This window comes from Intrasporangium sp. Soil_C_50, from assembly GCF_057656595.1.
Genome location: NZ_JBDGKB010000001.1, coordinates 1539178 through 1586652, shown reverse-complemented (window position 1 = coordinate 1586652; position 47475 = coordinate 1539178). Strand labels below are relative to the sequence as shown.

Below are 47475 nucleotides of genomic sequence, written 5' to 3'. Positions count from 1 at the left end.
GACGACGCCACACCGCCCTCGACGGGCTCCCACCGATCAGCCGCCTGTCACCAACGTCATGACCGGGTACACCTAGGTTGGTGCCCGGTCCCGGTGTCGGACGGCGTCGGGCCGGGCGTCGGGGGAAGGGGCAGACGTGGAGGTCGGCGAACCGCTCGGACACGCAGATGCTGGCGCCACGACCCGGCGCCACGCGTCCTTCGCCCGATACTGGTTGGCCGACGCGGTGTCGAGCCTCGGCACGTTCGTCTCCGCGCTCGCGCTGCAGCTGCTCCTCATCGAGACCCTCCACGCCGACCAGGTGGCCCTCGGCGTCGTGCGGTCGGCACAGTGGCTGCCCTACCTGCTCTTCGGCCTCGTCGCCGGGGTCGTCGTGGACCGGGTGCGGCGGCGCCCGCTGCTCATCGGTGCCGACGTGCTGTGCGCGGCCGTGCTCGGCGCCGTCGGTCTCCTCGCGCTCACCGGGCACCTGACCGTGCCGGTGCTGGCGGTGCTCGTCTTCGTCGTCGGCTCCGCGTCGATGTTCTTCAACGCCGCACACCTGTCCCTGCTGCCGACGATCGTCGAGCCGGCGTGGCTGCCCACGGCGAACTCCCGCCTGGCCCAGACCTACTCGGCGACGCAGTCGCTGGGCCCGCTCGTCGGCGGGGCGCTGGTGCGGCTGCTGTCGGCGCCGGTCGCCGTGCTCGTGGACGCGGTCTCCTACGCCGTGTCGGCCGTCGTCCTCGCCACGTTGCGCGTCGAGGAACGACGCCCGGAGCCGGCCGCGGACGAGCGCCCGCGACACCTGTGGACCGAGCTGCGCGAGGGGGCGGCCTGGGTCTACCGGCACGCGACGCTCGGGCCCTACGCCGTGTCGCTGCACCTGTGGTTCTTCGCCAACGGCATCGTCACCACGGTCCTCGTCTACTTCGCCACCACCGAGCTGCACCTCGACGCGCTCGGCATCGGGCTGGTGCTCGCCGCGACCGGCGTCACCGGCGTCGTCGGGGCCGGTCTCGCGCCCCGGCTCGGGGTCCGCTTCGGCACCGGGCGCGTCGTCCAGGCCACGGAGTGGGCCAACCCCGTCGCGTACGCGCTGCTCCTGCTGGCCCGTCCCGGTCCGACCGCCATCGTCTGGCCGCTGCTGGCCAACGCCCTCTTCGGGCTCGCCATGGGGGTCAAGGGGCCGCTCGAGATGAGCTACCGCAACCTCGTGACGCCCGACCGTCTCCGCGGCCGGATGAACGCGACGATCCGCTCGTTCAACTGGGGCACCATCGCGGTGGCAGCCCCGCTCGGTGGCTGGCTCGCCGCGTCGTTCGGCAACCGCGTCGCCATCGGGGTCGGGGTCCTCGGGCTCGTGGCGTCGGCGCTGTGGCTGTGGTTCTCGCCGTACCGGCACGTCACGGTCGAGGGGGAGCGGCCTGCAGGGGTCCGGGCGTGACAACGGGCCCCGACCAGTCGCGGTCGAGGCCCGTTCGGCGTGGCCCGAGGGAGCGATCCGGGCCACGCACCACGCATCCGGCGTCCCCTCCACGGTAGGGGCCGGCGGCGTCGCCCTGCACCCGCTGTCGGTCTGCACTCGGCAAGGACTTCGCAAGCACAGGTCGGCGGCGGGTAAGGACGCGCGCGTCCACGCGTCGGCCGTGGCGTCAGTCGGCCGTGCGCAGCGCCTGGCGCCACGACACGCGCCCCCGCGTCTGCAGCAGCGACCTGCGGTAGATGCGCTCGCCGACGACGACGGTGGCGGCCGAGAACACGACCATGACGAGCAGCGACAGGATCGCCTCCCACCACGCCGCGTCGCCGGACAGGATCCGTGCCGGCATCGTCACGACCGAGGCGATTGGCACGTACGACGCGACGGTGAGGGCCGTGCCGCTCAGGCCGAAGCTGACGACGTAGACGAGCGAGAGCGCGATGGTCATCGGGGCCGTCGTGCTCTGCAGGTCCTCGGTGCGCGAGGCGAGCGCCCCGGCCACGGCGAACAGGCAGGCCAGGGCGAAGAACCCGACCGCGAAGAAGAGGACGAACCACACGACGGCCGTCGACAGCGTCGACATCAGGGTCGAGAAGTCGGTGAACGACACCACGACCAGCCCCACCCCGGCGATGAGCACCACCTGCGCGAGGGCGATCACGGCGTTGCCGACGACCTTGCCGGCGAGCAGCTGGCGCACCGGGATCGCCGTGGCGATGATCTCGACGAGGCGCGACTGCTTCTCCTCGACGACGCTCGCGGCGATCTGCTGGCCGAACATCATCGCCGACATGAAGAAGAGCAGTGCGAACGCGAACGTGACGGCCTTGACGAAGCCCGTGTCGATGCCGCCGCCGGAGAACCGGTCGAGCGCGAGGGTCGAACCCTGCTGGAGCGCAGTCAGGCTCGTGCCGGCTGCGGCGGCGTTGCGGTCGAGGGCGTCGGTGCGTACGGCCTGCTCGAGCGCGGTGCGCAGCCCCATGGGGACGTCGTCGGCGGATGTCGCGGACCAGCCGGTGTCGGTGCGGTGCAGCCACACGTCGGCCTCGCCGTCGGTGACGGCCGTCCGGGCTGCCGATGCGTCGGCCACCGGCTTCGTCGTGATGACGGTCCTGTCGTCGGTGGCGTGCGCTGCGCGGCCGGTGGCGGCCACGAGCGGGCCCGCGGCAGACGCGTCGGTCGCGGACACGGCGACGGTCCACGTCGTCGTCCGCCCGGACTGCCACGCGGCGAAGGCGCCGTAGCCGGCGAGGAAGACCAGGGTCAGCGCCGTCGAGACGAGGAAGGCGCGGTTGGTGAGCCGCACGACGACCTCGCGCATCGCGACGACGGTCCAGGCGCGGCCGACGCCTTCGTGCGACAGGTGGCCCGGCTCGGAGGGGCCGACGCGTTCGTGCGCCGGGTGGTCGAGCCGGTCGGGCTGGTTGCGGGTGGTCGTCATGCCGTCACCTCACGGTAGATCTGGGCCAGCGACGGACGCTGGGGCGCGAACTCGTGGACGTCGCCGCGTCGGACCGCCTCGGCGAGCAGCGCCCGTTCGGCGCCCGGCTCGACGACCTCGACGAGGGCGCTCGACCCCTCGACGTCGACGGCGAGGACGCCGGGGACGCCGCGCACCCAGCCGGCGTCACCCGACAGGACGATGCGGTGACGCACCACCGATCGTGAGCGCAGCTCGTCGGGGCTGCCGTTCGCGACGACGCGACCCCGGGAGAGCACGACGAGCCGCTCGCAGAGCCGCTCGACGAGGTCGAGCTGGTGGCTGGAGAAGAGCACCGGGACACCGCGGGCCGTGTGCTCGCGCAGGAGGTCGGCCATGTTGTCGACGGCCACCGGATCGAGGCCGCTGAACGGCTCGTCGAGGACGAGGGCCTGCGGCTCGCCCATGAGCGCCGCGATGATCTGCACCCGCTGCTGGTTGCCGAGCGACAGCTTCTCGACGTGGTCCTTGGCCCGGTCGGTGAGGCCGAGCCGCTCGAGGTGCTCGGTGACCGAGGACCGCGCCGCGGGCGTCGACAGGCCACGTAGCCGCCCGAGGTAGACGAGCTGGTCGAGCACCGGCTGCTTGGGGTAGAGGCCGCGCTCCTCCGGCATGTAGCCGAACGTGCGCCGGTCGCCCGCGCTGATCGGCCGGTCGTTCCAGAGCACCTCACCGCTCGTCGGCGCCAGCACGCCCATGATCATCCGCATCGTCGTCGTCTTGCCGGCTCCGTTGCCCCCGACGAAGCCGGTGAGCAGCCCCGGCGACACGGTGAACGACACGCCGTCCACGGCGCGCACCTGGTCGAAGGTCCGCGTCAGGCCGCGCACCCCGACGCCTCCGGCCGTTGCGCCCGGTGCGGCCGGAGGGGGCGCCGTGCCGGTGTCCCGGTGGTCGCCCCGGTGGTCCGGCCGGTGGTCCGGCCGGTGGTCGGTGTCCCCGAAAGTCGTCATGTCTCCACGCTAGGCCGGGTCGGCGCCCGGCGGATCAGCCCGGAGGAGGAACGTCGGGGTCCCCCGCGCGGATGAGCCCGGCCTCGTAGGCGAGGACTACGGCCTGGACGCGGTCGCGCAGGTGCAGCTTGGACAGCACGTTCGACACGTGGGTCTTGACGGTCGCCTCACCGAGCACGAGGTGGGCGGCGATCTCCGCGTTGGAGAGTCCGCGCCCGACGAGGCCGAGCACCTCGGTCTCGCGCGGGGTGAGCCGGTCGAGCCGCGGGTCACGAGTATCGCTTCCGTGGGCGGATCCGTCTGTGCCCGTGCGTTGCCCGCCCGGCGCGTCCCGGTTGGTCATGCGTTCGATGACCCGACGCGTCACCTGGGGTGCGAGCAGCGCGTGGCCACCCGCGACCGCGCGGACGGCGTCGACGAGCTGCTCGGGCTCGGCGTTCTTCAGCAGGAACCCGCTCGCACCGGCCGCGAGCCCGGCGAAGACGTAGTCGTCGCGGTCGAAGGTGGTGAGGATGACGACCTTCGACTGGTCGGCCTCGACGATGCGTCGGGTGGCCTCGATGCCGTCGAGCACCGGCATCTGCACGTCCATGAGGACGACGTCGGGCCGCAGCTCGGCGGTGCGCCGTACGGCCTCGGCGCCGTCGGCAGCCTCGCCGACGACCTCGAGGTCGTCCTCCACCGACAGGATGAGGGCGAACCCGGAGCGGACGAGCTGCTGGTCGTCGACGAGCAGGACGGTCGTCACCGGGTCTCCTCGGGAAGCGGCATGCGGACGCGCACACGGTAGCCGCCGGTGACCCGCGGGCCGATCTCGCCGACGCCGCCGTGCGCCGCGAGACGCTCGCGGATCCCCAACAGTCCCAGACCGGTTCCCGACGTGCCGGTGCGCGGGCGGCCGTCGTCGAGCACCTCGACCTCGGCGTACCCGTGGGCGAATCCGGCCTCGGGGCGTCGGTCGACCCGGACGAACACCTGGGCCGCCCGCGCGGTCGAGTGGCGGCGCACGTTCGACAGCGCCTCCTGGGCGGTCCGGTAGAGCGAGAGCCCGACCGGCCCGGGTACGGCGTCGAGCGCCCCCGGCGCGTCCTCGACGACGTGGCAGCGCGCGTCCAGTCCGGACTCGCGGGTGCGCTCGACGAGCACCGGTATGTCGGCCAGGCGCGGCTCCGGTGCCCGACGCGTCGGCTCGGCGTCCTCGTCGGCCGACCGCAGCGTGCCGAGCAGCGCGCGCATCTGGGTCACGGCGTCGCGCGAGGAGCCCTCGATGGCGCGCAGCGACGCCTCGGCGACATCGACGTCCCGCCGGAGCGTCCGGCGGGCGGCCGCTGCCTGGATGCCGATGACCGACACGTGGTGGGCCACGACGTCGTGCAGCTCGCGCGCGATGCGAAGGCGTTCCTCGACCACCGCCCGGCGCTGCAGCTCGGCGGCCTGCTCCTCGATCGTGTGGGCCTGGGAGGCGAGCCGTTCGCGGTGCAGCGCCGCACGCCAGGCGGCCTGCCCGCCGATGATCGCGCCGCCGAAGTAGAGGACGTTGACGAGCAGCGTGTAGACGACGTACGCGGTGGAGGGGGAGAAGAGCCCCTGGTGGGTCAGCGGCTTCCCCGCGTGCCCGAGGGCCTCCTCGACGCCGCTACCCACCGCGAGCTGCCAGGTGAGCCAGCCGAACATGAGCAGGACGATCCCGGTGACGACGGCGAGCATGGCCCGCCGGTCGCGGGCCCACGCCACCCCGGTGAAGATCGCCAGGAAGTAGACGACCTGCATCGGCATCGAGCTCACGACGGGCGGCAGGGTGATGCCGACGACGAAGAAGTGCAGCGACAGCCACACCGCGACGACCAGCGGACGTCTGCGGCGCCAGGCCAGCGGCAGGGTCCCGGCCGCGACGGCGACGTGGGGCCAGACGTAGGCGCTCGAGAAGCTGCCCAGGGCGTCGACGCTCCGCAACAGCTCGACGCCCAGCGAGCCCGCGACGAGGAACGCCGCCGCGAGCACCGTGTCGGTCCGGCGGGCCCGGGCCGGGTCGTCGGGGACGCGCTCCCAGGCCTCGTCGACGCCGAACCACGCCAGCAGGCGGGTGCGCCACGGGCCGCCGGACGCGCGGTGTCGGGTCGCCATGTCGCCAGCGTAGGCAGCAGATGCCGCGACGGCCTCCCCCTGGGGGCGGAGCCGGGGCGGGTGGCACCGATGCCCGGAGTACGGTCGGCGCATGGGCACCCACACCTCGGTCCTCGACGTCACGACGATGCGCTCACGCCTCGACCTGCTGCGGGGTCACGCGGCCGACGCCGGTCTCGCGGCGGTCGTCGTGTCGCCGGGTTCGGACCTGCGCTATTTCGTCGGCGTGGCCGGGTCGTCGTTCGAGCGGCTCACGGCCCTCGTCGTGCCGACCGACGCGTCCGTGGCGCCGGTGTTCGTCTCGCCGCGGCTGGAGTTCGCGGGGCTCGGGCACGTGCCGTTCGGCGACCTCGGCGTCGAGGTGCGCACGTGGGTCGACGGCGAGGACGCGTACGCGCTGGCTCTCGCCGGCGTGCCCGGTGGGCCGGTGGCGGTGTCCGACATGACCCCGGCGCTGCACACCCTGCGGCTGCGCGACGCCGGTGCCGCCGAGCAGCAGCTCGCCGGGCCGGTCCTGCGCGAGCTCCGGATGCGCAAGGACGCCGTCGAGCTCGAGCAGCTGCGTCTCGCCGGGGCCGCGATCGACCGGGTCCACGCGCGCGTGGGGGAGTGGCTGCTGGCGGGTCGCACCGAGGCCGAGGTGGCTGCCGACATCGCCGCCGCGATCGTCGAGGAGGGCCACGCCGCAGCCGATTTCGTCATCGTCGGGTCGGGACCGAACGGCGCGAGCCCGCACCACGAGGTCAGCGACCGCGTCGTGCAGCAGGGCGATGTCGTCGTCGTCGACATCGGCGGCCCGCTCCCCTCGGGCTACAACTCCGACAGCACCCGCACCTACGCCGTCGGCTCGCCGACCGAGTCCGACGTGGCCGAGGCCTACGCGGCACTGCAGGCCGCGCAGCAGGCGTCGGTCGACGCCGTCCGACCGGGCGTCACGTGCCAGGACGTCGACCGGGCCGGCCGGGCCGTGCTCGCCGAGGCCGGCCTCGCCGAGCACTTCATCCACCGCACCGGCCACGGCATCGGCCTGGACGTCCACGAGGAGCCGTATGTCGTCGAGGGCAACGACCTGCCCCTCGAGGCCGGCATGACCTTCAGCATCGAGCCCGGTGTCTACCTCACCGGCCGCTGGGGCGCGCGCATCGAGGACATCGTCGCCGTCACCGACAGCGGTGTCGAGCGCTTCAACACCCGCCCCACCGAGCTCACCGTCCTCTAGGGCTCTCCGAGGCCCGGTCCCTCCGCAACCTCGGAGCCCTGCCCCCTTTCTCATCGAGTGAGCACTCCGTCGCAGGAGTCACGGGAGTCACGAGTCGAAGCCGACGCCCATCCGGTCCAGGGCGCGCAGCCAGAGGTTGCGGCGGCCGGTGCGGTCCTCGGCGGCGAGCGAGGCGCGGGTGGCGGCCACCGCCGCGTACCGCACCGGCTCGGGCGGGAACGGCACCGGCTTGCGGCGCACCATCCCGAGCCGGGTCAGCTCGGTGTCCTTGCGGTCGACGAGGTCGAGGGCCACGGCCGCACCGAACCGGGTGGAGGCCACGCCGAGGCCGGTGTAGCCGACGGCATAGGCCATCCGGCCGCCGAGCGCCGTGCCGAAGACCGGCGTGAACCGTGACGTCGTGTCGATGACGCCGGCCCACCGGTGAGTGAAGCGGATGCCCTCGAGCTGCGGGAAGAGGTCGAGGAAGTGGTCGGCGAGCAGCCCGTGCGAGGCGTCGTTCTGCTCGAGCGTGGGGTCGATCCGCCCGGGGAAGTGGTAGTTCGCCTCGTACCCGCCGAAGAGCACCCGGTCGTCGAGCGTCCTTCTGTAGTAGTGGAACTGGTTGCCCGCATCGGTCAGCCCCTCGCGGCCCTCCCAGCCGATCGCGGCCAGCTGCGCGGGCGTCAGGGGCTCGGTCATGAGCACGTGGTCGTACACCGGCAGCACCCACGCGCTGAAGCGCCGGAGCACGCCCTGCGAGGCGTTGGTGCCGATGACGACGCGTCCGGCGTGGATCGACCCGGCGTCCAGTCGCACCCGCACGCCCGGGCCCTCGGCGTCGAAACCGGTGGCCCGGGTGTGCTCGTGGATCCGCACCCCGAGCGCCTCGGCCGCACGGGCCAGTCCCCACACGAGGCGGGCCGGGTCGACGAGCGCGACCTCGGGGTCGTACATGCCGGCGAGGTAGCGGGGTGAGTCGACGCGGGCTCGCGCCTGTGCGGCGTCGAGCAGCTCCACGGGCACGCCGTGGGCCCGATGCAGCTCGTAGGACTCGCGGACCGAGGGCACCTGGTGCTCGGTCAGCGCGAGGGTCAGCTCGCCGGGGTGGTGCAGGTCCGCGTCGATGCCGTGGCGCCCGAGCGTCGCGACGATGCCGTCGAAGTTCTCGGCGGCGAGGCGGTCGAGCGTGCCCATCTCCTCGGGCCAGCAGGCCACGCCCTGCGCGAGACCGTGGGTGAGCGAGGGTGCCATGAAGCCGCCGTTGCGCCCCGATGCGCCGTCGGCGATGCGTCCGGCCTCGACGACGACGACCTCCCGCGAGGGATCGGCCTCCTTGGCCTGCAGGGCAGCCCACAGGCCGGTGAACCCGCCGCCGACGACGAGCAGGTCGGTCCGAGGCGCGGCCCCGGTCAGGGCCGGGCGCGGGTCGGGCCGCTCGGGGCGATCCGTCCAGAACGGCACCGGCCGGGCGTCGGCCAGCGCCCGGGCGGCCCGGTCGCTCAGCGATCCTTCGGGTCCGCGGGTGCGAGCTGCGTTGCGCGCGTGGAAAAGAGGCATGACGAACGGATTCGACCATGCTTGGCTGGGCGTGTGAACCCCTCTTCGTTCCAGAGCGATGTCCCGCCCGTCGACTCCTCCGAGCTGCTCCGCGTCTTCCACGACGAGACCCGCGCACCGATCCGCGTCGGCACCCCGCAGCGGCCCCTCGAGGTCGACGGCCTCGTGCGACGTGAGTACGAGGTCGACGGCGGTCGCTGGAACATGATCGAGAGCCCCGACGGCCTGGGCCCGGACTCCGCCGAGTGGGACGCCGTCATCGAGCGCCAGCGCGACTTCTTCGCCGGGCTCGGCCTGCGCGTCGAGTGGAAGACCTACGACTACGACGAGCCTGCCGACCTCGGCGAGCGCCTCGTCCGTGCCGGCTTCGTCAAGGAGGACGAAGAGGCGCTGATCCTCGGCGAGGCCGCACCGCTCGCCGCCCAGGAGATCGACCTGCCCGAGGGCGTCGTGGTGCGGGCCGCTGACACCGACGCCGACTTCGAGCGGATGGCCGCGATGCTCGAGGAGGTCTGGGGCGAGCCGCAGCCGTGGGTCGTGGACTCGCTGCTCCCCCGCTGGACCGCCGAGCCGGGGTCGATGGACGTCGTGGTCGTCGAGGAGACGCGCGAGGGCCCGGTGCTGTGCGCGGCCCGCTCGGAGTACGACACGAGCCGCTTCACCGGTCTCTGGGGCGGGTCGACACTGCCCGAGTGGCGCGGCCGCGGCCTCTACCGGGCCACGCTGCTGCACCGGGCGCGTCTCGGACTGGCCCGAGGCAACGACTTCGTCCGGGTCGACGCCTCACCCGACTCCGAGCCGATCCTGCGCCGTCTCGGGCTGCACCGGGTCGCGACGACGACGCCCTACGTCTTCGACCCCGCGGCGGGCTGAGCGGGCGCTCACCGAGGGATGGGCACCGCTGACCGGACGCAGGTCGGCGTGGCAGGATCGTCGGCGGACCGGATCGCCGTGGGGCCCACCGTCCGAAAACAGCGCCCCACCCGCACGAGACAGCAGGAGATGCCATGCCCATCGCCACCCCCGAGGTGTACGCCGACATGCTCGACCGCGCGAAGGCCGGCTCCTTCGCGTACCCCGCCATCAACGTGTCGAGCTCGCAGACGCTGAACGCCGCCCTCAAGGGCTTCGCCGACGCGGGCTCCGACGGCATCATCCAGGTCTCCACCGGCGGCGCCGACTACCTATCCGGCCCGAGCATCAAGAACATGGTCAGCGGCTCGCTCGCCTTCGCCGCGTACGCGCACGAGGTGGCCAAGAACTACCCCGTCAACATCGCGCTGCACACCGACCACTGCCCCAAGGACAAGCTCGACGGCTTCGTGCGCCCGCTCCTCGCGGCGTCGACCGAGCGGGTCAAGGCCGGCGGCACGCCGTGGTTCCAGTCGCACATGTGGGACGGCTCGGCCGTGCCGCTCGACGAGAACCTCCAGATCGCGCAGGAGCTGCTCGCCCTCGCCAAGGCCGCGAGCGTCATCCTCGAGATCGAGGTCGGCGTCGTCGGCGGCGAGGAGGACGGCGTCGAGGGTGCCATCGACGAGAAGCTGTACTCCACGCCCGAGGACGCCATCGCCACGGTCAAGGCGCTCGGCGCCGGCGAGAACGGCCGCTACCTGACGGCACTCACCTTCGGCAACGTCCACGGCGTCTACAAGCCGGGCAACGTCAAGCTGCGCCCGGAGATCCTGCTGCAGGCGCAGCAGGCCGCCGCCAAGGAGCTCGGCCTGTCCGACGACGCGCGCCCCTTCGACCTCGTCTTCCACGGCGGGTCCGGCTCGCTGCCCGAGGAGATCTCGGCGGCCGTCGACAACGGCGTCGTCAAGATGAACGTCGACACCGACACGCAGTACGCCTTCACCCGCAAGATCGCCGACTGGATGATCTCGGGCTACGCGGGCGTGCTCAAGGTCGACGGCGAGGTCGGCAACAAGAAGCAGTACGACCCGCGCGCCTGGGGCAAGGCGGCCGAGGAGGCCATGGCGGTGCGCATCGTCGAGGCGTGCTCCGCGCTGCGCTCGGCGGGCACGCACCAGTGAGCGACAACCTGCTCGGCATCCCCGAGACGCGGCTCGCGGTCGACCCCGCCGCCGAGAAGCTGGCGGCCGGCGTCGACCCGGTGCAGGTCGCCGCGGCCTACCCGGCCAGCTCGCTCGCGTGGGCGACGCTCGCCGAGGACGCCCTCGCCGACGGCGACCGCGACGTCGAGGCCTACGCCTACGCCCGCACCGGCTACCACCGCGCCCTCGACGCGCTCCGCAAGTCGGGCTGGCGCGGCCAGGGTCCGGTGCCGTGGTCGCACGAGCCGAACCGCGGCTTCCTCCGGGCGCTCGCGGCGCTGTCGCGCGCGGCCCGGGCGATCGGGGAGTCCGACGAGGAGCAGCGGTGCGCGCAGTTCCTCCGCGACTCCTCGGCCGAGGGCGCTCGCGAGCTCGGCCTCTGAGCGGGTCGCCGCCCACCCCATGACGCTCTTCTGCTCCGACGTCGACGGCACGCTGCTCGACCACCGTCGCACCCTGTCCGACCGCACCGTCGCCGCCATCCGGGCGGTGCGGTCGGCGGGGCACCCGTTCGTGCTGTGCAGCTCGCGCATGCCCGCCTCGCTCGAGGGGCTCGAACGGCTCTGCGGCGTCGAGCCCACGCCGCTCATCGCCTACAACGGGGGCCTCGTCCTGCGGGCCGACCGCTCCGTCGTCACCGACGTGGCGATCGCGCCCGACGACGCCAGGGCCGCCTACGCCGTGTGCGAGCGGCTCGGTCTCCACGCGAGCTTCTTCGCCGGGGACGACTGGTACGCCTGGGGATCCGACGAGTGGACCGAGCGCGAGGCGACCATCACCGCCGTCGACCCGAGTGACACGTCGGCGCACGAGTACGTCGCGAGCGGACGCGTCGACACCCGCCCGCCGCACAAGGTCATGGCGATGGGCGAACCCGCTCTCGTCGACGAGCTGGAGGCCGCCCTGGCCGGGCGCCCCGGCCTCGTGACCTACCGCTCCAAGGCCACCTACCTCGAGATCGCCAACGCCTCCTGCTCCAAGGGCGACGGGCTGCGGGCCCTGGCTTCCGAGCTCGGCGTCGCCGTCGACGACACGGTCTTCTTCGGCGACAACCACAACGACGTCTCGGCGTTCGCCGTCGCGGGCACGGCCGTGGCCGTCGCCAACGCCGTCGACCCGGCGCTCGACGCTGCGTCGGTCGTCACCGGGCACCACCGCGAGGACGGCGTCGCGGAGTACCTCGAGGGCTGGCTCGCGCGCGCCTGAGGATGCTTGACCTCGAGGATGCTTGACCCTGACACGGTGTCAGGCGATGGGTTGGGGGGACCATGTTGAGTATCGGAGACTTCGCCCGGCTCGCCGGGGTGTCGGTGCGCATGCTGCGCCACTACGACGCCCTCGGCCTGCTCCGGCCCGCCCGCGTCGACCCGGCGTCCGGCTACCGGTCCTACTCGGCCGCGCAGCTGGACCGGGCCAACCGGCTCGTCGCGCTCAAGGACCTCGGGTTCACCCTCGAGGACTGCGGGCGCCTGCTCGGCGACGACGTGCCCGTCGAACAGCTGCGCGGCATGCTGCGGCTGCGTCGGGCCGAGCTCGCCGCGCAGATCGACGCCGACCGCGGCCGCCTCGAGCAGGTCGAGCACCGTCTCCGGATGATCGAGAAGGAGAGCACCATGTCACCGTCAGTCGCGCTCGACCCCTACACCGAGCAGGCGCTGCCCGCGGTCCGCGTCGTCCAGCTGTCCGCACGCGTGTCGGACGGCCAGCAGGTCGGCGAGGTCGTCGGCCCCCTGTTCGGCCAGGTCGACCACGCCGTGCACGCGGCACACCTGACCCCCGCGGGTCCGTCGATCGGCCACTACACGATGGACGGCGACGCGATGGTCGCCGCCGCGGCCTACCCCGTGGGGCCCGACGTCGGGCCTGCCGAGGCCGAGGGCGCTGGTCTCGAGCTGGCCGACCTGCCGGCCGAGCCCCGGGCGCTCGTCACGACGCTGCGTGGTCCGCTGAGCGGCATCGGCGAGGCGTGGCAGACGCTCTCGCGTGAGGTCGAGGCGCGCGGGCTGTCCTTCGCCGGCCCGTGCCGCGAGATCTACCACGAGTCCGGGATGGACGACCCCGAGAACTGGGTCATCGAGCTGCAGCAGCCGGTCGCCTGAGGGGGGCCACCGCACCCGTGCTCTGCATTGCTCCGCCAGGTGAGCCATCCCCCGGTGTGGCTCGTCCCGTGGAGCAGTGCAGAGCACGCGCGGGCGCGGCACATCGCGCGGACACCACGCCCGTCTCCACGCCCGGACGACGAGCCAGTGCGCACTGCACCCGGACGGCGTCCGGGGCAGGCGTCACGAACCGATAACCTTGCCGTTGGTTCGGACCACCAAGGGAAGGCAGACCGATGCCGGCGATCGTGCTCGTGGGAGCGCAGTGGGGCGACGAGGGCAAGGGCAAGGCGACCGACCTGCTCGGCAGCAGCGTCGACTACGTCGTCAAGTTCAACGGCGGTAACAACGCCGGCCACACCGTCGTCATCGAGAAGGACGGCAAGCGCGAGAAGTACGCGCTGCACCTGCTGCCCTCCGGCATCCTGTCGCCGAACTGCACCCCGGTCATCGGCAACGGTGTCGTCGTCGACCTCGGCGTCCTCTTCGAGGAGCTCGACGGCCTCGACGCGCGTGGCGTCGACACGAGCAAGCTCAAGGTCAGCGCCAACGCGCACGTCATCCCGCCGTACAACCGGACCCTCGACAAGGTCACCGAGCGCTTCCTCGGCAGCCGCCGCATCGGCACCACCGGCCGCGGCATCGGCCCGACGTACGCCGACAAGATGAGCCGCATCGGCATCCGCGTGCAGGACCTCTACGACGAGGGCATCCTGCGCCAGAAGGTCGAGGCGGCGCTCGCCTTCAAGAACCAGGTGCTCGCCAAGATCTACAACACGCGCGCCGCAGACGTCGACGAGGTCGTCACCGAGCTGCGTTCGTACGCCGAGCGGCTCGCGCCGATGGTCACCGACACCGCCCTCGAGCTCGTGCAGGCGCTCGACCGGGGAGAGACCGTCCTCTTCGAGGCCGGCCAGGCGACGCTCCTCGACGTCGACCACGGCACCTACCCCTACGTCACGTCGAGCAACGCCACCTCGGGCGGCGCGTGCACCGGCTCGGGCGTGCCCCCGACGCGCATCGACTCGGTCATCGCGATCCTCAAGGCGTACACGACGCGCGTCGGCGAGGGTCCGTTCCCGACCGAGCTCAACGACGACATGGGCGAGTTCCTCCGCAAGACCGGCGCCGAGTTCGGCGTCACGACCGGGCGCCCGCGGCGCTGCGGCTGGCTCGACGTCGTCATCGGCCGGTACGCCCAGCGGATCAACGGCGTCACCGACTTCGTCGTCACCAAGCTCGACGTGCTCACCGGCCTCGACACGGTCCCGATCTGCGTGGCCTACGACGTCGACGGCGTCCGTCACGACGAGATGCCGGTCAGCCAGAGCGACTTCCACCACGCCACCCCGATCTACGAGGAGATGCCCGGCTGGTGGGAGGACATCACCCACTGCCGCACCTTCGAGGAGCTGCCGCAGAACGCGCAGAAGTACGTGCTGCGCGTCGAGGAGCTCATCGGTGCCCGCGTCTCCGCGATCGGCGTCGGCCCGGGCCGCTCCGAGATCATCGAGCGCTTCCCGCTCAAGCCCAGCGTCGCGAGCTGACGGCAACCTCAGATTCTGCACGAACCTGCATGAACCCGAAGGACTTCCATGAGTGACACGGCCACGACCGCCGTTCCCGAGCCGCTCGACTGGGTGACGCGCCTGGCCGACGACGTCATCGCCGAGGCGAAGCACCGCGGCATCGAGAAGATCGTCTGCGCCTCGGGCATCAGCCCGTCGGGCCCGATCCACCTCGGCAACTTCCGCGAGCTCATCACGCCGCACCTCGTCGCCGACGAGATCAAGCGGCGCGGCATCCCGTGCGAGCACATCCTCTCCTGGGACGACTTCGACCGGTTCCGACGCGTGCCCAAGCGCCTCGAGGGGGTCGACGAGTCGTGGGAGCAGTACATCGGCCGACCGCTGACGTCGGTGCCGGCGCCGGCCGGCTCCCCGCACGCCACGTGGGCCGACCACTTCAAGGCCCCCCTGCTCGAGGCCATGGCCGCCACCGGCATCGAGGTGCGCGAGATCAGCCAGACCGAGCAGTACCGCGCGGGCGCCTACCGCGACCAGGTGCTCCTCGCGATGCGCGAGCGGGCCGCCATCGACAAGGTGCTCGACCAGTACCGCACCCTCGAGGCCGAGGCCGACGCGCGCCAGAAGGCCTCGGGCAAGGGCAAGCGCCAGGACCCCAAGGCCGCCAAGCTCACCGAGGAGCAGGCGGCCGCCGCCACCGAGGCCGAGCGCGGCTCGGGCGCCGCGGGCGAGGACGACGGCAGCGAGGGCACCGCAGGCTACTTCCCGTTCAAGCCGTACTGCAGCGTCTGCCACACCGACTTCACCACGGTCACCGCCTACGACGACGACTCGCACGAGCTCGCCTACACGTGTACACGCTGCGGCCACACCGAGACGGTCGACCTCGACACCTTCACCGACGGCAAGCTCGTCTGGAAGGTCGACTGGCCGATGCGCTGGGGCTACGAGGGCGTGCTCTTCGAGCCGTCCGGCGTCGACCACCAGAGCCCGGGCAGCAGCTTCGTCGTCGGCAAGGACCTCGCGCCGGTCTTCGGCTGGGAGCGCCCGATCGGCCCGATGTACGCCTTCGTCGGCATCGCCGGCATGGCCAAGATGAGCTCGTCCAAGGGCGGCGTGCCGATCCCGAACGACGCGCTCGAGGTCATGGAGCCACCGGTGCTGCGCTGGCTCTACGCCCGACGCCGCCCGAACCAGAGCTTCGACGTCGCCTTCGGCCCCGAGCTGCAGCGTCTGTACGACGAGTGGGACGCCTTGAACCGCAAGGTCGCCGGCGGCGACGCCCAGCCCGGCGACCTCGCCGCGCACCTGCGGGCCACGTCGACCGCGTCCGGCACGCTGCCCGCGACGCCGCGGCCGATGCCGTTCCGCACCATCGCCTCGGTCATCGACATCACGCAGGGTGACGAGGCGCAGGCCGTGCGCATCCTGTCCGAGCTCGACCCCGACAACCCGGTCGACTCCACCGACGACCTGCGACCGCGCCTCGACTGCGCCGAGCGCTGGATGCTCGGCTACGTCCCCGCCGAGGACCGCACCGTCGTGCGCGAGACCCCCGACGCCGACCTGCTCGCCGGCCTCGACGACGGGCAGCGCGAGTCGCTTCGCCTCCTCGTCGAGGGCCTCGACGCGCACTGGTCGGTCGACGGCCTGACCCACCTCGTGTACGCCGTGCCGAAGATCCAACGCGGCATCGACCCCGAGGCCAAGGTCAAGGACCCCGAGCTGTCCGCGGCGCAGCGAGCGTTCTTCGTTCTCGTCTACCGCCTGCTCGTGTCCACGGACACCGGCCCCCGTCTGCCGACGCTGCTGCTGGCCGTCGGGGCCGACCGCGTCCGGACGCTCCTCGGCCACTGACACAGCCGGCCTGTAACGGGGGAATCGAAAGAGCAGTTCGTCCCCACCCCTGCCGTCGAGAGAGCAGTTCGTCCCGAGGGACGAACTGCTCTTTCGACTGACGACGGACACGAGGCTTCGGACGGGCACGAGGCTTCGGGCGGGCGTGGCCGCCCGCCGGAAGAGGGCCCGGACATGGGTCCGGGCGAGGGGCGGGATGCAGGGGGGATGCATCTCGCTCCTCGCCCGGTGCGAGTCCTCATTGGGGGGCGGGACTGCGCCGGACGTCAAGGGGGTCTCGATGGGGGGAGGAGACCGGCGGGGAGGGTGTTCGCGCGCCCTCGACGTCCTGACCATCATCCCGCGCTGCGCAGGAGGAGTCGATGGTTCGACGATTACTTGAACAAACCTTTACCTGAAGGAGTCGCGCTCTGCGCGACCGGGCATTCCCGCAGCTATCAGGACAGGACGGTCATGCGGTGCGCAGCGCGGGTCAGGGCCACGTAGAGCACCCGGACACCGCCCGGCGACTCCCGGACGATCTCGTCGGGGTCGACGACGACGGTGGCGTCGTACTCGAGCCCCTTGGTCGACATCGGGTCGACGACCTGGACGCGTCCGTTCCCGGCAGCGTGCACCGACGCCAGGGCGTCCGCGTGCCGCGCAGGCGTCACGACGGCGATGGCGCCGTCGACCTCGTCGAGCAGCGCCTCGACGGCCGAGGCCACGGAGGCGGATGCGTCGGGGCCGAGCGGCCGCTCGAGCGGCTGGACGCCGGTCTCGCGGACCGCCTGCGGGATGTCGGCGTCGGGCACCTCGCGGCGCACGATGTCGGCCGCGTAGTCGAAGATCTCGCGCGCGTTGCGGTAGTTGGTGTCCATGTGGAAGTGCTGGCGCTGCTGGCTGCCGAACGCCTCCTCGCGCGCTGCCGCTGCCTCCACCGCCTCGGGCCACGACGCCTGGGCGGCGTCGCCGACGACGGTCCACGACGCGTGTCGCCCACGGCGTCCGATCATCCGCCACTGCATGGGGGAGAGGTCCTGGGCCTCGTCGACGAGGACGTGGGCGTACTCCTCGGGCTTGCCGACGCGGCCGGCGAGGAGGCGGTCGGTGGGGTCGCCGCCGACGACCTCGGCGCGCTTCTCGCCGCTCCCCGACACCGGCTGCACCTCGGTGACGCCGTACTGGCTGAGGTCGTCGAGCTCCTCGATCTCGTAGAAGCCGCGCTCCTCCTGCGGTGCCTCCTGCACCGGCCCCAGCCGGGCCGCGATGTCGTCCACGAGGGCGACGTCGGCGACCGACCACGTGCCGGTCACGAGGGCGGTGCGGAACGACGCGGCGAGCAGGCCGGCCTCGTCGTCGCGCAGGGTGCCACGGGCGTGCCGCCGCACCAGCGACTCGTCGGCGAGCCAGAGCAGCACCTGGCGCGGGTCGACCTGCGGCCACCAGGCCTGCATGAACGACTCGACGTCGAGGTGGTCCTCCCACTTGTCCATGAACTCGGCCTTGGCGTCGCGATCGCCGGTGATGCCGAGGGACGTCCACGCCGCCTCACCGAGAGCGGCCTGGGCCGCAGTTGTGGCCGCGTTGCGCTGGTGCTGACGCAGCACCTGCGAGCGGACTCGGTCGAGGTCGCGAGCCTCGAGCCGCACCGCGCGCCCGGCGACGATGGCCCGGAACTCGGTCGGCGCCTCGGGGACGCGCCCGCGCGCGGCCGCACCGAGGAGGGTGCGGATGCGGACCGAGCCCTTGATGCGGGCGACCGGGGGAGCGTCGAGGCGCTCGGTGCTGACGACGTCGAGGACGTCGCCGAGCGCCCGCAGCGTGACGCTCTCCTCGCCGAGCGACGGCAGCACGCGCTCGATGTAGGCGGTGTAGGCGCCCGACGGGCCGACGACGAGGATGCCGCCGGACTCGAACCGCCGGCGGTCGGAGTAGAGCAGGAAGGCCGCGCGGTGCAGGGCCACGACGGTCTTGCCGGTACCGGGGCCGCCGGTGATCTCGGTGACGCCGCGGGCGCTGGCCCGGATCGCCTCGTCCTGGTGGGCCTGGATCGTCGCGACGATGTCGCGCATCCGGGCTCCGCGGGTGCGGGTCAGGGCGGCCATCAGGGCGCCGTCGCCGACGATGACGAGGTCGTCGGGCGCCTCGGGCACCATGAGGTCGTCCTCGACACCGATCACGGTGGTGCCGCGGCTGCGCAGCACGCGGCGACGCAGGACGCCCATCGGCTGGGTCGGCGTCGCCCGGTAGAAGGCGGATGCGGCGGGAGCGCGCCAGTCGATGACGAGCGGCTCGTAGTCGTCGTCGCGGACACCGAGGCGGCCGATGTAGCGAACCTCCCGGTCGGCGGGATCCGACGCAGGGCCGGCCGTGGATGCCGAGCCGTGGCCGTTCGACGCGCCGCCCGTACCGTTGGGGTGGGCGCTCTCGGCGCGGAGCATCGCGTGGTCGATGTCGAGGCGGCCGAAGACGAGGCCCTCGTACTGGGTGTCGAGGGCGGTGCGCCGGCGCGCCGCGTGGAACATCAAGGCGTCGCGCTCGAAGAGGCCGGCGGCCTCCTCGTAGGCCACCTCGGCCGACTTCGTGATCTGGCCGCGCGACAGGCCCTCGGCCTGCACCGACTCGGCACGGACACCGGCCTTGACCAGCTCCTCGTGGACCCGGTCGACGTGCGCCTGCTCGACGGCGATCTCGCGGGCCACCTCGTGGGGGACCGCGGCCGAGGCGCGCTGGGGAGATGCGTTCGAAGTGCTCACTGACATCCATGAACTCGAGAGGCGCCCTGGGCGGCGCGGGAACCATCAAGTCTAGTGTCAGGACATGCACGAAACGGACTGCATCCCACCCACCGGCGTGCCGCTCGTCGGGCGCGTCGTCCGCCTCGACGTCACCCGCCCGGAGGATGCCGAGGGACTGTTCGCCGTGTACTCGGACCCGCGCTGCTACGAGCAGGGCTTCCTCATGTCGCGGCCGCACGAGAGCCTCACCGACACCGAGGCGCTCGTCGCGGCCTCGGTCGCGGCCCGAGAGGCCGGGCGCACCTCGTACACGGTGCGGCTCGTCGAGGACTCGCCGCTCGGCGCCGCGGGCACGGTCGTCGGGTCGAGCTCGCTCGGCGACGTCGACCTCGTGCGGCAGCACGTGCACCTCGGGTGGACGATGTACGGCTCGCCGTGGTGGGGCACCGCCGTCAACCCGGAGTGCAAGTTCCTCCTGCTCGCCCACGCCTTCGAGACGTGCGGCTTCGGCAGGGTCCGGATCCAGACCGACGTGCTCAACAACCGCTCGCGGGCGGCGATCCTCAAGCTGGGCGCGGTCTTCGAGGGTGTGACGCGTCGCGACGTGCGCCGCGCCGACGGCTCGTGGCGCGACACCGCGGTCCACTCGATCCTCGTCGACGAGTGGCCGGACGTCCGGCACCGGCTCCGCGAGCGCCTGGCCACCGTCTCCTGAGACGCACGTGACGCGTGAGGTCGCGTGCTCACGCGATGAGTGGGGGGGGCCGGCCCTCCCTTCCCACTTCCCGTCGAGTGAGCACTCCGCCTCACGCGCCTCAGGCGTCACGCGTCCCTGAGCGGTGCGCGTCGGCCGCGGCCTCGACGCGTCCGAGGTAGTCGCGCCACCACGTCGGGTCCTCCTTCGGCAGGTTCTCCCGGCCGAGGAAGCGCCCGACGCTCCCGTCGAGCTGCTCGCGGAGGATGTCCGCGTGCCCCGCGTGCCGGGCCGTCTCGGCGATGAGGTGGCCGAGGACGAGACGCACGTCGACGCGGGCCCGCTCCTCGGGCCACCACGGCACCCGGCCGAGGTGGTCCAGGCCGAGTGCGACCGTCTCCTCGCCGAAGGTCCATGCCGCGCGGTAGAGCGCGACGACGTCCTCGCGCGACTCGTCGGCGAAGGCGTACATGTCGTCGTTGGGCAGCGCGTCGTCCTCCCAGGCCGGCAGCGACGCCGTCACCTCGCGGCCGAACGTCGGGCCCCAGTACCCGAACTCGACGTACGCGAGGTGCTTGACGAGGCCGAGCAGGTTGGTGCCGGTCGGGGTCAGCGGGCGACGCGCGTCGTGCTCAGGCACGCCTTCGAGCTTCCAGAGCACGGCGTCGCGGTGGGACTGGAGCGTCGAGACGAGCCACGCGAGGTGGTCGGGAGCGTCGGAGACCTCGGTGTTCGGCATCGGGACAGACTCGCAGCAGGGACCAACGGTGCCAATAGGCTGACGCCGTGAAGGTCCTCGTCCTCGGTTCCGGTGCCCGTGAGCACGCCCTCGTCAAGGCCGTCGCCGCCGACCCGGAGGTCGAGGCCGTCATCGCGGCCCCGGGCAACCCGGGCATCGACGCCACGGCCCTCTGCGTCCCGGTCGACGTGCTCGACGGTGACGCCGTCGCGGCGCTCGCCCGCGAGCACGAGGTCGACCTCGTCGTCGTCGGGCCGGAGGCGCCGCTCGTCGCCGGGGTGGCCGACGCGTGCCGCGCCGCCGGGGTGGCCGTGTTCGGCCCGTCCGCCGAGGCCGCGCAGCTCGAGGGCAGCAAGTCCTTCGCCAAGGAGGTCATGGCGGCCGCCGACGTGCCGACCGCTCTCGCGCACGTGTGCGAGACCGTCGAGGAGGTCGAGGCCGCGCTCGACGCCCTCGGCGCACCGTACGTCGTCAAGGACGACGGCCTCGCCGCCGGCAAGGGCGTCGTCGTCACCGAGTCGCGCGAGGCGGCCGTCGAGCACGCCCGGGCATGCCTGGCCAAGGACGGCGGACGCGTCGTGGTCGAGGAGTTCCTCGACGGCCCCGAGGTGTCGGTGTTCTGCATCAGCGACGGCACGAGCGTTGTCGCGCTCTCGCCCGCCCAGGACTTCAAGCGCGTCGGTGACGACGACGCCGGCCCGAACACCGGTGGCATGGGGGCGTACTCGCCGCTCGAGTGGGCTCCCGAGGGCCTGGCAGACGACATCCTCGCGCGTGTGACCCAGCCGACCATCGACGAGATGCGCCGGCGCGGCACGCCCTTCGTGGGCATCCTCTACGTCGGTCTCGCGCTGACGTCGCGCGGGCCGAAGGTCGTCGAGTTCAACGCGCGCCTCGGTGACCCCGACGGCCAGGCCTCGCTCGCCCGCCTCGAGACACCGTTCGCGCAGCTGCTCTTCGCCGCGGCCACCGGTTCGCTCGGCGAGTTCGGCCGGCTCCGCTGGTCCGACGACCGCGCGGTCGTCGTCGTCATCGCCTCCGAGGGATACCCGGCGTCGCCGCGCACCGGCGACCCGATCACCGGCCTCGACGCCGCGGCCGAGGTGCCGGGCGTCGTCGTCCTCCACGCCGGCACGGCGCTCGACGCGTCGGGGCAGCTGGTGTCCGCGGGTGGGCGCGTGCTCGACGTCGTGGCCGTCGGGTCGACGCTCGCGAAGGCCCGGAAGGCCGCCTACGACGCCGTCGCCGCCATCGAGCTGGCCGGCTCGCACCACCGCACGGACATCGCCCTGGGCGCCGAACGAGGCCTGATCACCGTCGGCTGAGGCGAACCCGACGGCTCGAGCCGGACTCTTCCCCACATGAGCGTCTTCACCTCGACCCGGGGCGGGCCGTCGCCCGGGGCCGGCGCACCGCCCGACGACCGCGCGCTGTGGTGCCGGCTGGCCGACGCCGACGGCAGCGCCCTGACGCAGCTCTACCGCCGGCACTGCGACGCGGTGTACAACTTCGCCTTCCGGCGGACGGCGTCCTGGGCGGCCGCGGAGGACGTGGTGCAGGCGACCTTCACCGCCGTGTGGCGCCGGGCCCTCGACGGTGCGGTGGACCCGCTCCGTGCGCCGACGGCCCGGGCCGTGCTGCCCGTCATGGCCGGCCAGGAGTGCGCCAACGTCGTGCGCACGGCGCGGCGGCAGCGGCTGCTGCACGGGCGCATCGAGGCCGACGCCGGCGGCGTCGTCGCGGCCGACCACGCGGCAGCCACCGCGGCCCGCGTCGACGACGAACAGCGGATGAGCGAGGTGCGTCGTGCCCTGGCGCGCATCCCGCCCGCGCAGCGAGAGGTGGTCGAGCTCGTCGTCTGGTCGCACTGCTCCGTCGCCGAGGCCGCCACCGCCCTCGACGTCGCCGAGGGCACCGTGAAGTCCCGCCTGCACCGCGCCCGTCGCAGCCTGTCCACCGTCCTCGATGTCGACGCCCTCAAGGAGGCACTGTCGTGAACCTGCCCCTTCCCCCCGAACGCGCCGTGCCCGACCGCCTCAGCAGGTGGCAGGCTGTGCGCGTGACCGACCTTCCCCTGGACCTCCCCGGCTACGAGCACGTCTACTCCGGCAAGGTGCGCGACCTCTACGCGCCGCTCGACGCCGCGGGCGAGGTCGTGCCCGACCGGCTGCTGCTCGTCGCCTCGAACCGGCTCTCGGCCTACGACTGGATGATGTCGCCCGAGATCCCCGACAAGGGCGCGGTGCTGACGCGTCTGTCGCTGTGGTGGTTCGACCAGCTCGCCGACCTCGTGCCCAACCACGTCGTGTCCACCGACGTGCCCGACGCCGTCGCCGGGCGCGGTGTGGTCGTTCGCCGGCTCGACATGCTCAAGGTCGAGGCCATCGCCCGGGCCTACCTCACGGGCGGCGGCCTCGAGGAGTACCGCGAGAAGGGGTCGGTCTCGGGCGTCGCTCTGCCCGAGGGGCTGGTCGACGGCTCGAAGCTGCCCGAACCGGTCTTCACGCCGACGACCAAGGCGCCCGTCGGCGAGCACGACCTGCCGATGACGCCGGGGGAGGTCGAGGCCGAGCTCGGTGCCGACGTGGCCGCCGAGGTGTCGCGCCTGACCCGCGCGATCCTGGCGCGGGGCAACGAGATCGCCGCCGCGCGCGGCATCCTCATCGCCGACACCAAGGTCGAGTTCGGGGTCGCCCCCGACGGGTCCGGCGGGCTCGTCCTCGCCGACGAGGTGCTGACCCCCGACTCGTCGCGCTTCTGGCCGGCCGAGCTGTGGGAGCCGGGTCATCCGCAGCCCTCCTACGACAAGCAGTTCGTGCGCGACTGGCTCACCTCGGCCGAGTCGGGCTGGGACCGCAAGGCCGGCGGGCCGCCGCCCGAGCTGCCCCAGCACGTCGTCGAGCAGACCCGCGCCAAGTACGTCGAGGCCTACGAGCGGCTCACGGGCGAGAGCTTCTGACGTGACGGGAGCGCGGTGGTGACGGGCGCTCCCGGCGCGGGAGTGCTGCGCCGGGCCCTTCCGTCGGACGTCGACCGGCTGCTCCAGCTCTGGGCGATGGTCTTCGACGAAGGCGTCGACGAAGGCGTCGACGAAGGCGTCGACGAAGGCGTGGACGAAGGCGTCGGCGACGCGGAGGCGCCCTGGCGGTCCCGGGCGCGGGAGTGGTTCGTGCGCGTCGTCGACGATCCCTCGATGGCGTGGTTTCCCCTGGTCGAGGCCGGCGGTGAGGTGGTCGCGACGGCGATCGGCACGCTCGAGCTCGGCGTGCCGAACCGCTACTGTCCGCGCGGGCGAACGGTTCGGCTCGCCAACGTCGTGACGGTGCCGGACCAACGGGGCCGGGGATACGGCACGCTCCTCGTGCGGGACGTCGCGGACTGGGCGCGGTCGATCGGCGCTGACCGGGTCGACCTCAGCGCGACGCCCGACGGGCAGCGCCTCTACGAGCGACTCGGTTTCGAGCCGACGACGGCGCCGCGGATGAAGCTCGTGCTCTGAGGGCCGAGCGATGCTCTCGGTCAGCTCGCCAGCTCGAGCTCGATCGGCCCGGTTCGGTAGAGCTCGAGGATGACGATCGTGGCCGGTGCCGGCGACGGCTCCGACGATGCTGACACGGGCGGTGAAGCCTGGGGTGGAGGTGCTGGCATCACGTGGGGTTCCAGCCCGTGCGTGAGGGGCAGGACCGGTGGAGAGGTCGAGGTGTACCGGTGCCCGGTCGGGGTGGTGATCTCGACCGTGTGGGGCAGGTCATCGCCGTGGGCGGGCCCGGCCTCGACGACGCGGGAGTGCCAGCCGGGTTGTTCCTTGACCAGGTTGCACCGCACGCACAGGCCCTGGCCGTTGTCGGCGCTGGTGGCTCCCCCTTCTGCGTGTGGGGTGATGTGGTCGAGGTGGGCCACGGGTGCATCGCACCACGGGGTGCGGCAGGTGCCGTCTCGGGCGATGACGAACCGCCGCAGGCCGGCCGGGAAGAGGCGCCGGGTGCTGTCCATGGCGACGAGGGTGCCGGTGTCGGGGTGGGTGAACAGGCGCCGGACCCACGCCCTGGCCGGTGCGCTTGGTTCCACGGTGCCGTGGGTGTCGTCGGCGGGACCGCCGCGGCCGCTGTCCGAGGCGCGCGTGCCGGCGCCACCGGCCTCACCGGCGCCACCGGCTCCGCCGGTGTCGTCGGCTCCGCTGGAGGCGCGTGACGCGAAGCGGCCGCGTGGCGTGTCGAGGGTCGGGGCCGTGACGCGGGCGAGCAGGTCGCGGGCCCAGCCGGCCGGGACCGGGCCGTAGCCGGGCACGTGCGCCGGGGTGTGGTCGCCGGCGAGCAGGGCGCGGTCGGTGATGACGAGCTGGATCTCGACGGGCACGTCGGCGGCGGTGGCCTGGCCGGTGACGCCCTCGACGAGGGTGTCGGCCATCAGCTGGCCCTTGCCCCGGGTGTCGCCGGCGGCCTTCGCCGTTGCTGCGGCGCGGGTCAGGGCGGCGTGCACGGCGACAGCCTCGGCGACCGGCAGCAGCGCGGTGACCAGGGCCATGGTGTCCGGGACGGGCCGGATCGTGACCCGCCGCTCGGACTCGGCCACGCGGGCTCGGGCGACGGCGGCCTCGGCGTCGAGCCGGTCGGCGCAGGCCCGGACGCGGCGTTCGAGCTCGCGGTCGCCCCACCCGCCGATTCCACGGGTGGGGTCGGCCGGGTCAGCCAGGTCGAGGTGGGCGCCGATGACCTCGGCGTCGGCCCTCGACCGGACGGCCGGGTCGAGGTGGCTGGTGGCCCGGACGACGAGCTCGGCGCGGCGCTCGTTCAGGACCCCGGCCGACAGGGCCTCCAGCGTGCGGGGCAGGTGGCGCACCAGCGCGACCGACGCGTTGGCCAGCCGCGACCCCCGCGCCGGCGACTCGCGTCGGGCCAGGGCGACCTCGGCCGCCACACCGGTCCGCGACAGCATCAGACGCCGCGACGAGCGCGACCGGGCACCGGCGTGCTCGTCGTTGCTTCCCGCGCCCGGCCGCCCACCTCGCCGCCCGCCCCGGCGCCATGTGCCGGCCTCCTCGGGGTCGAGCTCGAGGGTGCGGGCCCGGTCGCGGGCCAGGACCCATCCGTCGAAGTCGCCCGCGTCGGCACACGCCCGCGCCTCCTCCCGCAACCGCACTGCCACCCCGGCCCGGGAGGCGACGACCCGCTCGGTGAGCCGCGCCTGGGCTGCTGCGCACGCCGCCTTGGCCACCTCCAGGGCGGCCAGGGCGTCGACCAGCGACGCATCATCGAGCGCCTCGGTGTTGAGGGCCGTGGTGTCGAGGGTCGCGAGCTCGGCCTGCAGGGCTGCCGTGAGCGCCCCGAGGCGGCCAGCCGCCCCGGTCACGCCAACCCCTGTTGGTTCGAACATGTGTTCGATTCTACGTCACTCGCACCCTGCGCTCAAGGCTTGTCCACATCGGGTTCCTTTGCGGCGCAGACCGATCCGCTCGACGACAGCAATGTCGGTGGCTGGTGCGAGGATGGCTGGATGTCCGCCCTTCCTGTCGCCGTCGCGCCCGGATCGCTCAGCGCCACCGCCCAGCCGATCGTCGACGCGGGTGCCGGCCTGACGCTGCGCCCGTTCGTCGACGACGACGCCGACGCGCTCGTCCGCGCGTACTCCGACCCGGCCATCCAGCGTTGGCACCGCCGGTCGCTGACCCACGCCGAGGCGCTCGAGTGGGTCCGAGCGCGGGCGCACGCCCGGTGGCAGCGAGAAACCGGGGCCGAGTGGGCCGTCGTCGACGCGGCGGGAACCCTCGTCGGCCGCGTCGGCCTGCCGGTGCTGCACCTCGACGAGGGTGTCGCCGAGGTCGGCTACTGGGTCCTGCCGGAAGGGCGCGGTCACGGCGTCGCCGGCCGAGCCCTCGCCGCGATGACGGACTGGTTGTTCGCGCTCGGGCTGCACCGCATCGAGCTGATGCACTCGGTCCACAACGAGCCCTCGTGCCGCGTCGCCGTCAAGAACGGCTTCGAGCTCGAGGGCGTGCGCCGGTCGGCCCTGCTGCACCCGGACGGCTGGCACGACATGCACCTGCACGCCCGCCTCGCGCCGGCCTGAGTCACCCCGGCGGCGAGCGGGTGCCGTCGCCTCACGACGCGGCGTCCGCCTCGAGGGTCGCCCGGCTCGTGCGCACGACGAGCTCCCGCACCTGCTCGAACCGGCCGGGGTCCTCGTCCGAACCATCGGCGTACCACCAGTCACGGGCCCAGTCCACGAGTGCCGCATCGGAGGAATGCGTTGCCGAGAACCGCTCTGCTGCAGCCCGTTTCGAGAGCTGCTCGCCCTCGACGAGGGCGCACCACGCCCTGCAGATCGACAGCACCGCGTACGACTGCGCGCCCACGGGCCGCATGTCCTCGACCCAGGTGGGCCAGTCCCGCACGTGGGCCAGCAGCGCCTCGCGCAGCTGCTCCGGTGCCACCGCGGGCAGCACGTCACTCGTCGGCGGGCCGACGAGCGGCCGCCCCCGCTCGCGGACCATGGCCCACGTCAGCACCCGGTGGCGGGTCGCCGGCAGCAGGTGCAGGGGCTCGCCGGGGCTGATCCGCATGATGACGTCGTCCGACGATGGCTCGCCTCCGGCCGCCAGCGACTCGACGGTCGGCACCCCGACGGTCTCCACCTCGACGCGTCCGACCCAGGCCGGGTGGCGTGCCTCGACCGATGCGTGCACCGGTGCCACCGCGGCGAGCGTCGCGTCGTCGGGCGCGTGCCGCAGCGCCACGAGCACGTCGAGGTCGCTGCGGGTCGGGGTGAAGTCGCCGGCCACGAGGGAGCCGTGCACCCAGATGCCCACGAGCTCGTCGCCGAGCGCGTCCACCAGGCCGCGCGTCAGGTCCTCGAGCACCGCCGACGGTCCGACGCCGCGTCGCATCACGACGCGGCGGCCCACCTCGTCCAGGCCGAGGCCTCTCTCGGTCTCGCGGAGCGCCCGCAGGCCCGGCGTCAGGTCGGTGACGGTCTCGAAGCCGCGGCCCCCGTAGAACGGCCCGTTCCACGGCACGTCCGCGAAGGTGCACAGGGTCACGGCGCCGTGGCCCGTTCGCGCGGCCCACGCCACCGACGCGTCGAGCAGCGCGGTCCCGACGCCCCGGCCCGTGGCGTCGGGGAGCACCGACAGCTGCTCGAGGTGCGCCTCGCCGTCGACGACCTCGAGCCGTGCGAACCCGACGACCCCGGACGCGTCCTCGGCCACGAGCACCTGTGCGGCGTGCGCGAGGTCCGCAGCCGTCGTGGCGACCGGCGGGATCGGCCCGACGCCGTGGCGGGCGAAAACCTCGTCGGAGGCGTCCTCGAGAGCCGGCAGGCCGGCCAGGTCATCGGGGCAGGCCGGGCGCACGGTCGTCGTCACCCGCGCCAGCCTGTCACGGCGCAGCCCGCGAGCGCTGTGGCACGCTGGCCGCATGAGCGAGCCCGTCGCCGAGCAGCCCGCCCCCGACACCGGTCACTACGTCGTGCGCCAGCGCGTCACGATGATGGTCAACCGGTACGAGATCCACCGCTCCGACGGCACGGGTGCCGAGCTGGGGATGCTGTGCTTCGCCGAGCAGAAGCGGATGAAGCTCAAGGAGGAGGTGACGTTCTTCAGCGACGCCGCGAAGACCCACGCGCTCTTCGGGTTCCGCGCCCGCAAGGTCATCGACCTCGGCTCGGGCTACGACGCCGTCGACGCGAACGGCCGGCCGATCGGCTGGTTCAAGAAGAACTTCGGCGCCTCGCTCGCCAGCTCGACATGGCACCTGCGCGACGCCGCCGGCCTCGAGAGCACCGGCAGCGAGCGCAACGCCAAGGTCGCCATCCTGCGCCGGATCTGGGACGTCGTGCCGGTCGTCGGCGACATCCCGGTGCCGTGGCTGTTCCACTTCGACTTCCGCACGCCGGAGGGCGAGACGGTCCTCAGCTCGACCAAGCGCGTCGGGGTCCGCGACGTCTACCACGTCGACCTGCCGGCCCTCGCCGACGGCCGGCGCCTCGACTGGCGCGTCGGCGCCGCGATGGCCGTCGCCCTCGACGCGCTGCAGTCACGCTGAGACGCGGTCCGGAGCACGGGCGGGGGCCGATAGACTTCGGCCGTCCGAACGGACGCTCCTGACCCCGTCCAGACAGGGAGAACCATCACCGATGGGAAGCATCGTCGTCGACGTCATGCTCAAGCCCGAGATCCTCGACCCCCAGGGCCAAGCCGTCGGCGGGGCACTTCCGCGCCTCGGCTTCGACGGGTTCACCGACGTCCGTCAGGGCAAGCGGTTCGTCCTCACGGTCGAGGGTGACATCACCGACGAGCACCTCGCTGCGGCCCGTGAGGCCGCCGAGAAGCTCCTGTCGAACCCCGTCATCGAGGACGTCGTGTCGGTCCGGGTCCTCGAGGAGCCCGACGCCGCCGACGCGCCCGCCGAGGACGCCGGCGCGGAGTCGAAGGACGCCGCGCGGTGAAGGTCGGCGTCGTCACCTTCCCCGGCTCGCTCGACGACCGTGACGCGGCCCGCGCCGTGCGCGAGTGCGGCGGCGAGGCGGTCTCCCTCTGGCACGGCGACGCGGACCTCAAGGGTGTCGACGCCGTCATCCTCCCCGGCGGGTTCTCCTACGGCGACTACCTGCGCTGCGGCGCCATCGCCCGCTTCGCGCCGGTCATGGACGCCCTCGTCCCCGCCGCCAAGGGCGGACTACCGGTGCTCGGCATCTGCAACGGCTTCCAGGTGCTCACCGAGAGCCACCTCCTGCCCGGAGCACTGATCCGCAACGACCACCGCAAGTTCAACTGCGTCGACACCCGGCTCGTCGTCGAGAACGCCTCCACCGCCTGGACGAACGAGTTCGAGGCCGGCCAGGAGATCACCATCGTCCTGAAGAACGGCGAGGGTGGCTTCGTCGCCGACGACAAGACCCTCGACAGGCTCGAGGGCGACGGACGCGTCGTGTTCCGCTACGTCACCGACGCCGAGGGCCGCAACCCCAACGGGTCCTACCGCAACATCGCCGGCATCACGAACAGGCGCGGCAACGTCGTGGGCCTCATGCCGCACCCCGAGCACTGCATCGAGCAGGGCTACGGCCCCAGCCTCGACGGCCGGGCCTTCTTCACCTCGCTGATCAAGTACACCCTCGAGAGCGCAGCCACCGCATGAGCGACACCGCAGCCACGGCCACCGCCACCCCCGAGGCCGGCCTCGACACCGTCGCGAACGCCGCGGCCACCCCCGAGGTCGAGCAGCCGTGGGCCGAGCTCGGCCTCAAGTCCGACGAGTACGCCAACATCCGCGAGATCGTCGGCCGCCGGCCCACCATCGCCGAGCTGGCCATGTACTCGGTCATGTGGTCCGAGCACTGCTCGTACAAGTCGAGCAAGGTCCACTTCAAGCTCTGGGGCGAGAACACCACCGACGAGATGCGCGAGAAGCTCCTCGTCGGCATCGGTGAGAACGCCGGGGTCGTCGACATCGGCGACGGCTGGGCGGTCACCTTCAAGGTCGAGTCGCACAACCACCCGTCCTACGTCGAGCCCTACCAGGGTGCGGCCACCGGCGTGGGCGGCATCGTCCGCGACATCATGTCGATGGGCGCCCGCCCGATCGCCGTCATGGACCCGCTGCGCTTCGGCAACCTGCACCACCCCGACACCCAGCGCGTCCTGCCGGGCGTCATCGCCGGCGTCGGCGGCTACGGCAACTGCCTCGGCCTGCCGAACATCGGCGGCGAGGTCGTCTTCGACGACTGCTACCAGGGCAACCCCCTCGTCAACGCCCTCTGCGTCGGCGCCATGCGCGTCGAGGACATCCACCTGGCCAAGGCCAGCGGCGTCGGCAACAAGGTCATCCTCTTCGGCGCCAAGACCGGCGGCGACGGCATCGGCGGCGTCTCGGTCCTCGCGTCCGAGACGTTCGAGGCCGGCGGCCCGGCCAAGCGCCCGGCCGTGCAGGTCGGCGACCCGTTCGCCGAGAAGGTGCTCATCGAGTGCTGCCTCGACCTCTACAAGGCCGGCGTGGTCGACGGCATCCAGGACCTCGGCGGTGCCGGGCTGTCCTGTGCCACCAGCGAGCTCGCGAGCAACGGCGACGGCGGCATGCACGTCGAGCTCGACCGCGTGCCGCTGCGCGACGCGACCCTCGAGCCGCACGAGATCCTCATGTCCGAGTCGCAGGAACGGATGATGGCGGTCGTCGAGCCGAAGCACCTCGACGAGTTCATGGCGATCACCGACCGCTGGGACGTCGAGGCCACCGTCGTCGGCGAGGTCACCGACGGCGACCACCTCGTCATCACCTGGCACGGCGAGGTCATCGTCGACGTGCCGCCGCGCTCGGTGGCGCACGAGGGCCCGACGTACAACCGCCCGCTGGCCCGCCCCGACTACCTCGACGCGCTCAACGCCGACTCGGCCGCGACGCTCGAGCGCCCGGAGTCCGGCGACGACATCCGCGCCCAGCTGCTGACGCTCCTCGGCTCGCCGAACCTCTGCGACAAGTCGTGGGTCACCGACCAGTACGACCGCTACGTGCTCGGCAACACCGCGCTCGCGCAGCCCGACGACGCCGGTGTGGTCCGCGTCGACGAGGAGACCGGCCGCGGCGTCGCCGTCGCGACCGACTGCAACGGGCGCTTCGCCAAGCTCGACCCGTACACCGGTGCCCAGCTCGCCCTGGCCGAGGCCTACCGCAACGTCGTCACGGCCGGTGCCGCGCCGCTCGCGGTCACCGACTGCCTCAACTTCGGCTCGCCGGAGGACCCAGGCGTCATGTGGCAGTTCCGCGAGGCGATCCGCGGCATCGCCGAGGGCTGCAAGACCCTCGGCATCCCGGTCACCGGCGGCAACGTGTCGTTCTACAACCAGACCGGCGACGTCGCCATCCACCCGACACCCGTCATCGGCGTGCTCGGGGTCATGGAGGACGTCTCGAAGCGCTCCGGCTCGGGCTTCCGAACCGACGACGCGCACGTCTACCTCCTCGGCACGACCCGCGACGAGCTCGACGGCTCCGAGTGGGCGCACGTGGTGCACAAGCACCTCGGCGGCCTGCCGCCGAAGGTCGACCTCGCCGCCGAGCAGGCCCTCGGCGAGGCGCTCGTCCGTGCCGCGCAGGCCGGCATCGTCGAGGCCGCGCACGACCTCTCCGAGGGTGGCCTCGCGATCGGCCTGGCCGAGATGGCGATGCGCCACGGCGTCGGCGTCATCGTCGACGGCCTCGACCGCGTCGGCGCCACCGAGGCGGGCGAGCCGCTCGACGCGTTCACGGCGCTCTTCTCCGAGTCCGCGGCCCGCATCCTCGTGGCCGTCCCGGCCGGCCACGCCGCCGAGTTCGAGCAGCTGCTCGGCGAGGTCCCGCACGTGCGCATCGGCGTCACCGGTGGCCGCGACGTCGAGGTCACCGACCTCTTCACGGTGTCGGTGTCCGAGCTGCGCTCGGCGCACCAGTTCACGATGCCGGCGGTCTTCGGCGGCTAGTCGACACGTTCTCCCGCGAGGGGGCGGCGCCCGGCCCGGGCGCCGCCCCCTCGCGCGTGTCAGACGACGCGCCAGCCGGACGCGTCGGGCGGCTCTGGGCTGCGGGTCCCGTTGTCCCCGAACGGCTTCGCACCGGCGCACAGTCGGTTCAGCTCTTCGCCGACGCGCAGTCCCGTGGGCAGTGCGGCCTTGGCGACGTCGCGGCGCAGCCGGTCGATCGGCAGAGGAGCGGGCGACGCGACGAGCACGACGTTGCCGAACCGTCGACGCTTGAGCACCTCGTGCGTCGCGACGAGCGCCACCTCCGGCAGCACCGTCCGGACCGTCGCGACGACGCGCGACACCCAGCGCAGGCCCGGCTCGTCGGCGAGGTTCCACAGCGCGACGCCGCCCGGACCGAGCACGCGCGCCACCTGCGTCGCATACGTGGTGCCGACGAGCTCGCCGGGCACGCGTCCTCCGGCGTAGGCGTCGGTGACCACGACCCCGGCCGACGCGTCGCCCAGCGCGGCGACGCCGGTGAGGCCGTCGACGGGCCGCACCCGGATTCGGTGACGACGGGGGAGCGGCACCTGCTCGCGGACGAGCGCGGTCAGCGCGGCGTCGGGTTCCAGGACGATCTGCGGCGAGCCCGGACGCGTCGCCTCGACGTAGCGCGGCAGCGTCAGCCCCGCCCCGCCGACGTGCGTCACCGCGAGCGGCGCCGGCGGTTCCGGGTCGAGGGCGTCGAGGACTTGGCCGAGGTGCTGGACGTACTCGAAGACGAGGACCGTCGGGTCGTCGGGCTGCACGTGCGACTGGGGCGAGCCGTCCATGTGCACGGTGACGCCACCGCGCTCGTCCCACTCGAGGGCGACGTGGCTCGCGGGCCCGGCGTCGGTCCCCGGTGTCGCGGGGCTCTCGGGGCTCGCGGCCCCGCGGCCGCTGCGTCGGGCACGGGCGCTCATGAGCGGCTCACGTGAGGTCGACGACGAGCTGGCGCTGCTCGCCGTACCGGCGGAAGCCGACCGCCCGCAGGATCGGCGAGGACGTCTCGACCCGGCCGTGCGTCAGCGCGAGCGTCGCCCCCGCGTCGACGACGTGCTGCAGCCGGGCCTGGAGGACGGCGCGGCAGGCGCCGCGCCCGCGCAGGACGGGGCGGGTGCCGGCGCCCCAGAACCGGGCCACCGGCCCGGCGAGGGTCCAGCCACCGGTGCTCGCCGGCCTGCCGTCGACGGTGGCGAGGACCCGCCCGCCGGAGTCGTCAACCAGGCCCTTGTCGACCTCGGCGACGTTGAGGTCGACCTCGGCGTCGTCGGGCTCGTTGCCGCCGAAGGCGAGCTGGCTGATGACGAGCGCCTCGAGCACGTCGGTGCGCTCGACCACGCGGCGCACGGTGACGTCGCCCGGCACGCCGAGGTCGGGCACCTGGCCCTGCGAGAGGTCGAAGGCGAGCACGTCCGACCTTTCGACGACGGTGCCGCCACGACGCACGAGCTCGTCCTCGACGCCCGCCGGGCGCGTCGTGTCCGACACGGTCCACCAGAGCCGGTCGCGGCCGAGGCCGCGCGCCACCGCGTGCACCTCGTCGACGAGGTCGCGCGGGTCACGACCTGCGCCGCCCGACTCGAGCACGCGGGCACCCGTCGGCGTCAGGAACGTCTCGGGGTAGGCGACGACGAGGTACTCCTCGGTGCGGACGCTGCGCGCGAAGTCGGGCACCCACGACCACGCGGTCGACGCCGCGAGCACCGCGGCGTCGTCCCACGGCCACGGTGCGGAGCCGGCGGTCGCGTCGGAGGTCCGGGCGGCGGACTCGTCGGAGCCCTGGTCGGTCGTCACCGGACCAGCGTAGGAGGGGCGCGGCGTCAGGATCCCATGGCGGTGGTGCCGTCGGACATGACCGGCGAGATGAGCCCGAAGACGTTGCCGTCGGGGTCGTGGAGGTAGGCGAGGCGCCCGACGCCCTGCATGTCGTTCGGCGCGATGGCCTCGGTGCCGCCGAGCTCGAGGCCCTTGGCGAAGAGGCCGTCGACGTCGTCGACCGCGACGACGAGGTTGGCGCCGTTGACGGCCCCGCCGATCTCGGGCCTGGCGCCCTGGCGCTGGGTCAGGCCGCCGTTGATGCCGTGGCCGGCGCCGCCCTGGTGCATCGACTCCTCGCCGGTGTCGATGGACCAGTACGGCATGTCGCCGAACTGCTGGAAGGACCAGCCGAGCAGCCGGCCGTAGAAGTCGGCGAGGACCTGGGGGTCCGAGCCGTGGATCTCGAAGTGGACGACGAGGCTGGACATGGCGGCTCCTTCGCGGCTCTTCAGCGACCCGGTGCGCTCCGGGTGGTCCTCCCGACGCTACGACCCGGCGCCGACAGCGACAACGGTTCGGGACCACCGCTGGTTCGGTACTACCGTCGGAGCATGCGCTTCGGTCTCGCGATCCTGCCCGAGCACGCCTGGTCCGTCGCCGAGCCGATGTGGCGTGAGGCCGACGCGATGGGCTTCGACCACCTCTGGACCTTCGACCACATCACGTGGGGCGGCCTGCCCGAGTCGCCGTGGTTCGCCGCCGTGCCGACGCTCGCCGCGGCCGCCGCCGTCACCTCGCACGCGCGCCTCGGCACCTTCGTGTCCTCGCCGAACAACCACCACCCGGTGCAGTTCATGCGCGAGGTCCTCGCGCTCGACGACATCTCCGGCGGCCGGTTCCTCCTCGGCGTCGGCACGGGCGGCGACCTCGACTCGCGCATCACCGGCGACGACCTGCCGCTCAAGGAGCGCGTCGCCCGGTTCCACGAGTTCACCGACCTGCTCGACCGGCTGCTCCGCGAGGACCGGGTGTCGGCCGACGGCCGCTTCTACTCGGCGCGCGACGTGCAGACGCGTCCCGGCCCGGTGCGCGGCCTGCCCGAGGGCCACCGGGTGCCCCTCGTCATCGCGGCCAACGGCCCCCGGTCCATCCGGCTCGCGGTGCACCGCGGCGACGCCTGGATGACCTATGGCGGCAGCGCCGACACCGACGCCGAGTGGTGGGCGCTCGTCGCCGGCCACTGCCGCGTCGTCGAGGAGTCGCTCGACGCGGCCGGCCGCGAGCCGGGCGGCTTCGACCGCTACCTCAACCTCGACAGCGCGCCGACGTTCTCGCTGAGCAGCGTCGACGCGTTCGAGGACGCCGTCGGCCGCGCCGCCGACCTCGGCTTCACCGACGTCATCACGCACTGGCCCCGAGCCACCGAGCCCTACCGCGGCAGCCGAGCCGTCCTCGACACGGTCGTCGCCGACGTCATCCCGCGCCTGCGTTGACGCGCGCCCCGGGCGTCCGTGACGACGCGTCGGGCGGCGTCGGTGGGCGGGGCTAGGCTGCCGCTCATGCCGCCACGCCGACGCACCGGGGTCGACGCGGGTCGGGCCGCGCTGGAGGCCTGCCGCGCCGCCGACTTCGCGGCCGACCGCCAGACCCTCGCCACCGCCGTGCGCTACACGCTCGAGGAGCTCGCCACCGTCGCCCCGGGCCGCACCGTCGAGGTGCGGGTTCCGCCGTTCGGGGCCGCCCAGTGCATCGAGGGCCCGGTGCACCGGCGGGGCACCCCGCCCAACGTCATCGAGACCGACGCCGACACGTGGCTGCGCCTCGCCGTCGGCGACCTCACGTGGGACGACGCCGTCGACGCCGCCCGGGTCCGCGCCAGCGGCCAGCGGGCCCACCTGGACGGCCTGCTGCCGCTGCGCTCGCTTACGCTGTGACCGTGAGCCCCGACGTCCCCCGCACCCCGAACTTCAAGCGCTTCCTCGTCACCGGGGCCCTCGTCGGGCTCGTCATCGGGGTCTTCATCGGCCTGCGCGAGCCCGGCGGCCCGAGCTACACCGTGACGAAGTCCTACGACGTCGGCACGGCGATCCTGTTCCTCGGCGCGCTCGGCGTGTTCCTGGGCGCGGGGCTGGCCGGCATCATCGCGCTCCTGCTCGACCGCACGGGCCGCGACCGCTCGTGAGCCCGGCGCCGCGCGGAGGTCCCCTCTCGGGCGTCCGCGTCGTCGAGCTGGCCGGCATCGGCCCGTCCCCGTTCGCGGCGATGCTCCTCGCCGACCTCGGCGCCGACGTCATCCGCATCGACCGCCCCGGGCTGTCGCCGCTGCCGGTGCCGCTCGAGCCCGAGCACGACCTGCTCCGACGCGGCCGCCCCTCCGTCGCGCTCGACCTCAAGCACCCCGACGGCCTCGCCGCCGCCCTGCACCTCGTCGAGCGGGCCGACGTGCTCGTCGAGGGCTACCGCCCCGGCGTCGCCGAGCGCCTCGGCCTCGGCCCCGACGCGTGCCTCGAGCGCAACCCCCGGCTCGTCTACGGGCGCATGACCGGCTGGGGCCAGGACGGCCCGCTCGCCCAGGCTGCGGGCCACGACATCGGCTACATCGCAATCACCGGCGCGCTCGGGGCCATCGGCCGGGCCGACGGGCCGCCCCAGGTGCCGGTCAACCTCGTCGGCGACTTCGGCGGCGGCGCGCTCTACCTCGTCGTCGGCGTCCTCGCGGCCCTGCTGGAGGTCCGCACCAGCGGGCAGGGCCAGGTCGTCGACGCGGCGATCGTCGACGGCACGGCGCACGTCTCCTCGCTCGTCCTCGGTCTCGTCGGGGCCGGGCTCTGGAGCGACCGCCGCGGCACCAACCTGCTCGACACCGGCGCTCCGTTCTACGACGTCTACGAGACGAGCGACGGCGGCTGGATGGCCGTCGGTCCGCTCGAGCAGGCCTTCTACGACACGTTCCTCGCGCTGCTCGGCCTCGCCGACGTCGCACCGAACCGCCTCGACCCGAGCGAGTGGCCGGCCTTGCGCGTCCTCCTCGCCGACACCTTCCGCACCCGCACCCGAGACGCGTGGACCGCACTGTTCGAGGGGACCGACGCCTGCGTCGAGCCGGTGCTGTCCTACGCCGAGGCGCCCGCCCACCCGCACCTGGCCGCGCGTGGCACCTACGTCGAGCACCACGGCGTCGTGCAACCGGCGCCGGCGCCGCGGTTCTCCCGCACACCGGCCGCCCTGACCACCCCGCCCTCGCCGGTCGGCGCCGACACCCTGGAGGCGCTGACCGCGTGGGGCGTGCCCGACGTCGACGGCCTGCTCGCCTCCGGGGCGGCCATCGACACGTCGGGAGCCGGGGCGCCGGCGACGTGAGGCTCTTCGTCGCGCTCGTCCCGCCGGACGACGCCCTCGAGCACCTCGCCGCCCACGTCGAGCCCCGCCGTGAGGCCGGTGCCGAGCTGCGCTGGACCGACCGGCACCAGTGGCACGTGACCCTCGCCTTCCTCGGCGCGGTGCCGGAGCACGGCCTCGACGACCTCATCGACGCCCTGGCCGCCGTCGCGTCGCGGCGTGACCCGCTCGTGCTGCGGCTGTCCGGGGCCGGCGTCTTCCCGAACCCCTACGCGGCACGGGTCCTGTGGGCCGGTGTCGAGGTGCTGCACGGCGACCTCACGGCCCTGGCCCGGGCCACGCGCGGCGCCGCGAACGGCGTCGGTGCCACGCCCGACGGCACCCGCTTCCACCCGCACGTCACGCTCGGACGCTTCCCGCGTCCGTGCGAGGCCACCCGCTGGTTGCGCACCTTCGACGCCTACGAGGGGCCGACGTGGCGCGCCGACGAGGTGGTGCTCGTCGAGTCGCACCTCGGCGAGGGCCGCGGCCGGCGCCCCCGGTACGAGGTGCTGGCGACGCTCCCGCTGGGCCGGCACGCGCGCTGAGCGCGCCCGCGCGGGACGCGTCGGGGCTCGGAGGGTGACGCTCGCCGGGGTGGGACGCGTCGGGCGGGCCCTCGGGCCTGTGCGACACTGGGCCCGTGGCACGCGGCGACGGTCGACTGAACCATGACCTCATCTCCGGCGAGAAGGGCCCGCAGGATGCCTGCGGGGTCTTCGGCGTCTGGGCCCCGGGAGAGGACGTCGCGAAGCTGACGTACTTCGGGCTCTATGCGCTGCAGCACCGGGGGCAGGAGTCGGCGGGCATCGCCACCGGCGACGGCGAGAAGATCCTCGTCTACAAGGACATGGGGCTGGTGTCGCAGGTCTTCGACGAGACCGCCCTCAGCTCCTTGCGCGGGCACCTGGCCATCGGCCACACCCGCTACTCGACGACCGGCGGGTCGACGTGGGAGAACGCGCAGCCGACCCTCGGCGGCACGGGCCACAGCACGCTGGCCCTGGCCCACAACGGCAACCTCATCAACACCGTCGAGCTGCGCGCCCTCGTCGACGAGCACTTCGGCGGCACCCGCGTCACCGGCGAGCTCGCCCGCGGCAACACCTCCGACACCGCGCTCGTCACGACGCTGCTCGCTGCCGACGAGGACCGCACCCCCGAACAGGCCGCCCTCGACCTCCTGCCGAAGCTGCGCGGCGCGTTCTCGTTCGTCTTCATGGACGAGCAGACGCTGTACGCCGCCCGCGACCCGTGGGGCGTGCGCCCGCTCGCGCTCGGCCGCCTCGAGCGCGGCTGGGTCGTCGCCTCCGAGACCGCAGCGCTGCAGACGATCGGCGCCTCCGTCATCCGCGAGGTCGAGCCCGGCGAGCTCATCGCCATCGACGAGAACGGCCTGCGCTCGCACAAGTTCGCCGAGCCCCAGCCCAAGGGCTGCGTCTTCGAGTACGTCTACCTCGCCCGCCCCGACGCCGTCATCCGCGGCCGCGTCGTGCACGAGGCGCGCGTCGAGATGGGCCGCGTCCTGGCGCGCGAGCACTCCGTCGACGCCGACCTCGTCATCGGTGTGCCCGAGTCGGGCGTGCCTGCGGCTGTTGGGTATTCGCAGGAGTCGGGCATCCCGTTCGGGCAAGGCTTCGTCAAGAACGCCTACGTCGGACGCACCTTCATCCAGCCGTCGCAGACGCTGCGGCAGCTCGGCATCCGGCTCAAGCTCAACCCGCTCGAGCACACGATCCGCGGCAAGCGCCTCGTCGTCGTCGACGACTCGATCGTGCGCGGCAACACCCAGCGGGCCCAGATCCGGATGCTTCGCGAGGCCGGCGCCGCCGAGGTGCACGTGCGCATCTCCTCGCCGCCCGTGCAGTGGCCGTGCTTCTACGGCATCGACTTCGCGACGCGTGCCGAGCTCATCGCCACCGGCCTCGGCACCGAGGAGATCCGCGCCTCGATCGGCGCCGACTCGCTCGGCTACATCTCCGAGGAGGGCATGATCGGGGCCACGAACCAGCCGCGCGAGCAGCTGTGCACGGCGTGCTTCACCGGCCGGTACCCGATCGAGCTGCCCGAGGACGGCCAGATCGGCAAGCACGTGCTCGAGACCCTCCCGCTGACGGTGCGCACCGGCCACGACCGGTCCGTCGACGTCGAGGGCGTCACGCTCGGCGTCTCCGCCGGCGGCGAGAACGCCCTCCGACACCCCTGACACCATCCCGCTCGGGTCGAGGTATTCCGCGACCGTATCTGGTCGTCGAATACCTCGATCGACTCACAGGGACAGGCCGAGGCGGACCTGGTGCAGGTACGCGTCCTCGTAGAGGCGCAGCCCGACCAGGTCGATCCGCAGGACGCGGTCGTTGCCGAGCGTGACCGCGTTGCGGCTCAGGTTGTCGGCGGTGACGTTGAGCCCCTCGCGATGCTGGGCGCCGTCGACCTCCACGACGAGACGAGACGCCTCCCACCGCACATCCAGGTAGATCCGGCCTCGCGGGCCTCGTCGCACGACCTGTCTGCTGGGCTCGGGAAGCCCTCGGGCGCGGCACATCCGGGCGAAGTCGAGCTCGCCCAAGGACTGCACGCCGTCGGCGGCGTCGAGCAGAACGCGCTTTATGAACCCGCGGCGCCGACGGCCCGGCATGCGAGCCGTGATCTCGAGCATCTGCTCCGGCGTCGCCAGCCTCTGTTGCGTCGTCATGAGCAGGACCAGCGCCGCCTGGCGGTCCGACGTCGCCCATGACGCCGCGCGCACGGCGGCGACCTCCGGTCTCGTGCGCGGAAGGTCGGAGGACGCGAGCTCGTCCGGCAGCCGTCGGATCACCTTGTGCAGGCGGACGTCCGGCAGTCGCTTGACCGACGCGGTGTGGACCACTGACACGTGGATCCGTTCGTCGACGTAGCTCCGGAGCCCTGCGACCTGGAGCGCAGTGGCTCCGTCAAGCGCCGTGACCCCGATGCCGGTCTCCCAGATCGCGCACCAGCGCCGTGCATCGACGTCGAGAGGACCCGTGTGCGTCGCCACGGTCTGGACTCCGTGGCCCCTCCAGCGACCCGCACGGATCTCGGTCCGGATGTCGACGTAGCTCAGTCCCGCGGCCTGCAGGGCGTCGCGAGACGTGACGCCACCCGTGGGCGCGGCCACCACCTGCGCCAGCGCTCGTCGCTCTGGTCCCTTCACCCGCCGACCGTGGCCCGGTCGTCGGCCGGCGCGGAACCGGCGCCATCTGGGCTGTGGACGGGCTGCAGCCGGGCCAGGCAGGTGTGGAAACGCGGGTCGAGGTATTCCGCGACCGCATCTGGTCGCGGAATACCTCGAATCGGGGAGGCGGGGAGGCGGGGAGGCGGGGAGGCGGGGAGAGGGAGTGCGGCGGGGCGATGGACGGGCGTCGGGGGTGTGCTCGGGCGCCGGTAGGCTGGGGCCGTGAGCGACGCCCCCATCACGTATGCCTCAGCCGGAGTGGACGTCGAGGCGGGTGACAAGGCCGTCGAGCTGATGAAGGAGTCGGTCCGTCGCGCGACCCGGCCCGAGGTGGTCGGCGGGCTCGGCGGTTTCGCCGGGATGTTCGACGCCAGCGCCATCGCGCGCATGACGCGTCCGATCCTCGCCACCAGCACCGACGGCGTCGGCACCAAGGTCGCCATCGCCCAGGCCCTCGACCGGCACGACACCATCGGCTTCGACCTCGTCGGCATGGTCGTCGACGACATCGTCGTCTGCGGGGCCGAACCGCTCTTCATGACCGACTACATCGCCACGGGCAAGGTCGTGCCCGAGCGGATCGCCGCCATCGTCGGCGGCATCGCCCGCGCCTGCGAGGAGGCCGGCGTGGCCCTCGTCGGTGGCGAGACCGCCGAGCACCCGGGCCTGCTCGAGCCCGACGAGTACGACGTCGCGGGCGCAGCCACCGGCGTCGTCGAGTTCGCCGACGTGCTGGGCCCGCAGCGGGTGGCCGACGGCGACGTCGTCGTGGCCCTGGCGAGCAGCGGCCTGCACAGCAACGGCTACAGCCTCGTGCGCCGCGTCGTCGCGAGCGCCGGCTGGGCCCTCGACCGGCACGTCGACGACTTCGGACGCACCCTCGGCGAGGAGCTGCTCGAGCCGACCCGCCTCTACACCAGGCCGCTGCTGTCGATCATCGGCGACGACGCCGTCGAGATGCACGCCCTCAGCCACGTCACCGGCGGCGGGCTCGCGGCCAACCTGGCGCGCGTCCTGCCCACGGGCACCTTCGCCCGGCTCGACCGCTCGACGTGGACGCCCCCCGCGGTCTTCCGCACCGTCCAGGACCTCGGACGCGTGCCGCAGGCCGACATCGAGCGCACCCTCAACCAGGGCGTCGGGTTCGTCGCCGTCCTGCCCGAGGCGCACGCCGACCGCGCCATCGAGCTGAGCGGGGCCATGGGCATCACCGCCTGGCGCCTCGGTGAGGTGACGACGGAGGAGTCCGCTGTCTCGACGGGCATGCTCGAGCGCGACGTCGAGGTGGTCCGTGGCGCCAAGGGCGTCGACGGTGGCGCCGTGCAGGTCGTCGGGCAGCACCCGGCGCCCTGACGTCCGGCGGCGCCGCTTGGCGCCGACGGGGGGCCGACGACACGGCTACGCAGGGTGGCACGGCGTGCGCCGGGGGATGACGAAGCCCGCACACCATGAAGGGTGTGCGGGCCTCCAGGTGTCACTCAGACGCGACCCGGCCACTGGTGCCGGCCGGCGGGTGTCAGCTGACTAGATCTCAGCACTGATCGCGCGCCGGGTGGGAACACCCGACGCACGAGGTGCAGACGGAAGAGGGAGGACGAGCTCAGCGCTCGCCCGAGACCCACTTCCCGTATTCGTCGTACTCGTCGTCGACGGACTGTGGCTGGTTGGAGACGTCGCGTTGCGACGGTCCGTGCAGCTCACGCTCCAGCGCGCTCAAGTCCGTGTCGGGTGTGTAGTACTTGAGCTGCCGTGCGACCTTGGTCTGCTTGGCTTTGGCTCGGCCGCGCCCCATGGCGTGACCCCCTCGTGCGTCGTGCCGGGACGGCATCGCGCCTCGAAGAGCCGGATGGCTCGTCGATGTCTGCGTAGCGGTCCCGGGAATGTGTGTGTTCTCGTGGTGCTAACGCTACATGAGTGAGGCAAATCGCGCCCGCGCCCACCCCGCATTCCGGCTGGGCAGCTGCCGTCGACAGGGGAGGATGTGGCGGCGCCCTGGGGCCGGCGAGGTGACGAGCGGATGACGCGAGGCTCACGCGTCGATGACGCGCCCGCGCCCGCGGCAGTGGCGGTCGCCGGTGCCCCGCGCAACGCCGGGTGCTTCTTCACCGTGACGAGACGTGACGCACGCCACGTCGCACGGCCCGACGCCCGGGCCCCACCGGAGGCGGAGACCCGAGAGGATGCCGCCCGGGCGAAGAGTCGGGCAGGCACGGCGCCCCCGTGGGGACCCTCGCGTGGTATACACCATCGCTCCGGATCGCGCGCCGATTTGAGACTTTTCGGGGTTTAACTGCCATTCAGCCGCTCGAGACTTTACCCTTGCTTTACTGAGCCCCGGTTGGGGCACATGCGTGTCGCTGCACCTAGCGACAGGGTGGTGGGGATATGACAATGACGACTCAGGATCGGCACGACACCGAAAAACTGCTCACGCCTGCTGAGGTCGCGGCCCTCTTCCGGGTGGACCCGAAGACGGTCACCCGCTGGGCCAAGGCCGGCAAGCTCACCTCGATCCGCACGCTCGGCGGTCATCGCCGGTACCGCGAGTCCGAGGTCCGCGAGCTGCTCGGCGGTGGGCACTGACCGGCCGGGACCAGGGGGAACCGGTCGATGACACGGGGGAGGGGTGCTGCGCTGTGCCCCTCCCTCACTTTTTCCCGGGCACTGCCGGACGGTCCGTCCCGGGCTGAGGTTCGCTGCGCCGTCGGTGGTGCGTCCTAGGGTCGGGGGATGACGACTCCGGACATCAGCGCCATCACCCTCGGGGTTCGCGACGTCGAGGCGTCGCGCGCCTTCTACGTCGACGGCCTCGGTTTCCGGTCCGTCCTGGACGTGCCCGGCGAGATCGCCTTCGTCCAGTGCGCCCCCGGCCAGCTGCTCGCGCTGTGGAACGTCACGTCCATGCCGAGCGAGTACGGCGACGTCGGGCACGGCACCCAGGCGCCCCCGATGTCGTTGGGGCACAACGTCGCCGGTGCCTCCGACGTCGCGCGCCTCCATGACGCCGCCGTCGCGGCCGGGGCCACGAGCGTCACGACGCCGGCCCGACGCGAGTGGGGCGGCACCAGTGCCTGTGTCGCCGACCCCGACGGGTTCCGTTGGGACTTCGTGCACAACCCCAACTTCCGCGTCGGGGCGGACGGCATCGTCGAGCTCGGCGACTGACCCGTCAGTGGCCCAGGGCGCGCAGCTGCAGGCGCAGCGCGAGGCGCGTCTCGGGGTCGTGCAGGTCGAGGTCGACGACGTCGGAGAGCCGCTGCATCCGATAGCGCAGCGTGTTCGGGTGCACGTGCACCGCTCGGGCAGCGGCGCGCGGGTCGCCGGGGTGGTCGAGCCAGGCAGCGACCGTGGACAGGTAGGCGGTGCCGTGATCCTCGTCGTGCAGGCGCAGCGACTCGACCGGCCCGAGCAGCTCCTCGGTCCAGATGCCGCTCAGCGCCCGGGCGTTGGTGACCGCGGCCCAGGCGTCCTCGACGGTGACCGTCGTGGCGGTGACGCGTCCGGCGTCGCGCAGCCGCTGCACCTCGGTGGCCTCGCGCCGTGAGCGGTCGAGCTGCGCGACGCGGGAGACGCGCCCGCCGGCGCTCGCGGTCGCGGTGGGCGTGACGCCGGCGACCTCGGTGACGACGCCGAGCAGCCACTCCCACGTGCCAGGGGTCGCATCGCCCGGCACGTCGCGGACGAGGGCGAGTGCGACGCCGTCGAAGATCGCGAGGAGCGGCTGGCGCCACGACCGGCGACGCGCCGCGGACTCCCACACGTCGAGCTCGCGGTCCGCGGTGCCGGTCGCCGCCGACGACGAGCCGGCCCCGGTGTCGGCCGGTTGCTCGTGGGCGCCGGCCAACACGGCGACCCGCCACGGCGGCGGGGGCAGCCAGCCCTCGGCCTCGAGGCTGTCGCCGCTGAGGACGGCCCGCACCCGGTCGGCGGCCACGCGTCGCGCGAGGTCGGCCTGCGAGCGCAGCCGGAGCAGGTGCAGGGCCACGACCGACGCCGTCTGCGCCAGCGATCGGCGCACGGCCTCGGGCGGCTCCTCGTCGACGACCGCCCAGATCGATCCGAGCCACTCGGTGCCGGCGCGTACCGGGACGACGAGGCGCGCGCCGAGGTCGCGGCCCGCCGGCACGAAGAACGGCTCGTCGGACCGCGCCAGGCGCCGGAAGACACCGCGACCGCGAAGCGAGGCGATGACCTCGTCGGGCACGCGGCGGCCGACGATCGTCGAGACGCGCGCCGGGTCGGAGACGGCCTGGGTCGAGGAGTAGGCGAGGACGCGCGACTGGGTGTCCTCGATGGTGATGGGGCCGCCGACCAGGGCGGCGCACGCGTCGGCCAGCGCGAACAGCTCGTCGAGCACGGGTCCCTCGGCCCGCACCGCGGGTCCGCTCGCGGCCCGGTCGAGCACGCCGCGCAGCAACCACACGACATGGGCCCACGACGCGTGGTCGGCCAGCTCGACGAGGGCGACGCCGTGCCGCCTCGCTGCCGCACGCACCTGTTGGTTGCGCGCCGCGGCGCGACGCAGCACCACGGCCCCGACGTCGACGCCCGCAGCACCCTCGAGGAGGGCAGCGGCGTCAGCCGGGCGGTCGACGCCGACGCCGAGCAGCAGGTCCCCGGCCTGGCCGAAGACGCCGGAGCCGGGCTCGGCAAGGGTGACGTCGTCGACAGTCCGCCCACCGGCGTCCACGACGACCGTCAGCAGGCCGCCGCCGATGGTGCCGACGAGCTGGGCGACGGGCAGCCCGACCGAGCTCGTCGAGGACGTGCGGGTGGCGGCGCGGCTCGAGGCGCCACGGGGCGTGGCCATGGCTCCATGGTGCCACGGCCGTTGTGCCCAGCGCACGACGATCCGCCTGAAGTCTGGCGAGCCAGCACCACGGGCGCCTGCTCGACCGGCCCCACCATGGTCGTGGGCGCCACCCCACCGGCGCCCACCCAGCACGGATCACCGCTCACGACCGCTCACGACCGCTCACGACCGCTCACGACCAGGAGTCGACCCCATGGCTGCTGCCACCCCGTCCGTCCCGTCGGCGCACCGCGCCCCCGAGCGCGTCGCCGTCGTCGGTGCCGGCATGGTCGGGCTCGCCACCGCCTGGTTCCTCCAGGAGCGCGGCGTCGAGGTCACCGTCATCGACCGCGAGGGTGTCGCCGCCGGCGCGTCCTGGGGCAACGCCGGCTGGCTGACGCCGGGCATCGCGACGCCGCTGCCCGAGCCGGCCGTGCTCAAGTACGGCCTGCGCGCCGTGTTCAGCCCGAGCTCGCCCGTCTACGTGCCGCCGAGCGCCCGCCCCGACTTCCTGCGCTTCGTCACCGGCTTCACCCGCCACAGCACGATGACGGCCTGGAAGAAGGCCATGGGCGCCTTGGTGCCGGTCAACGACCTGTCGCTGCAGAGCTTCGACCTGCTCAAGGCCGGGGGCGTCGACGCCGACACCTACGAGGCGAAGTCGTTCACCGCGGCGTACCGCACCGCCGAGGAGCGCCAGACCCTGCTCGAGGAGATTGAGCACATCCACGCCTCGGGCGGCGACATCACCTTCGACGTCCTCTCCGGCGACGAGGCCCGCGCCATCGAGCCGGCCCTGTCCGACCAGATCGGTGCCGCGATCGTGCTGCACGGCCAGCGCTTCATCAACCCGGGCGCTTACGTGGCCGCGCTCGCCGACTCGGTGACTGCCCGCGGCGGCAAGATCGTCACCGGCAGTGCCGTCACGTCCATCACCGACAACGCCGCCGGCGTCGTCGTCACCAACGACTTCGGGCAGGCCGAGCAGTACGACTCCGTCGTCGTCGCCACCGGCGCGTGGCTCGGCAAGCTGGCGCGGGAGCTCGGCGTCAAGCGGGTCGTGCAGGCCGGTCGGGGCTACTCCTTCAGCGTCGAGGTCGAGGACCTGCCCAACGGCCCGGTCTACTTCCCGGCCGCACGCGTCGCGTGCACGCCGGTCGGCGACCGCCTCCGCGTCGCCGGCATGATGGAGTTCCGCCAGCCCGAGGCCGCGCTCGACCAGCGCCGCATCGGCGCCATCGTCGAGTCGGCCCGCCCGCTGCTCAAGGGCGCCGACCTCGACCACCGCCAGGACGAGTGGGTCGGCTCGCGCCCCTGCACCATCGACGGCCTGCCGCTCATCGGTGCCACCCGCAGCCCGAAGGTCTTCGTCGCCGGCGGTCACGGCATGTGGGGCATCACGCTCGGTCCGGTCACCGGTCGCCTGCTCGCCGAGCAGATCGTCACAGGCGCCACGCCCGAACCGCTGCGCCCGTTCAACCCGCTGCGCTGACGCGGATTCACCTGGGAGGGTGAGGGGCCCGCTCGACGGTCGACGTCGAGCGGGCCCTCGCGCGTCCCGTCCCGGGACCGATCGCGCCGACCGGGTCAGGCCTGTGAGGCCGGCACGCGGTTGACGGTGCACACGAACCGCTTGACGACGCCGGTGTCGACGAGGTCCCCTGCGGTCAGGGCGGCGACGACCTCGTTCGTCGCGTCGATGACGCCGTTGCCGTCCAGGTCTCCGGAGGCGAGGGCAGCGGCGTAGCCGTGTGGGGCGGTGACCGCGTGCACGGCCCATCGTCCGCCGTTGAAGTCGCGGTAGCCGGGGGCCGAGGTGGCCACGCTGCGCTGGAGGGCGCCGAAGCTGTAGATCGTGTCGTAGCTGCTCTCGGGAGCGCCGGTGCCGGAGAGGTCGGTCGGCGTCGCCACGGTGCGGTAGAGGACGTGGTCGACGTAGAAGGCAGGGCCGGAGACCCCGGCGGACGCCGGGGCTGCGGCGATCGTCGCCATGGCAGCGCCGCCGGCGAGAAGGGCGGATGCCGCTGCTGCGATGTGACGGATTCGCTTGTGCTTCATGGTTTCTCCTCGTGAGCCGGTCGGACGACCGGGTTGACTCCGATTGAAGTCCGCGTGGCACGCGGACTCCATGACGTCGTCGTTACGGCGTCCTTACGAGGTGCTGACGTGCCCGGCCCGGCGCCCTCGGGAGCGGTGGAGAGCGGCGGCGGAGACCTATCCTGAGCCGGTGGAGACCGTGCTCGTGGTGGAGGACGACACGACCGTGTCCGGCGTCGTCGCCGCGTACCTCGACCGGGCAGGTCTGGGCGTCGAGGTGGTGCCCGACGGTCGTGACGCCGTTGCGTCTGTCGTGCGGCGTCGTCCCGACCTCGTGTTGCTCGACGTCATGCTTCCCGGGCTGGGAGG

General features: G+C 73.1%; 46 protein-coding genes (1 of these 46 only partly in view). 30 read left to right on the top strand and 16 right to left on the bottom strand.

Annotation, left to right across the window (positions count from 1 at the left end; all coding sequences use genetic code 11):
- Positions 1-136 precede the first annotated feature (136 nt).
- Positions 137-1426 carry an MFS transporter gene (locus AC3A5R_RS07460; protein WP_487620089.1) on the top strand — a complete coding sequence of 430 codons (1290 nt, stop codon included), beginning with the start codon at positions 137-139 and terminating at the stop codon, positions 1424-1426.
- A 208-nt stretch (positions 1427-1634) separates the two neighbouring features.
- On the opposite strand, the gene AC3A5R_RS07455 is transcribed toward AC3A5R_RS07460, so the two are convergent.
- Genes AC3A5R_RS07455 through AC3A5R_RS07440 form a run of 4 tightly spaced genes read right to left on the bottom strand, consistent with a single transcriptional unit; the run spans position 1635 to position 6019 of the window.
- A complete protein-coding gene (locus AC3A5R_RS07455; RefSeq protein WP_487620088.1) occupies positions 1635-2903 on the bottom strand; it encodes an ABC transporter permease in 1269 nt (422 codons plus the stop codon).
- Positions 2900-3895, bottom strand: a complete 996-nt coding sequence (locus tag AC3A5R_RS07450; RefSeq protein WP_487620087.1) for an ABC transporter ATP-binding protein — start codon at positions 3893-3895, stop codon at positions 2900-2902. Before AC3A5R_RS07450 ends, AC3A5R_RS07455 begins: the two co-directional genes overlap by 4 nt.
- Positions 3896-3929: 34 nt before the next feature.
- Positions 3930-4643 (bottom strand): response regulator, encoded by a 714-nt coding sequence (locus AC3A5R_RS07445; RefSeq protein WP_487620086.1) that lies wholly within the window; start codon positions 4641-4643, stop codon positions 3930-3932.
- The gene (locus AC3A5R_RS07440) at positions 4640-6019 is read right to left on the bottom strand and encodes a sensor histidine kinase (RefSeq protein WP_487620085.1); all 1380 of its coding nucleotides are present in this window, start codon (positions 6017-6019) and stop codon (positions 4640-4642) included. Before AC3A5R_RS07440 ends, AC3A5R_RS07445 begins: the two co-directional genes overlap by 4 nt.
- 91 nt (positions 6020-6110) lie before the next feature.
- Between AC3A5R_RS07440 and AC3A5R_RS07435 the strand changes: the two genes are divergently transcribed.
- Complete coding sequence (locus tag AC3A5R_RS07435; protein WP_487620084.1) at positions 6111-7238, top strand: M24 family metallopeptidase; 1128 nt, start codon at positions 6111-6113, stop codon at positions 7236-7238.
- Positions 7239-7325: 87 nt separating this feature from the next.
- Here AC3A5R_RS07435 and AC3A5R_RS07430 read toward each other — a convergent pair whose 3' ends face one another.
- Complete coding sequence (locus tag AC3A5R_RS07430; RefSeq protein ID WP_487620083.1) at positions 7326-8777, bottom strand: NAD(P)/FAD-dependent oxidoreductase; 1452 nt, start codon at positions 8775-8777, stop codon at positions 7326-7328.
- Positions 8778-8810: 33 nt separating this feature from the next.
- Here AC3A5R_RS07430 and AC3A5R_RS07425 point away from each other — a divergent pair, with 33 nt between their 5' ends.
- From AC3A5R_RS07425 to lysS, 7 genes are all read left to right on the top strand, one after another.
- Positions 8811-9650, top strand: coding sequence for a GNAT family N-acetyltransferase (locus AC3A5R_RS07425; RefSeq protein WP_487620082.1), 840 nt, complete (start codon positions 8811-8813; stop codon positions 9648-9650).
- A 134-nt stretch (positions 9651-9784) separates the two neighbouring features.
- Positions 9785-10813 (top strand): class II fructose-bisphosphate aldolase, encoded by a 1029-nt coding sequence (gene fbaA / locus AC3A5R_RS07420; RefSeq protein ID WP_487620081.1) that lies wholly within the window; start codon positions 9785-9787, stop codon positions 10811-10813.
- Positions 10810-11217: a DUF3151 domain-containing protein gene (locus tag AC3A5R_RS07415; protein WP_076263614.1), complete on the top strand. Its 408-nt coding sequence runs from the start codon at positions 10810-10812 to the stop codon at positions 11215-11217. Before fbaA ends, AC3A5R_RS07415 begins: the two co-directional genes overlap by 4 nt.
- Before the next feature lie 19 nt (positions 11218-11236).
- Positions 11237-12040, top strand: coding sequence for a Cof-type HAD-IIB family hydrolase (locus AC3A5R_RS07410; protein WP_487620080.1), 804 nt, complete (start codon positions 11237-11239; stop codon positions 12038-12040).
- A 62-nt stretch (positions 12041-12102) separates the two neighbouring features.
- Positions 12103-12933: a MerR family transcriptional regulator gene (locus tag AC3A5R_RS07405; RefSeq protein WP_487620079.1), complete on the top strand. Its 831-nt coding sequence runs from the start codon at positions 12103-12105 to the stop codon at positions 12931-12933.
- Between the two features lie 236 nt (positions 12934-13169).
- Positions 13170-14480 (top strand): adenylosuccinate synthase, encoded by a 1311-nt coding sequence (locus tag AC3A5R_RS07400; protein WP_323096366.1) that lies wholly within the window; start codon positions 13170-13172, stop codon positions 14478-14480.
- A gap of 48 nt (positions 14481-14528) precedes the next feature.
- Entirely contained in the window at positions 14529-16316 is a 1788-nt protein-coding gene (gene lysS / locus AC3A5R_RS07395) for a lysine--tRNA ligase (RefSeq protein WP_487620078.1), read from the top strand.
- 437 nt (positions 16317-16753) lie between these two features.
- On the opposite strand, the gene AC3A5R_RS07390 is transcribed toward lysS, so the two are convergent.
- Positions 16754-19060 (bottom strand): HelD family protein, encoded by a 2307-nt coding sequence (locus AC3A5R_RS07390; protein ID WP_487620077.1) that lies wholly within the window; start codon positions 19058-19060, stop codon positions 16754-16756.
- A gap of 58 nt (positions 19061-19118) precedes the next feature.
- On the opposite strand from AC3A5R_RS07390, the gene AC3A5R_RS07385 reads away from it, so the two are divergent.
- Positions 19119-19751, top strand: coding sequence for a GNAT family N-acetyltransferase (locus AC3A5R_RS07385; protein WP_487620076.1), 633 nt, complete (start codon positions 19119-19121; stop codon positions 19749-19751).
- A 100-nt stretch (positions 19752-19851) separates the two neighbouring features.
- Here the strand turns inward: AC3A5R_RS07385 and AC3A5R_RS07380 are convergent, their stop codons facing one another.
- Positions 19852-20469 carry a DinB family protein gene (locus AC3A5R_RS07380; RefSeq protein WP_487620075.1) on the bottom strand — a complete coding sequence of 206 codons (618 nt, stop codon included), beginning with the start codon at positions 20467-20469 and terminating at the stop codon, positions 19852-19854.
- A 47-nt stretch (positions 20470-20516) separates the two neighbouring features.
- Between AC3A5R_RS07380 and purD the strand changes: the two genes are divergently transcribed.
- From purD to AC3A5R_RS07360, 4 genes are read left to right on the top strand one after another with little or no spacing between them, the layout of a single operon-like run.
- Entirely contained in the window at positions 20517-21794 is a 1278-nt protein-coding gene (purD, locus tag AC3A5R_RS07375; protein WP_487620074.1) for a phosphoribosylamine--glycine ligase, read from the top strand.
- A 36-nt stretch (positions 21795-21830) separates the two neighbouring features.
- Positions 21831-22466 carry an RNA polymerase sigma factor gene (locus AC3A5R_RS07370; protein WP_487620073.1) on the top strand — a complete coding sequence of 212 codons (636 nt, stop codon included), beginning with the start codon at positions 21831-21833 and terminating at the stop codon, positions 22464-22466.
- Positions 22467-22522: 56 nt separating this feature from the next.
- The gene (locus AC3A5R_RS07365; RefSeq protein ID WP_487620130.1) at positions 22523-23428 is read left to right on the top strand and encodes a phosphoribosylaminoimidazolesuccinocarboxamide synthase; all 906 of its coding nucleotides are present in this window, start codon (positions 22523-22525) and stop codon (positions 23426-23428) included.
- A gap of 18 nt (positions 23429-23446) precedes the next feature.
- Positions 23447-23968, top strand: a complete 522-nt coding sequence (locus AC3A5R_RS07360; RefSeq protein ID WP_487620072.1) for an N-acetyltransferase family protein — start codon at positions 23447-23449, stop codon at positions 23966-23968.
- A gap of 20 nt (positions 23969-23988) precedes the next feature.
- Here the strand turns inward: AC3A5R_RS07360 and AC3A5R_RS07355 are convergent, their stop codons facing one another.
- Positions 23989-25818 carry an HNH endonuclease gene (locus tag AC3A5R_RS07355; RefSeq protein ID WP_487620071.1) on the bottom strand — a complete coding sequence of 610 codons (1830 nt, stop codon included), beginning with the start codon at positions 25816-25818 and terminating at the stop codon, positions 23989-23991.
- A gap of 144 nt (positions 25819-25962) precedes the next feature.
- On the opposite strand from AC3A5R_RS07355, the gene AC3A5R_RS07350 reads away from it, so the two are divergent.
- Positions 25963-26535, top strand: coding sequence for a GNAT family N-acetyltransferase (locus AC3A5R_RS07350; RefSeq protein WP_487620070.1), 573 nt, complete (start codon positions 25963-25965; stop codon positions 26533-26535).
- A gap of 31 nt (positions 26536-26566) precedes the next feature.
- Here AC3A5R_RS07350 and AC3A5R_RS07345 read toward each other — a convergent pair whose 3' ends face one another.
- Positions 26567-27829 carry a GNAT family N-acetyltransferase gene (locus AC3A5R_RS07345; protein WP_487620069.1) on the bottom strand — a complete coding sequence of 421 codons (1263 nt, stop codon included), beginning with the start codon at positions 27827-27829 and terminating at the stop codon, positions 26567-26569.
- Between the two features lie 52 nt (positions 27830-27881).
- Here AC3A5R_RS07345 and AC3A5R_RS07340 point away from each other — a divergent pair, with 52 nt between their 5' ends.
- From AC3A5R_RS07340 to purL, 4 genes are all read left to right on the top strand, one after another.
- The gene (locus AC3A5R_RS07340) at positions 27882-28508 is read left to right on the top strand and encodes an LURP-one-related family protein (protein WP_487620068.1); all 627 of its coding nucleotides are present in this window, start codon (positions 27882-27884) and stop codon (positions 28506-28508) included.
- A 91-nt stretch (positions 28509-28599) separates the two neighbouring features.
- Positions 28600-28911, top strand: a complete 312-nt coding sequence (gene purS / locus AC3A5R_RS07335; RefSeq protein WP_487620067.1) for a phosphoribosylformylglycinamidine synthase subunit PurS — start codon at positions 28600-28602, stop codon at positions 28909-28911.
- The gene (gene purQ, locus AC3A5R_RS07330) at positions 28908-29603 is read left to right on the top strand and encodes a phosphoribosylformylglycinamidine synthase subunit PurQ (RefSeq protein ID WP_487620066.1); all 696 of its coding nucleotides are present in this window, start codon (positions 28908-28910) and stop codon (positions 29601-29603) included. The genes purS and purQ overlap by 4 nt, the downstream gene beginning before the upstream one ends.
- Entirely contained in the window at positions 29600-31918 is a 2319-nt protein-coding gene (gene purL, locus AC3A5R_RS07325) for a phosphoribosylformylglycinamidine synthase subunit PurL (RefSeq protein WP_487620065.1), read from the top strand. Before purQ ends, purL begins: the two co-directional genes overlap by 4 nt.
- A gap of 59 nt (positions 31919-31977) precedes the next feature.
- Here the strand turns inward: purL and AC3A5R_RS07320 are convergent, their stop codons facing one another.
- From AC3A5R_RS07320 to AC3A5R_RS07310, 3 genes are read right to left on the bottom strand one after another with little or no spacing between them, the layout of a single operon-like run.
- Positions 31978-32865, bottom strand: coding sequence for a spermidine synthase (locus AC3A5R_RS07320; protein ID WP_487620064.1), 888 nt, complete (start codon positions 32863-32865; stop codon positions 31978-31980).
- 7 nt (positions 32866-32872) lie between these two features.
- A complete protein-coding gene (locus tag AC3A5R_RS07315) occupies positions 32873-33739 on the bottom strand; it encodes a GNAT family N-acetyltransferase (protein WP_487620063.1) in 867 nt (288 codons plus the stop codon).
- 26 nt (positions 33740-33765) lie between these two features.
- Entirely contained in the window at positions 33766-34191 is a 426-nt protein-coding gene (locus tag AC3A5R_RS07310) for a VOC family protein (RefSeq protein ID WP_487620062.1), read from the bottom strand.
- Between the two features lie 123 nt (positions 34192-34314).
- Between AC3A5R_RS07310 and AC3A5R_RS07305 the strand changes: the two genes are divergently transcribed.
- The 6 genes from AC3A5R_RS07305 to purF all read left to right on the top strand — a co-directional run bounded on the left by AC3A5R_RS07305 (position 34315) and on the right by purF (position 39287).
- Positions 34315-35196 (top strand): LLM class flavin-dependent oxidoreductase, encoded by an 882-nt coding sequence (locus AC3A5R_RS07305; RefSeq protein WP_487620061.1) that lies wholly within the window; start codon positions 34315-34317, stop codon positions 35194-35196.
- A 66-nt stretch (positions 35197-35262) separates the two neighbouring features.
- The gene (locus AC3A5R_RS07300; protein WP_487620060.1) at positions 35263-35637 is read left to right on the top strand and encodes a sterol carrier family protein; all 375 of its coding nucleotides are present in this window, start codon (positions 35263-35265) and stop codon (positions 35635-35637) included.
- Positions 35638-35639: 2 nt separating this feature from the next.
- On the top strand, positions 35640-35885 hold the full coding sequence (locus AC3A5R_RS07295) for a hypothetical protein (RefSeq protein WP_487620059.1): 246 nt from the start codon (positions 35640-35642) through the stop codon (positions 35883-35885).
- On the top strand, positions 35882-37063 hold the full coding sequence (locus AC3A5R_RS07290) for a CaiB/BaiF CoA transferase family protein (protein ID WP_487620058.1): 1182 nt from the start codon (positions 35882-35884) through the stop codon (positions 37061-37063). Before AC3A5R_RS07295 ends, AC3A5R_RS07290 begins: the two co-directional genes overlap by 4 nt.
- Positions 37060-37629 carry an RNA 2',3'-cyclic phosphodiesterase gene (thpR, locus tag AC3A5R_RS07285; protein ID WP_487620057.1) on the top strand — a complete coding sequence of 190 codons (570 nt, stop codon included), beginning with the start codon at positions 37060-37062 and terminating at the stop codon, positions 37627-37629. Before AC3A5R_RS07290 ends, thpR begins: the two co-directional genes overlap by 4 nt.
- A gap of 95 nt (positions 37630-37724) precedes the next feature.
- Entirely contained in the window at positions 37725-39287 is a 1563-nt protein-coding gene (gene purF / locus AC3A5R_RS07280) for an amidophosphoribosyltransferase (protein ID WP_487620056.1), read from the top strand.
- Between the two features lie 63 nt (positions 39288-39350).
- On the opposite strand, the gene AC3A5R_RS07275 is transcribed toward purF, so the two are convergent.
- Positions 39351-40256: a hypothetical protein gene (locus tag AC3A5R_RS07275; RefSeq protein WP_487620055.1), complete on the bottom strand. Its 906-nt coding sequence runs from the start codon at positions 40254-40256 to the stop codon at positions 39351-39353.
- A 243-nt stretch (positions 40257-40499) separates the two neighbouring features.
- On the opposite strand from AC3A5R_RS07275, the gene purM reads away from it, so the two are divergent.
- Positions 40500-41630: a phosphoribosylformylglycinamidine cyclo-ligase gene (gene purM / locus AC3A5R_RS07270; protein ID WP_487620054.1), complete on the top strand. Its 1131-nt coding sequence runs from the start codon at positions 40500-40502 to the stop codon at positions 41628-41630.
- A 247-nt stretch (positions 41631-41877) separates the two neighbouring features.
- Here the strand turns inward: purM and AC3A5R_RS07265 are convergent, their stop codons facing one another.
- A complete protein-coding gene (locus AC3A5R_RS07265; RefSeq protein ID WP_323102362.1) occupies positions 41878-42069 on the bottom strand; it encodes a DUF3073 domain-containing protein in 192 nt (63 codons plus the stop codon).
- Positions 42070-42668: 599 nt separating this feature from the next.
- Here AC3A5R_RS07265 and AC3A5R_RS07260 point away from each other — a divergent pair.
- Together AC3A5R_RS07260 and AC3A5R_RS07255 are read left to right on the top strand one after the other, a co-directional pair.
- Complete coding sequence (locus tag AC3A5R_RS07260) at positions 42669-42860, top strand: BldC family transcriptional regulator (protein WP_323102359.1); 192 nt, start codon at positions 42669-42671, stop codon at positions 42858-42860.
- 147 nt (positions 42861-43007) lie between these two features.
- On the top strand, positions 43008-43442 hold the full coding sequence (locus AC3A5R_RS07255; RefSeq protein ID WP_487620053.1) for a VOC family protein: 435 nt from the start codon (positions 43008-43010) through the stop codon (positions 43440-43442).
- Positions 43443-43446: 4 nt separating this feature from the next.
- Here the strand turns inward: AC3A5R_RS07255 and AC3A5R_RS07250 are convergent, their stop codons facing one another.
- Complete coding sequence (locus tag AC3A5R_RS07250) at positions 43447-45087, bottom strand: PucR family transcriptional regulator (RefSeq protein ID WP_487620052.1); 1641 nt, start codon at positions 45085-45087, stop codon at positions 43447-43449.
- A gap of 196 nt (positions 45088-45283) precedes the next feature.
- Between AC3A5R_RS07250 and AC3A5R_RS07245 the strand changes: the two genes are divergently transcribed.
- Positions 45284-46561: an NAD(P)/FAD-dependent oxidoreductase gene (locus AC3A5R_RS07245; RefSeq protein ID WP_487620051.1), complete on the top strand. Its 1278-nt coding sequence runs from the start codon at positions 45284-45286 to the stop codon at positions 46559-46561.
- A 95-nt stretch (positions 46562-46656) separates the two neighbouring features.
- On the opposite strand, the gene AC3A5R_RS07240 is transcribed toward AC3A5R_RS07245, so the two are convergent.
- Positions 46657-47127, bottom strand: a complete 471-nt coding sequence (locus tag AC3A5R_RS07240; RefSeq protein ID WP_487620050.1) for a hypothetical protein — start codon at positions 47125-47127, stop codon at positions 46657-46659.
- A 169-nt stretch (positions 47128-47296) separates the two neighbouring features.
- Between AC3A5R_RS07240 and AC3A5R_RS07235 the strand changes: the two genes are divergently transcribed.
- On the top strand, positions 47297-47475 hold the 5' end (the start) of the coding sequence (locus AC3A5R_RS07235; protein WP_487620049.1) for a response regulator transcription factor. Its footprint extends 577 nt past the window's final position; only the first 179 of its 756 coding nucleotides appear in the window; it begins with the start codon at positions 47297-47299; the stop codon falls past the right edge of the window.

Excerpts from the sequence above, each read along its gene's own strand:
- AC3A5R_RS07410 (WP_487620080.1), top strand. The coding sequence starts at position 11,237 with ATGACGCTCTTCTGCTCCGACGTCGACGGCACGCTGCTCGACCACCGT.
- AC3A5R_RS07350 (WP_487620070.1), top strand. The coding sequence starts at position 25,963 with ATGTCCGCCCTTCCTGTCGCCGTCGCGCCCGGATCGCTCAGCGCCACC.
- AC3A5R_RS07440 (WP_487620085.1), bottom strand. The coding sequence starts at position 6,019 with ATGGCGACCCGACACCGCGCGTCCGGCGGCCCGTGGCGCACCCGCCTG.
- AC3A5R_RS07260 (WP_323102359.1), top strand. The coding sequence starts at position 42,669 with ATGACGACTCAGGATCGGCACGACACCGAAAAACTGCTCACGCCTGCT.
- purL (WP_487620065.1), top strand. The coding sequence starts at position 29,600 with ATGAGCGACACCGCAGCCACGGCCACCGCCACCCCCGAGGCCGGCCTC.
- AC3A5R_RS07320 (WP_487620064.1), bottom strand. The coding sequence starts at position 32,865 with ATGAGCGCCCGTGCCCGACGCAGCGGCCGCGGGGCCGCGAGCCCCGAG.
- AC3A5R_RS07390 (WP_487620077.1), bottom strand. The coding sequence starts at position 19,060 with ATGTCAGTGAGCACTTCGAACGCATCTCCCCAGCGCGCCTCGGCCGCG.
- AC3A5R_RS07245 (WP_487620051.1), top strand. The coding sequence starts at position 45,284 with ATGGCTGCTGCCACCCCGTCCGTCCCGTCGGCGCACCGCGCCCCCGAG.
- AC3A5R_RS07310 (WP_487620062.1), bottom strand. The coding sequence starts at position 34,191 with ATGTCCAGCCTCGTCGTCCACTTCGAGATCCACGGCTCGGACCCCCAG.
- AC3A5R_RS07240 (WP_487620050.1), bottom strand. The coding sequence starts at position 47,127 with ATGAAGCACAAGCGAATCCGTCACATCGCAGCAGCGGCATCCGCCCTT.
- AC3A5R_RS07435 (WP_487620084.1), top strand. The coding sequence starts at position 6,111 with ATGGGCACCCACACCTCGGTCCTCGACGTCACGACGATGCGCTCACGC.
- AC3A5R_RS07300 (WP_487620060.1), top strand. The coding sequence starts at position 35,263 with ATGCCGCCACGCCGACGCACCGGGGTCGACGCGGGTCGGGCCGCGCTG.
- AC3A5R_RS07455 (WP_487620088.1), bottom strand. The coding sequence starts at position 2,903 with ATGACGACCACCCGCAACCAGCCCGACCGGCTCGACCACCCGGCGCAC.
- AC3A5R_RS07265 (WP_323102362.1), bottom strand. The coding sequence starts at position 42,069 with ATGGGGCGCGGCCGAGCCAAAGCCAAGCAGACCAAGGTCGCACGGCAG.
- fbaA (WP_487620081.1), top strand. The coding sequence starts at position 9,785 with ATGCCCATCGCCACCCCCGAGGTGTACGCCGACATGCTCGACCGCGCG.
- AC3A5R_RS07255 (WP_487620053.1), top strand. The coding sequence starts at position 43,008 with ATGACGACTCCGGACATCAGCGCCATCACCCTCGGGGTTCGCGACGTC.
- AC3A5R_RS07385 (WP_487620076.1), top strand. The coding sequence starts at position 19,119 with ATGCACGAAACGGACTGCATCCCACCCACCGGCGTGCCGCTCGTCGGG.
- AC3A5R_RS07380 (WP_487620075.1), bottom strand. The coding sequence starts at position 20,469 with ATGCCGAACACCGAGGTCTCCGACGCTCCCGACCACCTCGCGTGGCTC.
- AC3A5R_RS07340 (WP_487620068.1), top strand. The coding sequence starts at position 27,882 with ATGAGCGAGCCCGTCGCCGAGCAGCCCGCCCCCGACACCGGTCACTAC.
- lysS (WP_487620078.1), top strand. The coding sequence starts at position 14,529 with ATGAGTGACACGGCCACGACCGCCGTTCCCGAGCCGCTCGACTGGGTG.
- AC3A5R_RS07430 (WP_487620083.1), bottom strand. The coding sequence starts at position 8,777 with ATGCCTCTTTTCCACGCGCGCAACGCAGCTCGCACCCGCGGACCCGAA.
- AC3A5R_RS07250 (WP_487620052.1), bottom strand. The coding sequence starts at position 45,087 with ATGGCCACGCCCCGTGGCGCCTCGAGCCGCGCCGCCACCCGCACGTCC.
- AC3A5R_RS07370 (WP_487620073.1), top strand. The coding sequence starts at position 21,831 with ATGAGCGTCTTCACCTCGACCCGGGGCGGGCCGTCGCCCGGGGCCGGC.
- AC3A5R_RS07305 (WP_487620061.1), top strand. The coding sequence starts at position 34,315 with ATGCGCTTCGGTCTCGCGATCCTGCCCGAGCACGCCTGGTCCGTCGCC.
- AC3A5R_RS07450 (WP_487620087.1), bottom strand. The coding sequence starts at position 3,895 with ATGACGACTTTCGGGGACACCGACCACCGGCCGGACCACCGGCCGGAC.
- purS (WP_487620067.1), top strand. The coding sequence starts at position 28,600 with ATGGGAAGCATCGTCGTCGACGTCATGCTCAAGCCCGAGATCCTCGAC.
- AC3A5R_RS07400 (WP_323096366.1), top strand. The coding sequence starts at position 13,170 with ATGCCGGCGATCGTGCTCGTGGGAGCGCAGTGGGGCGACGAGGGCAAG.
- AC3A5R_RS07405 (WP_487620079.1), top strand. The coding sequence starts at position 12,103 with ATGTTGAGTATCGGAGACTTCGCCCGGCTCGCCGGGGTGTCGGTGCGC.